This window comes from Hymenobacter pini (assembly GCF_020421205.1).
GTDB classification, from domain to species: domain Bacteria; phylum Bacteroidota; class Bacteroidia; order Cytophagales; family Hymenobacteraceae; genus Hymenobacter; species Hymenobacter pini.
Window position 1 is genome coordinate 57,672 of sequence record NZ_JAIZZH010000005.1, and the last position, 57,026, is coordinate 114,697.

Annotated in this window: 52 protein-coding genes and 1 tRNA gene (2 of these 53 cut by a window edge); 23 read left to right on the forward strand and 30 right to left on the reverse strand. The window is 58.9% G+C overall.

Going from position 1 to position 57,026, the window contains the following annotated elements; all coding sequences use genetic code 11:
• From LF252_RS18270 to LF252_RS18285, 4 genes are all read right to left on the reverse strand, one after another.
• Positions 1-313: the 5' end (the start) of a family 43 glycosylhydrolase gene (locus LF252_RS18270; protein WP_226271034.1), read on the reverse strand. Its footprint begins 1,310 nt before the window's first position; the window shows 313 of its 1,623 coding nt (coding positions 1-313); the start codon lies at positions 311-313; its stop codon lies beyond the left edge, outside the window.
• Positions 314-351: 38 nt separating this feature from the next.
• On the reverse strand, positions 352-1,413 hold the full coding sequence (locus tag LF252_RS18275) for a glycoside hydrolase family 43 protein (RefSeq protein ID WP_226271035.1): 1,062 nt from the start codon (positions 1,411-1,413) through the stop codon (positions 352-354).
• 166 nt (positions 1,414-1,579) lie between these two features.
• Entirely contained in the window at positions 1,580-3,127 is a 1,548-nt protein-coding gene (locus LF252_RS18280; RefSeq protein ID WP_226271036.1) for a RagB/SusD family nutrient uptake outer membrane protein, read from the reverse strand.
• 41 nt (positions 3,128-3,168) lie between these two features.
• Positions 3,169-6,255: a SusC/RagA family TonB-linked outer membrane protein gene (locus tag LF252_RS18285; RefSeq protein ID WP_226271037.1), complete on the reverse strand. Its 3,087-nt coding sequence runs from the start codon at positions 6,253-6,255 to the stop codon at positions 3,169-3,171.
• A 443-nt stretch (positions 6,256-6,698) separates the two neighbouring features.
• On the opposite strand from LF252_RS18285, the gene galK reads away from it, so the two are divergent.
• Both galK and LF252_RS18295 read left to right on the forward strand, forming a co-directional pair.
• Complete coding sequence (gene galK, locus LF252_RS18290) at positions 6,699-7,865, forward strand: galactokinase (RefSeq protein WP_226271038.1); 1,167 nt, start codon at positions 6,699-6,701, stop codon at positions 7,863-7,865.
• Positions 7,866-8,045: 180 nt separating this feature from the next.
• Complete coding sequence (locus LF252_RS18295; RefSeq protein WP_226271039.1) at positions 8,046-9,098, forward strand: UDP-glucose--hexose-1-phosphate uridylyltransferase; 1,053 nt, start codon at positions 8,046-8,048, stop codon at positions 9,096-9,098.
• Positions 9,099-9,204: 106 nt separating this feature from the next.
• On the opposite strand, the gene LF252_RS18300 is transcribed toward LF252_RS18295, so the two are convergent.
• The 3 genes from LF252_RS18300 to LF252_RS18310 form a co-directional block, all read right to left on the reverse strand.
• Positions 9,205-10,263: a glycoside hydrolase family 43 protein gene (locus tag LF252_RS18300; RefSeq protein WP_226271040.1), complete on the reverse strand. Its 1,059-nt coding sequence runs from the start codon at positions 10,261-10,263 to the stop codon at positions 9,205-9,207.
• A 116-nt stretch (positions 10,264-10,379) separates the two neighbouring features.
• Positions 10,380-11,477: a glycoside hydrolase 5 family protein gene (locus LF252_RS18305; protein ID WP_226271041.1), complete on the reverse strand. Its 1,098-nt coding sequence runs from the start codon at positions 11,475-11,477 to the stop codon at positions 10,380-10,382.
• Positions 11,478-11,529: 52 nt separating this feature from the next.
• Positions 11,530-12,564: a glycoside hydrolase family 43 protein gene (locus LF252_RS18310; protein ID WP_226271042.1), complete on the reverse strand. Its 1,035-nt coding sequence runs from the start codon at positions 12,562-12,564 to the stop codon at positions 11,530-11,532.
• Positions 12,565-13,278: 714 nt separating this feature from the next.
• On the opposite strand from LF252_RS18310, the gene LF252_RS18315 reads away from it, so the two are divergent.
• The 4 genes from LF252_RS18315 (at position 13,279) to fbaA (ending at position 17,740) form a co-directional block, all read left to right on the forward strand.
• Complete coding sequence (locus LF252_RS18315; RefSeq protein WP_226271043.1) at positions 13,279-14,352, forward strand: glycoside hydrolase family 43 protein; 1,074 nt, start codon at positions 13,279-13,281, stop codon at positions 14,350-14,352.
• Positions 14,353-14,467: 115 nt separating this feature from the next.
• Positions 14,468-15,496: a LacI family DNA-binding transcriptional regulator gene (locus LF252_RS18320; RefSeq protein WP_226271044.1), complete on the forward strand. Its 1,029-nt coding sequence runs from the start codon at positions 14,468-14,470 to the stop codon at positions 15,494-15,496.
• A gap of 93 nt (positions 15,497-15,589) precedes the next feature.
• Entirely contained in the window at positions 15,590-16,468 is an 879-nt protein-coding gene (locus tag LF252_RS18325; protein WP_226271045.1) for an SdiA-regulated/phytase-like domain-containing protein, read from the forward strand.
• A gap of 183 nt (positions 16,469-16,651) precedes the next feature.
• The gene (gene fbaA, locus LF252_RS18330) at positions 16,652-17,740 is read left to right on the forward strand and encodes a class II fructose-bisphosphate aldolase (protein WP_226271046.1); all 1,089 of its coding nucleotides are present in this window, start codon (positions 16,652-16,654) and stop codon (positions 17,738-17,740) included.
• 195 nt (positions 17,741-17,935) lie between these two features.
• On the opposite strand, the gene lgt is transcribed toward fbaA, so the two are convergent.
• The 8 genes from lgt to LF252_RS18370 all read right to left on the reverse strand — a co-directional run bounded on the left by lgt (position 17,936) and on the right by LF252_RS18370 (position 25,991).
• Positions 17,936-18,934, reverse strand: a complete 999-nt coding sequence (gene lgt / locus LF252_RS18335) for a prolipoprotein diacylglyceryl transferase (protein ID WP_226271047.1) — start codon at positions 18,932-18,934, stop codon at positions 17,936-17,938.
• Between the two features lie 32 nt (positions 18,935-18,966).
• Positions 18,967-19,362: a PIN-like domain-containing protein gene (locus LF252_RS18340; RefSeq protein ID WP_226271048.1), complete on the reverse strand. Its 396-nt coding sequence runs from the start codon at positions 19,360-19,362 to the stop codon at positions 18,967-18,969.
• Positions 19,346-20,056, reverse strand: coding sequence for a DUF433 domain-containing protein (locus tag LF252_RS18345; RefSeq protein ID WP_226271049.1), 711 nt, complete (start codon positions 20,054-20,056; stop codon positions 19,346-19,348). Before LF252_RS18345 ends, LF252_RS18340 begins: the two co-directional genes overlap by 17 nt.
• Positions 20,057-20,225: 169 nt before the next feature.
• The gene (gene nadE, locus LF252_RS18350) at positions 20,226-22,160 is read right to left on the reverse strand and encodes an NAD(+) synthase (RefSeq protein ID WP_226271050.1); all 1,935 of its coding nucleotides are present in this window, start codon (positions 22,158-22,160) and stop codon (positions 20,226-20,228) included.
• 114 nt (positions 22,161-22,274) lie between these two features.
• Positions 22,275-23,531: a M1 family aminopeptidase gene (locus LF252_RS18355; RefSeq protein ID WP_226271051.1), complete on the reverse strand. Its 1,257-nt coding sequence runs from the start codon at positions 23,529-23,531 to the stop codon at positions 22,275-22,277.
• 57 nt (positions 23,532-23,588) lie between these two features.
• The gene (gene rnc / locus LF252_RS18360) at positions 23,589-24,338 is read right to left on the reverse strand and encodes a ribonuclease III (RefSeq protein WP_226271052.1); all 750 of its coding nucleotides are present in this window, start codon (positions 24,336-24,338) and stop codon (positions 23,589-23,591) included.
• Entirely contained in the window at positions 24,338-25,591 is a 1,254-nt protein-coding gene (gene fabF / locus LF252_RS18365; RefSeq protein ID WP_226271053.1) for a beta-ketoacyl-ACP synthase II, read from the reverse strand. The genes rnc and fabF overlap by 1 nt, the downstream gene beginning before the upstream one ends.
• A 163-nt stretch (positions 25,592-25,754) precedes the next feature.
• Positions 25,755-25,991 (reverse strand): acyl carrier protein, encoded by a 237-nt coding sequence (locus LF252_RS18370; RefSeq protein WP_169532328.1) that lies wholly within the window; start codon positions 25,989-25,991, stop codon positions 25,755-25,757.
• Between the two features lie 161 nt (positions 25,992-26,152).
• On the opposite strand from LF252_RS18370, the gene LF252_RS18375 reads away from it, so the two are divergent.
• Both LF252_RS18375 and pyk read left to right on the forward strand, forming a co-directional pair.
• Positions 26,153-26,581, forward strand: coding sequence for an IPExxxVDY family protein (locus tag LF252_RS18375; protein ID WP_226271054.1), 429 nt, complete (start codon positions 26,153-26,155; stop codon positions 26,579-26,581).
• A 149-nt stretch (positions 26,582-26,730) separates the two neighbouring features.
• Positions 26,731-28,170 carry a pyruvate kinase gene (gene pyk / locus LF252_RS18380; protein ID WP_226271055.1) on the forward strand — a complete coding sequence of 480 codons (1,440 nt, stop codon included), beginning with the start codon at positions 26,731-26,733 and terminating at the stop codon, positions 28,168-28,170.
• A 213-nt stretch (positions 28,171-28,383) separates the two neighbouring features.
• Here pyk and rpsT read toward each other — a convergent pair whose 3' ends face one another.
• A complete protein-coding gene (gene rpsT / locus LF252_RS18385) occupies positions 28,384-28,641 on the reverse strand; it encodes a 30S ribosomal protein S20 (RefSeq protein WP_044013973.1) in 258 nt (85 codons plus the stop codon).
• A gap of 198 nt (positions 28,642-28,839) precedes the next feature.
• Positions 28,840-29,544, reverse strand: a complete 705-nt coding sequence (locus tag LF252_RS18390; protein ID WP_226271056.1) for a DUF4142 domain-containing protein — start codon at positions 29,542-29,544, stop codon at positions 28,840-28,842.
• 273 nt (positions 29,545-29,817) lie between these two features.
• Here LF252_RS18390 and LF252_RS18395 point away from each other — a divergent pair, with 273 nt between their 5' ends.
• Positions 29,818-30,804: a YheT family hydrolase gene (locus LF252_RS18395; RefSeq protein ID WP_226271057.1), complete on the forward strand. Its 987-nt coding sequence runs from the start codon at positions 29,818-29,820 to the stop codon at positions 30,802-30,804.
• A gap of 133 nt (positions 30,805-30,937) precedes the next feature.
• Here the strand turns inward: LF252_RS18395 and rsmG are convergent, their stop codons facing one another.
• The 3 genes from rsmG to LF252_RS18410 all read right to left on the reverse strand — a co-directional run bounded on the left by rsmG (position 30,938) and on the right by LF252_RS18410 (position 33,459).
• Positions 30,938-31,561, reverse strand: a complete 624-nt coding sequence (gene rsmG, locus LF252_RS18400) for a 16S rRNA (guanine(527)-N(7))-methyltransferase RsmG (RefSeq protein ID WP_226271058.1) — start codon at positions 31,559-31,561, stop codon at positions 30,938-30,940.
• Between the two features lie 168 nt (positions 31,562-31,729).
• Positions 31,730-32,347 carry an RNA polymerase sigma factor gene (locus tag LF252_RS18405; protein ID WP_125420219.1) on the reverse strand — a complete coding sequence of 206 codons (618 nt, stop codon included), beginning with the start codon at positions 32,345-32,347 and terminating at the stop codon, positions 31,730-31,732.
• Positions 32,338-33,459: a glycosyltransferase gene (locus tag LF252_RS18410; RefSeq protein WP_226271059.1), complete on the reverse strand. Its 1,122-nt coding sequence runs from the start codon at positions 33,457-33,459 to the stop codon at positions 32,338-32,340. Before LF252_RS18410 ends, LF252_RS18405 begins: the two co-directional genes overlap by 10 nt.
• Positions 33,460-33,626: 167 nt before the next feature.
• Between LF252_RS18410 and tgt the strand changes: the two genes are divergently transcribed.
• The 3 genes from tgt (at position 33,627) to LF252_RS18425 (ending at position 37,001) form a co-directional block, all read left to right on the forward strand.
• Entirely contained in the window at positions 33,627-34,757 is a 1,131-nt protein-coding gene (gene tgt, locus LF252_RS18415; RefSeq protein ID WP_226271060.1) for a tRNA guanosine(34) transglycosylase Tgt, read from the forward strand.
• Between the two features lie 103 nt (positions 34,758-34,860).
• Positions 34,861-35,937 (forward strand): LptF/LptG family permease, encoded by a 1,077-nt coding sequence (locus LF252_RS18420; protein ID WP_226271061.1) that lies wholly within the window; start codon positions 34,861-34,863, stop codon positions 35,935-35,937.
• A gap of 128 nt (positions 35,938-36,065) precedes the next feature.
• Positions 36,066-37,001 (forward strand): DMT family transporter, encoded by a 936-nt coding sequence (locus tag LF252_RS18425; protein WP_226271062.1) that lies wholly within the window; start codon positions 36,066-36,068, stop codon positions 36,999-37,001.
• A 41-nt stretch (positions 37,002-37,042) separates the two neighbouring features.
• Here the strand turns inward: LF252_RS18425 and ispE are convergent, their stop codons facing one another.
• On the reverse strand, positions 37,043-37,855 hold the full coding sequence (gene ispE, locus LF252_RS18430) for a 4-(cytidine 5'-diphospho)-2-C-methyl-D-erythritol kinase (protein WP_226271063.1): 813 nt from the start codon (positions 37,853-37,855) through the stop codon (positions 37,043-37,045).
• A gap of 136 nt (positions 37,856-37,991) precedes the next feature.
• On the opposite strand from ispE, the gene LF252_RS18435 reads away from it, so the two are divergent.
• The 3 genes from LF252_RS18435 (at position 37,992) to LF252_RS18445 (ending at position 40,550) form a co-directional block, all read left to right on the forward strand.
• Positions 37,992-38,636: a sugar transferase gene (locus tag LF252_RS18435; RefSeq protein WP_226271064.1), complete on the forward strand. Its 645-nt coding sequence runs from the start codon at positions 37,992-37,994 to the stop codon at positions 38,634-38,636.
• Between the two features lie 9 nt (positions 38,637-38,645).
• Positions 38,646-39,320 carry a NeuD/PglB/VioB family sugar acetyltransferase gene (locus LF252_RS18440; protein ID WP_226271065.1) on the forward strand — a complete coding sequence of 225 codons (675 nt, stop codon included), beginning with the start codon at positions 38,646-38,648 and terminating at the stop codon, positions 39,318-39,320.
• Between the two features lie 81 nt (positions 39,321-39,401).
• Positions 39,402-40,550, forward strand: coding sequence for a DegT/DnrJ/EryC1/StrS family aminotransferase (locus LF252_RS18445; RefSeq protein WP_226271066.1), 1,149 nt, complete (start codon positions 39,402-39,404; stop codon positions 40,548-40,550).
• Between the two features lie 121 nt (positions 40,551-40,671).
• Here the strand turns inward: LF252_RS18445 and LF252_RS18450 are convergent, their stop codons facing one another.
• From LF252_RS18450 to atpD, 3 genes are all read right to left on the reverse strand, one after another.
• Positions 40,672-41,799, reverse strand: a complete 1,128-nt coding sequence (locus LF252_RS18450; protein WP_226271067.1) for a trans-sulfuration enzyme family protein — start codon at positions 41,797-41,799, stop codon at positions 40,672-40,674.
• Positions 41,800-41,958: 159 nt separating this feature from the next.
• Entirely contained in the window at positions 41,959-42,198 is a 240-nt protein-coding gene (gene atpC, locus LF252_RS18455) for an ATP synthase F1 subunit epsilon (protein ID WP_226271068.1), read from the reverse strand.
• A gap of 133 nt (positions 42,199-42,331) precedes the next feature.
• Entirely contained in the window at positions 42,332-43,837 is a 1,506-nt protein-coding gene (gene atpD / locus LF252_RS18460) for a F0F1 ATP synthase subunit beta (protein WP_226271069.1), read from the reverse strand.
• 267 nt (positions 43,838-44,104) lie between these two features.
• Here atpD and LF252_RS18465 point away from each other — a divergent pair.
• The 5 genes from LF252_RS18465 to pth all read left to right on the forward strand — a co-directional run bounded on the left by LF252_RS18465 (position 44,105) and on the right by pth (position 47,807).
• Positions 44,105-44,177: transfer RNA gene (locus tag LF252_RS18465), tRNA-Gln, on the forward strand.
• 183 nt (positions 44,178-44,360) lie between these two features.
• On the forward strand, positions 44,361-45,290 hold the full coding sequence (locus tag LF252_RS18470; RefSeq protein ID WP_226271070.1) for a ribose-phosphate pyrophosphokinase: 930 nt from the start codon (positions 44,361-44,363) through the stop codon (positions 45,288-45,290).
• Positions 45,291-45,388: 98 nt separating this feature from the next.
• Positions 45,389-46,450, forward strand: coding sequence for a DUF6340 family protein (locus tag LF252_RS18475; protein ID WP_226271071.1), 1,062 nt, complete (start codon positions 45,389-45,391; stop codon positions 46,448-46,450).
• A gap of 128 nt (positions 46,451-46,578) precedes the next feature.
• Positions 46,579-47,151, forward strand: a complete 573-nt coding sequence (locus LF252_RS18480) for a 50S ribosomal protein L25/general stress protein Ctc (protein ID WP_226271072.1) — start codon at positions 46,579-46,581, stop codon at positions 47,149-47,151.
• 89 nt (positions 47,152-47,240) lie between these two features.
• Entirely contained in the window at positions 47,241-47,807 is a 567-nt protein-coding gene (gene pth, locus LF252_RS18485; protein WP_226271073.1) for an aminoacyl-tRNA hydrolase, read from the forward strand.
• Positions 47,808-48,403: 596 nt separating this feature from the next.
• On the opposite strand, the gene metG is transcribed toward pth, so the two are convergent.
• Positions 48,404-50,449, reverse strand: a complete 2,046-nt coding sequence (metG, locus tag LF252_RS18490) for a methionine--tRNA ligase (RefSeq protein WP_226271074.1) — start codon at positions 50,447-50,449, stop codon at positions 48,404-48,406.
• A 260-nt stretch (positions 50,450-50,709) separates the two neighbouring features.
• Between metG and LF252_RS18495 the strand changes: the two genes are divergently transcribed.
• Positions 50,710-51,351 (forward strand): hypothetical protein, encoded by a 642-nt coding sequence (locus LF252_RS18495; RefSeq protein WP_226271075.1) that lies wholly within the window; start codon positions 50,710-50,712, stop codon positions 51,349-51,351.
• A 78-nt stretch (positions 51,352-51,429) separates the two neighbouring features.
• Here the strand turns inward: LF252_RS18495 and LF252_RS18500 are convergent, their stop codons facing one another.
• The 3 genes from LF252_RS18500 to msrB form a co-directional block, all read right to left on the reverse strand.
• Positions 51,430-51,774, reverse strand: a complete 345-nt coding sequence (locus LF252_RS18500; RefSeq protein WP_226271076.1) for a hypothetical protein — start codon at positions 51,772-51,774, stop codon at positions 51,430-51,432.
• 73 nt (positions 51,775-51,847) lie between these two features.
• Positions 51,848-52,639, reverse strand: coding sequence for a DUF3050 domain-containing protein (locus tag LF252_RS18505; protein WP_226271077.1), 792 nt, complete (start codon positions 52,637-52,639; stop codon positions 51,848-51,850).
• A 111-nt stretch (positions 52,640-52,750) separates the two neighbouring features.
• Positions 52,751-53,320, reverse strand: a complete 570-nt coding sequence (msrB, locus tag LF252_RS18510) for a peptide-methionine (R)-S-oxide reductase MsrB (protein ID WP_226271078.1) — start codon at positions 53,318-53,320, stop codon at positions 52,751-52,753.
• Between the two features lie 255 nt (positions 53,321-53,575).
• On the opposite strand from msrB, the gene typA reads away from it, so the two are divergent.
• Together typA and LF252_RS18520 are read left to right on the forward strand one after the other, a co-directional pair.
• Positions 53,576-55,384, forward strand: coding sequence for a translational GTPase TypA (typA, locus tag LF252_RS18515; protein ID WP_226271079.1), 1,809 nt, complete (start codon positions 53,576-53,578; stop codon positions 55,382-55,384).
• Positions 55,385-55,538: 154 nt separating this feature from the next.
• Positions 55,539-56,294 carry a YqjF family protein gene (locus LF252_RS18520; RefSeq protein WP_226271080.1) on the forward strand — a complete coding sequence of 252 codons (756 nt, stop codon included), beginning with the start codon at positions 55,539-55,541 and terminating at the stop codon, positions 56,292-56,294.
• A gap of 4 nt (positions 56,295-56,298) precedes the next feature.
• On the opposite strand, the gene LF252_RS18525 is transcribed toward LF252_RS18520, so the two are convergent.
• Entirely contained in the window at positions 56,299-56,580 is a 282-nt protein-coding gene (locus LF252_RS18525; protein WP_226271081.1) for an acylphosphatase, read from the reverse strand.
• Positions 56,577-57,026, reverse strand: the 3' portion of a protein-coding gene (locus LF252_RS18530; RefSeq protein WP_226271082.1) for a hypothetical protein. It continues 408 nt past the right edge of the window; the window shows 450 of its 858 coding nt (coding positions 409-858); its start codon lies beyond the right edge, outside the window — the gene reads right to left on this strand; the stop codon is at positions 56,577-56,579. Before LF252_RS18530 ends, LF252_RS18525 begins: the two co-directional genes overlap by 4 nt.

Here is a 57,026-nt window from a genome sequence, read left to right on the forward strand (position 1 = left end):
ACACGTGCCCTATCAATTCCCAGCTGCCCAGGTTGGTGGAGCGCAGCAGCGGAAACGCGGGGCCCCAGTTGGAGCTGGTGGCAGTGGCCCAATAGGTGTTGCCCACCTTCACCACAGAGGGGTCGGGAAAGTCGCCGGGCAGGATGGGGTTAGCCCCAACAGCTGGCACCGTTGCAGCGGCAGTTGCCGAGTTGTTGGGGCGGCCCGCGTCACTCGCGCGGGTGGTAGCGGCGGGCTGGTGGCAGGCAGCCAGCAGGCCCAGGCTCAGAAAACTGGTAAAGCCGGCAACCCGGCGGAGCAGAGAGAAATGCACGATACGCGGAAGGATGTGAACAGAAAGACGGGTCGGGCTTACTCGCCCGAGGGCTTGGTAAGCTTGGTGCCCAGGGCTACGGGCGTGCCGAAATCGGGCGTACCGTCGGCTTTCCACGTGAATTTCTGGATGCGGGGGCTCCGGTTATCACCGCAGCCCTGGCCGGTTAGCGGGTTGGCGTGGTAGATAATCCAGTCCTCCGTACCATCCGGCGATTTAAAGAAGCCGTTGTGGCCGGGCCCATACGCCTGGCCCGCCGTATTCTTGGTAAAAACGGGTTTGGTTGATTTGGTCCAGGAGCTGAGCTGCATAGGGTCGGCGGTGCTGCTGGCCGTGAGCATGCCCAAGGCGTAATCATCGGTGCTGCAGTGGCTGGCCGAGTACACGAGGAAGGTTTTGTCGCCGTGCTTCAAAATCTCCGGCCCCTCGTTCACGTCCGGCTCCCCCATCGTTTCCCAGTCGTACTCAGGGTGCGAGAGTTCCACGCGCGGGCCAACCAGCGTCCAGGGGTTGCTCATTTCCGAGATGTAGAGCCGCTGCGTGCCGCTGCTTTCCACCTGGTGCCCCGACCAGATGAGGTACCGCTTGCCATTCTGCTCCAGTACTGTGCCGTCAATGGCCCACAGGTCGGAGTTGGGGTTAGCAATGCGGCCCCGGTAGGTCCAGGTGCCGGTAGTGGGGTCAGCCGCTTCATTTTCCAGCACGTGCACGCGGTGGCCGGCGCAGCAGAAGGGGTCGGCAGAATAGTAGATGTACCACTTCCCATCAAAGAAGTGTAGCTCCGGAGCCCACAGGTCGCGCTGGTTGATGCCGGCTTGCTGGGGCGTCCATACCACCGTGCTTACCGCCGAGGCCAGTTCCGTTATTTTGGCCGTTTTGCGGATAACGATGTTGCCGCCGGTCGTGCTCATGTAGTAGTACAGGTTGTCCTTGCGGTACACCCAAGGATCGGGCCCCACGCTCAACAGCGGGTTGGTGAACGTGGTAGCAGTGGGGGTAGTGGGTGGCGGCGGCGTAGGGGCAGGTGAGGAACCACTGTTACAGGCCAGCGTGAGCGTCAGCAGGGCCAGGGGCAGAAATCGGGCGGAATACCAGGTCATGAGTAGAGCGGAAAGCTTAGGAAGGAGAACTAGGGTATAAATAGAAGCTATAAGATACTGGCAAAAGGGTAGACACAGGCCGGGAGCTAACTTACCACTTCCAGCAAAGAAGAGCCGCTCCGACACAAGGCCGGAACGGCTCTATTTTCAGGTACTCACACAGTGGTTACCAGCCGGGGTTCTGCTGGTAGCGGGCCAGGTCGATTTCCGTCTGCGGAATGGGCAGCAAACGGGAGCGGTTCAAGCGGAAGTTATTGAAATCAGAGTCCCGGGTTTTCAGCTGGTCAATACCCGCTTGTTCATCCAGCAGGCCCCAGCGCTTCAGGTCGAAAAAGCGCTGGCCTTCCCCCGTCAGCTCCGTTACCCGCTCGTGCATCAGCTGGGTGCGCAAGGTTACCTGCGTGAAGCTGCCAGCCGTGAGCGGCGCCAGCCCGGCCCGGCTGCGTACCTGGTTGATGAGCGGTACGGCGGCGCTGGTCTGGCCTTGCTCGTTAAGGGCCTCGGCCTGCAATAGCAGCACATCGGCGTAGCGCATCACCCGGTGGTTGATGGGCGAGTCGAAATTCTCGAACGTGCGGTAGTAGTCGGTTTGGTACTTGCGCCAGTACACCCGGCTCAGGTCGCGGGCATTGCCGCGGAAGCGGCGCAGGAAGCCGGTGCCATACACCAGCGTGTCGCCATCAACGGGCAGCGTAGTGGTAAACTGGCGGCGGTTGTAAAACACGGTAGCGGCCAGGCGTGGGTCGCGGGCCCCGGTGGTAGTGGGCTCCTGCAGAAACTCATTTACCACCCAGGGCCGCACCTCTCCATCCACAAAGCCAGCGCCGGGCACGCCCCAGAACTGGGAGCGTTGGCCGCCTTCCGAGGAGGTAGCGTCGTCGCCGTCGTTGCCGCCCAGCTTCGCATCCGAAAACTGGACTTCAAAGATGGATTCCGCGTTGTTTTCCGTGGTGTGCCGGAAGTTATCGGTATAGTTGGTAGTGAGCCGGTAGCGGTTCGAGCTGATAACCTCGGCCAGCTGCGCCGAGGCCTGCGCCCACTGCCGCTGTTGCATGTAGGCTTTGCCCAGCAGCGTGGTAGCGGCTCCTTTGGTAGCGCGGCCCGTGTCGTTACCGCCGTAGGTGTCCGACAAATCGGGCTTGGCTTCCTGCAGGTCCTGCACAATCTGGGCCCATACCTGCGCCTCGGTAACTTGAGGTGGCAGGTTGGCGGGGTCCGAGGGCTTGAGGGCCAGCGGCACGTTGCCGTACAGCGTAACCAGGTTGTAATAATACAGAGCCCGCAGGAATTTGGCTTCAGCCAGCACCCGCTTCTTCAGGGTTTCGCTCATCTGAATGCCGGGCACGTTGGCCAGCACTTGGTTGGTGCGCCAGATGGCCCGGTAATGGTCCCGCCATAGGTTCTGCGACACCTCAAAATCGTAGTTAGCCTGCACGAAGCGCGTAAAGTCGGCCAGCTCGCCCCAAGGGCTCTGGCTAAAGCTGTCGTCGGAGCGCAAATCGTAGGCGAAGTGCAGCCAGCGCCGGTACGTGCCCAACTGCTGCAGGCCACTGTAGCAAGCGTTAATACCCTTAATGGCATCACCCTCGGTTTTCCAGAAGGACTCCGTTGTGGGCTGGTTGGGGTTAACCTGGTCGAGAAAATCCTTGTCGCAGGCCGTCGTTAGCAGCAGGCTGCTGGCCAGAGCGGCAAAGCGAAGTGTATGTAGTTTCATGGGAATATCAGATGGGAAGGTTGGGGAAGAAACGGTGGCTACTACAAGCCCAGCTGCAGGCCCAGCGACACGGTGCGCAGGTTGGGGTAGCTGCCCTCATCCACGCCGCGGGAGAGGTTGCCGTTTACTACTTCGGGGTCGTAGCCGGTGTAGTCGGTCACGGTAAACAGGTTCTGCGCCGTTACATACACGCGCAGGCTGCCCACGCCTTTCACCCGCTCCGTTAGGGTTTTCGGAATCGTATAGCCAATCTGTAGGTTTTTCAGGCGCAGGTAGGAGCCGTCCTCCAGCCACCGCGAGGAGTTGAGGCGGGAGTTGTTGATGGCGGCTTCGCCGGCCTGTCCGCCCCCACCGGCAATAATGGCGCGGGGCGTGGTAGTAGAGGGGTTAGAAGGCGTCCAGGGGCTGAAATCCTTGCGGTAGTTGCCGTTGTCGTCGGTACGGTCCAGCCAATAGCGGCCGGTATTCAGAATATCGTTGCCCTGCACGCCCTGGAAGAAGGCCGACAGATCCAGGCCTTTGTAGCTGGCCGACAGGTTCAGGCCGTACTGGATTTTGGGAAACACCCGCCCGATATGCGTGCGGTCAGCGGCCGTAATCTGGCCATCGTTGTTGATGTCCTTGTAACGTACGTCGCCGGGCTGGGCATTGGGCTGGGCGCTGCCGGCTATATTGTCGCCGGTCTGGAAAATACCGTCAAACTGATACAGGTAGAAGGAGCCCAGTTCGTAGCCCACCTCTGTGCGGGTCGATTCGCCGGGGCCACCCACAAAGAAGTTCTGACGCTCGGTATTGCTCAGGCGCGTTACCTCATTCTTGATAGTGGTCAGGTTGCCGGTAACACTGTATTTGAAGGCGCTGCGGTTTTCGTTGTAGCCGACTACCAGTTCCAGTCCCCGGTTCTGAATGCGGCCAATGCGCTGGTACGGGTTGCTGCCCGCGTTGCCCAGCACAATTGGAATAGCGGGGTCTACCAGTGCATTGCGCGTTTCGGAGCGGTAGTAGTCAGCCGACAGCGTGATGCGGTCCTGCAGCAGCCCCAGATCAAAGCCGAAGTTAGCCGTACGGCGCTCCTCCCAGGCTATATCGGTGCTGGGCAGTTGCGTTTGTACGCTACCGTTCTGGGTATTGTCGCCCCCAAATGGGTAGTTCACGTTGGGGTTCACTACGCCCTGCCAGCGGTACGCGCCACCGTAGGGTCCGCCAATTTGCTCGTTGCCAAGCACGCCGTAGCTGGCACGCAGCTTCAGGTTGCTCACCTTATCGGCCATGTTGGCGAAGAAGGCTTCCTCGGAAATGCGCCAGCCGGCCGAAGCCGCGTAGAACGTGCCGTAGCGGTTTTCGGGGCTGAAGCGCGAAGATCCGTCGCGGCGGACAGCGCCAGTGAGCAGGTAGCGCTGGTCGTAGTCGTAGGTGACTTGCCCTAGGTAGGAGCGTTTGTTGTAAGTGTAAGAAGAACCTACCACCTGCGGGGCGCTGCTGCCGGCATCTAGGGCCCAATAGTACACCGGGCCGGTGCCGTAGTCGTTGTTGCGGCCCCGGGTGAAATCGTCGGTTTGGTGCTGCTCGGTGTAGCCGGCCACGGCCGTCACGTTGTTCTGGCCGAAGCTCTTATCAAAGGACAAGGTGTTCTCCACCATCGTGAAGAAGCGGTTGCCCTGGTTCTCGGCGTAGTACGAGGGGTTCAGGGGGTCGTTCTGGCGCCACTGCCCGTACTGGCGCTTTTCCCGGTCATGGTAGGCCAGGTACTCGGTGCCCAGGTTGAGGCGGTAGCGCAGGAAGCTGAATATATCCAGCTCCCCGTACACGTTGCCCTGAATCCGATTGTTTTCGGAGGTGTTGTTCAGCAGTTTCTGCAGGGCAATGGGATTGGTGCCGAAGGTGCTGGCGTTGTTGTTGCCGAAGCCAAACCCGCCGGGGTTAGCGGCATCATACACCGGAATAACCGGCAGCATGCGCAGCACATCTAGGAATGGCAGCCCGTTGATGGCCGTGGAGTTGGTACGGGCCAGCTGCAGGTTTTCGCCCACGCGCAGGCGGCCCCGGTTAAAGCCCGAGTTCAGACGCACGCTGTAGCGTTCAAACTTGGGGCCCACGGTGGTGCCCTTCTGGTTGAAATACTCGCCCGACAGCAGGAAATTGGAGTTGGGGCCACCGCCCGAGAAGCTCAGGTTGTAATCCTCTACCCGCCCCGTCCGAATCAGCTCTTTCTGCCAGTCGGTATCCACCCCGTTGGGGTTGGCCACAAACGGCTGCACCGGGCGCCCGGCGTTTTCGTAGGCCTGGCGGTTGATAACGGCCCATTCCTGGGCGTTCATCAGGTCGTAGGTCTTGTTGATTTTCTGCACCCCGCTGTAGGCATTGAAGCTAATAGCCGGCGTGCCCGATTTACCCTTTTTGGTGGTAATAATGATTACCCCGTTGGCCCCGCGCGAACCGTACGGTGCCAGGGAAGCCCCATCCTTCAATACCTGAATCGACTCGGCATCGGCGGTGTTAAAGTCCCGGATGTTATCTACCCACAGCCCATCAATAATGTAGAGGGGGCTGCTGCTGCCGCCTAACGAGCCCAAGCCCCGAATGTTTATCAAAGGTGCCTGGCCCGGCACGCCCGAGTTGACAACCTGCACACCCGGCAAGCGCCCCTGAATGCCTTCGGCAATGGTGGCCACGGGGGCTTTTTGGGCGTCCCGGCCGCTTACGCTGGCCACGGAGCCGGTTACATCCTCCCGCTTTTGGGTCAGGTAGCCTACTACTACCACGTCGTTCAGCACTTTGCTATCCACATCCAGGCGCACATCCACGGTGCTGCGGCCGTTTACCGGCACTTCCTGGGTAGTATAGCCAACAAAGGAGAAAACCAGCGTTGCATTGTCGGCTACCGTAAGGCTGTAGCGGCCGTCACTGTCGGTGGTCACGCCATTGGACGTGCCTTTTTCCAGCACCGTCACCCCGGGCATTCCCTGCCCCTTTTCATCCGTAATACGGCCCGTTACGGTGGCGGCAACGCGGGCAGTGGTGGTAGCGGGCGAGGCAGGAACCTCGGGGGCAGCGGCGGCCAGCAGCGGCAAGCACCCGAGCAGGGCCGGGAGCAACAGGTGGTGTGGGTGGGGTACCATTCGTTTCATGGAAAGGAGCAGTTGGGTAGGATGTACAGTGGGACACTTAATTGTTCTGCTCCGAAGCAAACGTTTGCATTTCATTCACCATTGCAAACGTTTGCAGAGCAGTTCTGAAGAAAAGCCTGATAGCAAAGTGTTACCAGGCCGCCAAGAATAAAAAGAGGAGGCAACGGGAGGTGAGTACAGCTATACCTGCTCCTCTGTACCGAATTGTTGCGTAAGGTTAAGTAGTTATTATCCCTTTGTCAAGAAACACTAATAAATATTTTTATATTAAAAGTAATGAGTCACTCACTACTGCTGAGGTTCCAGTCAGTTTTAAGGGTGCGCCGGTTGCCCAGCCAGAGAGCCGAAGCTGAACTGTTACAGAAAAATAGTTGAACATGAATTTGCAAACGTTTGCACTAATTTGCTTCATTTGTGCGTCCGCTTCTTGATTTACCACGTCTATGTCAGCTTCCGCCGTAGCTTCTGCTTTCCAACAGATATTTTCATCTGTGCCATTGCTAGTCCGGGCACCGGGCCGCGTAAACCTGATCGGGGAACACACAGACTACAACGGCGGCTACGTGCTACCCGCCGCCGTCGATAAGGAAATCTACTTCGCAGTAGCTCTCAACGGCCTTGATACCGTGCGGCTATATTCCTACGATAAGCAGGAACGGCAGGAGTTTGCCCTTGCACAGCTGCAGCCCGGCACTGTACTGTGGGCGAACTATCTGAAGGGGGTAGTAGCTGGGTTTCAACAGCGGGGCATCGTTGTGCCGGGCTTCGACTGCGTATTTGGCGGCAATGTGCCGATGGGGGCCGGCCTCTCATCATCGGCGGCTGTGGAGTGTGGCCTCGCACTGGCGTTGAATACCCTCCTGCACGCCGGGCTGGGCCGCATGGAGCTGGCCCACCTTAGCCAACAGGCCGAGCACGCTTACGCGGGGGTGCAATGCGGTATTATGGACCAGTTTGCCAGCCTGTTTGGCAAAGCCGGCCAGGTAGTGCGCCTCGACTGTCGCTCCCTGGAATACGCATATTTTCCCTTCGATACGGATGCCTGCCGCATTGTGCTGTGCAACTCCGGCGTCAAGCATTCCTTGGCCAGCTCCGAGTACAATACCCGTCGTCAGGAGTGTGAGCAAGGGGTAGCCATCCTGCGCCGCTACTACCCGCAAGTCCTGAGCCTGCGCGATGCTACCCTGACGCAGCTAGAAGCTCACCAGCAGGAATTAGGCGACGTGCTGTACCGCCGCTGCCGCTATGTGGTGGAGGAAAACCTGCGGGTGGAGGCCGCGTGCAAGTACCTGGCAGAACACGATCTGCCCGCCTTTGGCCAGCAGATGTACGGCTCCCACGCCGGCTTGCGAGACTTGTATGAAGTAAGCTGCCCCGAATTGGATGTACTGGTAGAGGCCGCGCGCTCCTTACCCGGTGTATTTGGGGCTCGCATGATGGGCGGCGGCTTTGGGGGCTGCACGATCAACCTGGTAGCGACGGAAGCGGTAGATGAGTTTTGCCAACACATGGCCGCGCGGTATCAGCAGCAGCTGGGCCTGTCCCTCGACATGTACTGCACAACCATTGTGAGCGGCGTGGATGTGGTGCCAGCCTTGGTGCTGCAGTAACGTCCTACATCCTCTCTGCTTCTTGCACGTGGGAATGCGGGACCGGAAAGGGGCCGGGTTATGCAGGGAGGATGCTTTTGGCACGTGAGTCTGCTGGTCAACGGTACCGCAACCATGCGTTGCGCCTGACCTCCGGCTCACGTGCTCCCGTTTTATCGTCGACTACTTGTCACCATCCGCATGCCCGCTTTCGACCTGACCGAACACCCGCACCGCCGCTACAACCCGCTCACCGGCGAGTGGCTGCTGGTTTCCCCGCACCGCTCCAAACGCCCCTGGCAGGGCCAGCAGGAGGCCACCGACGAGGCCCCCCGCCCCGCCCACGACCCCACCTGCTACCTCTGCCCCGGCAACGTGCGCGCCAACGGGGAAGTAAACCCCGCCTACACCGGCACCTTCGTCTTCGACAACGACTTTGCCGCCCTGCTGGCCGATACACCCGTGGGCGAGGTCAACATTGGCGGGCTCTTGCGGGCCGAGGCCGAATCGGGGGTGGGCCGGGTCATCTGCTTCTCGCCCCGTCACGATTTAACCCTGCCCGAAATGAGCCCGGCGGCTATTCGCGGGGTGGTGGACGTGTGGACCGCGCAGTTCCAGGAGCTGGGGGCCCGCCCGGACATCAACTACGTGCAGATATTCGAGAACAAGGGCCAGGTGATGGGTTGCTCCAACCCCCACCCCCACGGCCAGATCTGGGCCCAGCGCACCGTGCCCGGTGAGCCGGCCAAGGAAACCCAGCAGCAAGAAGCCTACTTCCAGCAACACGGCCGCAGCCTGCTTGCCGATTACCTGGCCCTGGAGCTCGAGCAGCAGCAGCGCGTGGTGCTGGCAAACGCGCACTGGGTGACGGTGGTGCCCTACTGGGCCATCTGGCCCTTCGAGACGCTGGTGCTGCCCCGCCGCCACGTGCAGGACCTGACCCAACTCACCGACGAGGAAAAGGACGCCTTGGCGGATATGGTCCGCCAGCTCACCATCCGCTACGACAACCTGTTCCAAACCTCCTTCCCCTACTCCGCCGGCCTGCACCAGCGCCCTACTGACGGGCAGGCGCACGAGGCCTGGCACCTGCACATGCACTTCTACCCCCCGCTGCTGCGCTCGGCCACCGTACGCAAGTTCATGGTGGGCTACGAGCTGCTCGGCAACACCCAGCGCGACATCACCCCCGAAGCCGCCGCCCAGCGCCTGCGCGAGCTGCCCACCACGCACTATAAAGCCGCCCGCCAGTAGCTCGTGGTGCAGGTAAAGTAGCCCGCTGAAATACAGCTCTTCGCCGCAACCAAAAAGCCCGTAGCTGAGCACTACGAGCTTTTTTGATTACGGCGAAGGACCGTTGTTATTTCTCTCCCGAAGGGCGGGCCAGCGGCTGACCTACGGCCACGGGTACTCCAAAATTGGGGGTACCATCGGCATTCCAGGTAAACAGTTGGGCCCGTGGCGTTCGGAAACGCCCACAGCCTTGCCCGGGCTCATCATTGGCATGGTACAGAATCCAGTCCTGCGTCCCGTCGGGTGATTTAAAAAAGCTGTTGTGGCCGGGTGCATACACTTTGTTGGCCGCATTCTGCTGGAATACGGGCTCCGGCGACTTTTGCCAGGAGCTGGGCTGCAGCAGGTTTGCCTTGTCGGAGGCGGTGAGCATACCGAGGGCGTAGGTGTCAGTCCAGCAGCCACTGGCCGAATAAATCAGGTAGAGCTTACCGGCGTGGCGGAGTACTTCAGGACCTTCGTTCACATCCACGTGGGGCGGGTCGTTGGGGTTGTTCAGGTCGCCATTCCGCTCCCAGGTGTACGTAGGAGTTGACACCCGCACCCGTGGCCCGTCAATGGTCCAGGGGTTTTTCATGCGGGCCAGGTAGATATCCTGACGACCATTCTGGTCTCCCTCCCACCCCGACCAAATGAAATACAGCTGCCCCCGGTTTTCGAACACGGAACCATCGATGGCCCATTTGTTCGTGGCATCGGTTATCTGGCCTTTATCTTCCCAGGTGCCTTCCAGGGGGTCAGCAGCGCTGTTTTCGAGCACCCAAAGCCGGTGGTCGGGGTTGCGGCCGGCATCGGCTGCGTAGTAGAGGTACCACTTGCCCTGAATGCGGTGCAGTTCGGGGGCCCATATTTCGCGGGAGTTGGGCCCGGCGGCTGGGGGCGTCCACACTACTTTGCTGGGAGCGGTGCGCAACTGGCTCAACGAGGGGGTTTTCCAGAGCGTAATGTTGCGGCCGGTGGTGTGGGTGTAGTAGTAATAGCCGTTGTGGTGAATGGTCCAGGGGTCGGCGCCGGCTGGCAGCAGCGGGTTGGTGAAAGTAGCCGCTTCGTCGGAGGCAGGCTGCCGGGGCGCGCGGGCACAGCCCAATAGCAGCAGGGCAACCAGCAATGGGTAGCAATATTTCATGAGAGCAAAAAGACAGATGGGGCTATGGTTGCTGACGCGCCCTGCAGTGCGGGCACTGGCCGGAAGGGGGAAGCAGTAGCTCTAGTGTTCAAGTGTGGAGCCATCTGGCAGCAGCGCTATTTTCCGTTCATTTTGCGAATGAAGTCGGCCTCATCCTGGTGGTAGGCCGTGCCGTCTTTCCGGAACACCTCATGAAACCACTCGCCCGGCTCGCCACCATCCTGAATAGGCACATCCCATTGGTATTTGGTGTTGGTTTTGCCGTCTACCAGGCCCCAATTGATAGCTCCAATGTTGTACTTCTTTAGCAAAGGCATGATGTTGACGAAGCGCGAGTTGCGCGGCCGGGCCATGTATTCCGTGCAGATGAGGGGCCGGTTGTGCGTTTTGAGCAGTTCAATTACCCGTTCATGCGTGGGTACGTCGTCGTAGTTGTGGTAGGTGACGATATCGGAGTTCATTGCCTGAAATGTATTCAGCTCCACCAAGCCCCAGTTCCAAAGCCCCGCGCTGAGCGGCTGGCTAGGGTTTACCTCCCGTGCCCAGGCAAATACATTGCGTAGCAGCGGCAACGAGGCATTGCCCTCCCCCTTGTTACCGGGCTCATTATACAGGTCCCACAGCAGAATGCGCCTATCAGTAGCGAAGCTGCGCAGCACGTCCTGCACGTAGGGTTTCAGCTTCACAAAGCTGGCGGAGTCGCGGGAGGTAGGGTCGCCGGGGTCCTGTACCCAGCCCGAGTTATGAATGCCGGGCTTAGGAGCCGGCTGCTTACCGGGTTTTGGTGTTTCGTCCCAGCAGTCATCAAAAAACACCAGCATCGTTTGAATGTGGTGCTTATCAGCAATAGTCAGGTACTCGCCTACTCGTTTTTTGAAGCCCTGGGGGTCTTGCTGCCAGGCCAGGCTGTGCAGGAATACGCGCATGGTATTAAACCCAATTGCCTCAGCCCACCCCAGCTCTTTGTCGATAGTAGCGGGGTCGAAGGTATCGGCCTGCCACATTTCCAACTGGTTGATAGCCGTGCTGGGCGTGAAGTTGGCCCCCGACATCCAGCGGTGCTGCTTGTACCAGGTGTTGGCCTGTTCTACCGTCCAGCGCTGCCCCTGGACAGCGGATGCCGCCGCGCCCTTGGTTTTGATTTTGGTTTTTTGAGCAAGTGTACCGGTGGTAGTTGCAGCCAACAGCACCAAGGCAAAGAGCAGTTTTTTCATAGAACAGAAAGGAAGGAAAGGTGAGAAGGGCGTTTGTTAGCAGCGGGCAGGATTACTCGCCTGAGGGTTTAGGCTGGGGCTGACTCAAGGATACCGGCACGCCGAAGTCGGGTGTGCCATCGGGCTTCCAGCCAAACCGCTGCATACGGGCGCTACGGCCCGCGCACTTGCCGTCAGCGGCTGTTTTGGCATGGTACACCAGCCAGTTTTCCCGGCCATCTGGGGAGGTAGTAAAGCAGTTGTGCCCGGTACCCCACACGCCATTTTGGGCCGAAGGCTTGAATACGGGCGTAGGTGTTTTGGTCCAAGATTCGGCCTGTAAGGGGTCGGCGCCTTTGGGGGCCGTGAGCATTCCGAGGCAATAGTTATCATCCCAGCAGGCACTGGCCGAGTACACCACCAGCAACTGCCCCCTGCGGCCCAGCAGAAATTCCGGTCCTTCCAGAATCTGGCGGCCACCCCCTTGCTCCCACTTTAACGTAGGCCGGGCAATAACTACTTCCTTACCAGCCTGTACTGTCCAGGGGGTCAATAGAGGCGCAATGGCCAGCACACTCTGGGCCCCTACGTACGCCGAGTATAGAAAATACCGCTTCCCATCGTGCTCAAACACGGAACCATCAAGGCCGGTGTACTTGGTGTTTACGCGGCCTTTATCGGTCCAGGTGCCAGTCGTTGGGTCGGCGGCAGAATTTTCCAGCACAAATACGTAGCGCGCATTGTCGCCGGGACTGGCCTTATCGGTGGCGGTATAATAGAGGTACCATTTTCCATCCAACCGGTGCAGTTCGGGTGCCCATAGTTCGGCGGAATTAGGTCCACTGGCCGGGGGCGTCCACACCACGGCGGCAGGCGCATTCCGTACGTCGCTCAGGGCACTGGTTTTCCAGAGTGTCAGGTTTCTGCCTGTAGTGTTGGTGTAATAGTAGTAACCTCCGTGCCGGGTTACCCAAGGGTCTGGTCCATCGTTGCGCAACGGGTTCTGAAAAGTGGCCTGTGCACGTGGTTGAGCCTCCAGTGAGGAAAAAGAGGCGAAGCCATAGGCCCAGACCAGGTACACCATCCGCAACACGAACCGCCTGTTCATTAGGGGAAACTGGTATCTGTTGAACACAATCTGTTTGAGTATCTCTACGCCTGTGCCTCCGCTTAAGCTACTAACATAGGGAAGGACTTGCAGCAACATTTCTGCAAACGTTTGCAAAACTTGTTGCCGTGCAGCTGGGCTGTAAGCCCGTACCTTCATCCACGGGTAAACCACTCCCTGTCTATGCTCAGGTAATTAAAAAGGCTTGTGTCACCACACATATAGCTGGCCACAGCAGCTCCAATTGACATAGTGCACACCTAAACCCGTGCGTATGCCGCTACCACACGGATGGCGTAGCTGGCAGTGCGCCGATGCCAAGTTGCAGCCACTGGCTTAGTAAAGCTCTGCAAGCTAAAACGTTTTGCCTAATTTATGCAAACGTTTGTTTATTTCTTCTCATCTTACCACCGCTTGCTGATGAAGTACTCACTCATCTGCTGCTGCGCCCTCAGCCGGGAAAGCAGGTTGTCAAAAGGCCAGCACACTCATGATTGGTTCAGGCCAGGGTTACTGGTCCATCCTGCCAGTGCCAGCCCAGCTGTACCTGCTAGGCAATAGCGGCTCTTCTGCAGCTATGACTCTGGTTTACACGGGTACCTCTGCGGCCATTGGGTGGTCAGAAACGTGGACGCCTTTACGTTTTCCTGGTTCAGCTGCCCCTTACCCAAGGCCTCCGCAATCCGCCTTCTTTACTCTTCACTACTCATTACAATGCCTCACTCCCGCCGCTCCTTTCTGCAGCAGGCTTCCGCCGGCCTTGCTTCCCTGGCTCTCATGCACACTGCTTTGGCTCGTGCCGCCCGCACGTACACGAATCCCGTGTACGCCGGGCAATTCCCCGACCCATTCGTGCTTAAGCACCAGGGCCGCTACTATGCCTTCGGAACTACTGGGCAAGGCCGCACCCCCGACGGACGCATTTTCACCCTGCTCACCTCTGCCAACATGGTAGATTGGAAACCGGCTGGTGGAGCCCTTACCCCCCCGGCTGGCGCAGAGGGGGCTGATTTCTGGGCCCCGGAGGTAGTTTACCACAATGGGACTTTCTACATGTATTACTCCATGGGCGGAGGCGCCATTGCCGCCACAGTGGGGCACCGCCTGCACGTGGCAACCAGCCAAACACCTCAGGGCCCTTACACGCAAGTGGCGGTGTTGGATGTACCCGACAGCAAATTTACCATTGATGCCCACCCATTCCGGGACACCGACGGCCAGTGGTACCTCTTTTACGCCCGTGACTTTATTGACACTGATAACGGCTACCGTCCCGGTACTGGCTTGGTAGTGGATAAGCTGCTCGATATGACCCGCTTGGCAGGGCAAAGCCGCACCGTAATGCGCGCCCGCCACGACTGGACGGTATTCGAGAAAGACCGCACCATGCCGCTGTATGGCGGCCAGACGTTTCCGGAATGGCATACCCTGGAAGGACCTTTTGTGCGCAAGCACGGCGACAGGTACTACTGCTTTTACAGCGGCGCTAACTTTCTTACGCCGCGTTATGGTGTGGATTATTGCGTAGCCGACAGCATTATGGGCCCCTACTCTGAGGCGGGCGGCGGCAAAGGTCCCCGGGTGCTGGCCGCTGTGCCCGGGCACGTACGAGGGCCCGGGCATCATTCGCACGTTATGAGTCCCGATGGCAAGCACGAGTACCTGGTGTACCACGCTTGGGACGAAGGCATGAAGGAACGTCAACTCTGCATTGATAAGCTGCTGTGGACCAAGGAAGGTCCCCGCTGCCAGGGCCCTTCCTATACCCCACAGCCCCTGCCCGCGTAAGCGGGTTTGCGCAAACCCTGCGCAAGAAATTGCGCAACCAGTGCAAGTTCTTGCGCAGGGTTTTTGGATATTGCCTGTTCAGTTTTCAGGATAATCTTCTCAAAGTCAGAATAGCTTGGCGCGCACAAAAGCATCCATCACCGATTTAGCCGCGCAGTTGGGCATATCGGTTTCTACGGTATCCCGGGCACTGTCCGACCACCCCAGCATCAGTGACACCACCAAAAAACGGGTGTGGAAGCTGGCGCAGGAGCTGCACTATCAGCCCAACCACATGGCTGCGGGCTTGCGCAAAGGCCGTAGTAATCTGCTGGGCGTGATGGTTCCCCACATTGATGGCCACTTTTTTACGCTGGTTGTCAAGGGCATTGAAACGGTAGCTACCAAGGCGGGCTTCAATGTGCTCATCTGCCAATCGAACGAGGATGTAGTACACGAGCGGAAGAATATTGAAACACTGCTCAGTGCACAGGTAGAAGGTATTCTGGTGTCTCTTTCCCGCACTACCCGCGACTTTCGGCATTTTGAGAAGGTGCGCAAGCAGGAAATTCCGCTGGTATTTTTTGACCGGATTCTGGACGGGCTGGACGTGAATGCCGTGGTGCTCGACGACCGGGCCGGGGGCTACCAATCAACCAAGCACCTCATTGCCCAGGGCTGCCGCCGCATTGCCCATTTCGGCGGCCCCCAGCATCTTAATATTTACAAGGACCGCCAGCAGGGCTACCTCGATGCCCTCCGGGAGTGTGGCCTGCCCATCGAGCCGGAGTTGATTCTGCACTCCGACATGACCCTGGACGATGGTGTAGCGGGCATGCAGCAGTTGCTCCAGCTCCCCAACCCACCCGACGCCGTGTTTTCCGCCAGTGATTTTTCGGCGGTGGGGGCGCTGCAGGAGCTGAAGCGCCGGGCGCTGCGTGTGCCGCAGCAAATGGCGTTATCGGGTTTCAGTAACGAGCTGTTTACGTCCTTCACTGAACCTATGCTTACCACCGTCGACCAGCGTTGCGAATTGATGGGTCAGTCGGCAGTGCGCTTATTTCTGGAAATGCGTGAGCAGGCATCCACCCCGTTTTCCCCCCGCCGAATTCTGCTGCAGCCAGAGTTGCTAATCCGGGAATCCTCCTTGCCTCCTGCTCGCTAGCGGCGCACTCAATGTACCCTGGCGGCCCGCTTTGCGTATAGCCTGAATTGCCGTTGCAGCTCGCAACGGCTTTTTCATATAACCAGCTACATCATGCGCACCTTATTTTTTGCCGCCGCCTTAGCCGGCACTTTACTCAGCGGCTGCTCCGAGGCTCAAACTAAAAACCCGGAAGGCAAGCAGGAAAAGTCAGGCAAGAAGAAAGGCAAAAAGGGCAACAAAGCCGCCGATATTGCGGGGCTCACGCAGGTGGGCCGCATGAGCGGCGTACCCGAAAGCTCGGGCCTGGCCCTGACCGGCGAGGCCGGCTCCTTCTTCACCCACGGCGACGACGGCACTCAGCCTATTCTGTACAAAATCAGCACCACCGGCAAAACCCTGGCCCAGCTGGATATTCCGGTGAAAAGCCACGACTGGGAAAGCATTACCCGCGACACTAACGGCCACGTGTACATTGGCGACGTAGGCAACAACAACAACGACCGGCAGGACCTCGTAATTTATCGCCTCAATCCCAGCAACCTGCAGCAGGTGCAGGAAATTCACCTGAAATACCCCGATCAAAAGGACTTCCCGCCCGCCAAGGACGAGCGTAACTTCGACTGTGAAGCCACGCTCTGGCACGCCGGCAAAGTATATATGTTCACTAAGGACCGGGCCCAGGAGCGCACCAGCAAAGTATATACCGTGCCCGACCAACCCGGCAACTACACCGCCCAGCAAGTTACCCGCCTCGCTATTCCCGGGCAGGTAACCGATGCCGCCCTCAGCCCCGACGGCCGCCGCCTGGTACTGCTGGCCCGCCAGGAAATGTTTGTGCTGGAAGGCAACAGCTTTGAAGACATCCTTAAGGCCACGCCTCGGCAGGTTACTTTAAAAGGAGCCGGCCAGACGGAAGGGGCCGTTTTCACCGACAATAATACGCTCTATATCAGCAACGAGCAGGGCGCATTGTATACGTATTCATTCTGATTGACGAGCCGCTGAAAAGCCGGTTAGGCAAGCCGTATGGAAGCGTCAGGCGGGCCCTTAGCGAAAATTCGCTAAGGGCCCGCTTTTGCATGTGGCAGGACCTTTTTCTTTTGAGTATGTTTGACCTACGATTCCAAAACCCGGTGCGGCCTTTCCCCGACCTGCGCCACCATCTTCCAGCAAATGGCTGAACAAACCACTCTCACCGGCCTGCGCGCCGGCGTGCTGCACGGCGACGAAGTGCAGCAGCTTTTCGAACATGCCAAAGCCAATGGTTACGCGCTGCCCGCCGTGAACGTAACCGGTACCGACACGGTAAATGCCGTGCTGGAGGCCGCCCGCGACCTGAACTCGCCGGTTATTATTCAGTTCTCGAACGGGGGTGCCCAGTTCTTCGCCGGCAAAGGCCTCGCCAACGATAAGCAGCAGGCCAGCATTGCCGGCGGCATTTCGGGTGCCCAGCACGTGCACCTGATGGCTAAAGCCTATGGCGTACCCGTAATTCTGCACACCGACCACGCCGCCAAAAAGCTGCTGCCCTGGATTGACGGCCTGCTGGAAGCCGGCGAAAAATTCTACGCCGAGCACGGCCAGCCGCTGTACTCCTCCCACATGCTCGACCTCTCGGAGGAGCCCATCGAGGAGAACATCGAAATTTGCAAAGAGTACTTGGAGCGCATGGCCAAAATTGGCATGACGCTGGAAATTGAGCTGGGCGTAACCGGCGGCGAGGAAGACGGCGTGGACAACTCCGATGTGGATTCCTCGAAGCTTTACACCCAGCCCTCGGAGGTGGCTTACGCTTACGAGGAACTGAGCAAAGTGAGCCCCCGCTTCACCATTGCCGCCGCCTTCGGCAACGTGCACGGCGTGTACAAGCCCGGCAACGTGAAGCTGCAGCCCGTTATCCTGAAAAACTCGCAGGATTTCGTGAAGGAGAAGTACGGCCTGGAAGCCGAGCGTCCCATCAACTTCGTGTTTCACGGTGGCTCGGGCTCGTCGCAGGAGGAAATCCGCGAGGCTATCAGCTACGGGGCCATCAAAATGAACATCGACACCGACCTGCAGTGGGCGTTCTGGGATGGTATCCGCGGATATTACCAGAAAAACGAAGGCTTCCTGCAAAGCCAGATCGGTAACCCCACCGGTGAGGATTCGCCCAACAAGAAGTACTACGACCCGCGCGTATGGCTGCGCAAGGGCGAGGAAACCTTCATCACCCGCCTCAAGTCGGCGTTTGAAGACCTCAACGCCGTAAACCGCCGCTTCTAGGTTGGTTTTTGGAGGGTGGTTAGTGGTCTTTGGCTGACTGACCACCTCACACAAAATGGCCCCGTGCTCTGGTTGAGCACGGGGCCGTTTTCTTTGGCTGTCATTCCGAGCAAAGCGAGGAATCTGGGTTAAAGTCGTTGCAATAAACCACTCAGATTCCTCGCTTTGCTCGGAATGACAAATAGCCTGTGTGAACTACCGTTTGGCGGCGGCCAGGGCGGCTTCGCGGGCTTCCTGCTCCTCCAGGTCGCGGGGGGCATCCTCGGGACGACCGGGGCGGTTGCGGGCCGTAAACAGCACGTACAGGCCCACCAGCACCAGCGGAATGCTCAGCAGCTGGCCCATGTTCAGCGTCATGTTCTGCTCAAACGCCACCTGGTCTTCCTTTAGGAACTCCACCAGGAAGCGGAACGAGAACAGCAGCACCACAAACAGCCCGAACAGCTGGCCATTAGGCGTGTGTTCCTTGGTGCGGTTCCACATGGCGTACAGCAGCACGAACAGGAACACGCAGAACAACGACTCGTAAATCTGGGTGGGGTGGCGCGGCACGGCTACTTTGGTGCCCGGAGCCACGCTGCCCGTTACGGGCTGAGCTTCTACGCTTACTTCTTTATCGGGCTGCGGCAGGTACTGCACGGCGTAGGAACCGGCCGGCAGCGGCTGGTCGGGGCGGGCTTGCTGCAGGTGCTCGGTGTCGCGCGGAAACACGAAGGCCCAGGGCGCATCAGTGGGGTGGCCCACAATTTCGGAATTCATCAGGTTACCCAGGCGGATAAGCGCTCCGCCCACGGCTACCACCAGCACAATACGGTCCAGCGTCCAGAGCACGTTGAACTTGTTGTTGCGGCTGAACAGCCACACGGCCAGAATGATGCCGATGGTAGCCCCGTGCGAGGCCAGCCCGCCGTGCCAGATCTGCAGGATTTCCAGCGGCCGGTCCTTGTACGATTCCCAGTCGTAGAAAAACACGTGGCCCAGGCGCGCGCCCAGCACCGTACCCAGCAGCATGTAAATGGTAATGACATCTACCCAGCGCGGCGACACCTTTTCGGAGCGGTAGATGTGGCTCAGGATGAACGTGCCCACCACAAAGCCCGACATGAACAGCAGGCCGTACCAGCGCAGCGTAAGGGGGCCCAGCTCAGCCAGAATGGGGTCGGGGTTCCACAGAATAGCACTCAGAAAACTCATACGCGAAATACGTTAGAAAATGCGGTCAGAAATCAGGCAAGGCGCTGTACGCTGCCATCAACATACACTTTTGCCAGGAAAGGCCGCGCCTGCCGCCGGGCAAAGCGCTGCATGCGCGGCAGCGCCCGCACTAGGCAATCGGCCAGGGCGGCCCCGGTCAGGTCTTTGGCTACAATGATAAACGCCCCTACCCCACTGGCCAGCAGGGCCTGCTGCTCTAGGGGGTTGAAGCCGATGCGGCGCTCCTGCGTGAGCACGAAGCCGCCGCGGGCCGTAATGGCCGGTAGCCACTCGGTATCGGGGGTGTCGGGCTGGAACTCATGGGGGTGAGCCAGAAAGGATACTCCCTGGGACTGCAGGGCCTCCTGCACGCGGCGCGTGGCCACGGTGCGGTCCAGAAAAAACAGGGGGTCAGGCAACGGCTCCAAGCTCATATCGAATTGCTTCTTCCACAGCCCGCACGCTCAGGCCAAAATCATCGGCAATATCCCGCACCGAGTCACCGGCCCGGTATAGGTTTACCACCACGTCCACGGGCACGTAGTTTTCCGTCAGCACCGGCCGGCCGAAGGAGATGGTAGGGTCCACGGCAATGAGCGTGGGCAACCCCTCGGGGGCGAAGCCGGCTCCGCTGCTGTATACCGGAAACAGCCGCAGCGGAAAGCCATCGGGGGCGCGCTCAATGCGGCGCAGGTAGGCTTCCACCAGCTGCCGGATGGTCATCTGGCCCCGGCGGGAAGCGTTGATCAGCAGGTTATCGTCTTCCAGGGCGCGCACAAACAGGTCTACCCCGTCGGTTTCAAACTCGTGCTGGGCCAGGGGGTGTTCGGCCTGCAGCTCCTGCCGCACAAACTGCACCGCGTGGCGCACCCGTTGCAACGGCAACCCGTGCTGGTGCCGGATGGCGGCCAGTACGTGTACTTCCACCAGGTTCAGAAAGGACAGGGCCTCGGGACTGGCGGGCTGCACCAGTGCATCCTCGGCCCGAGTCCAGGTATGCACGGTAGTGGCCGAAAGGCCGGTCAGGTGCGCTACCTGCCGCGCCGAGTACACTGGTAGCCGGTAGGCTTCCCGCTCTTGGTATAGTTGAGTCAGACTGCTTGCCGCCACGTTCCTAGTCAAAGTTCAGGCTACGAAAGTACAGGGTTTGCGGCAGAAGCAGTACCCGCTGTTCACTTATGAGAGTCGTTAAACTGTCATTTAGAGAGAAGCGAGGAATCTGGAGTATGCTAATGCAACAGTTGACTCAGATTTCTCACTTCGCTCGGAACGAGAGTTGTAATGGCAATTTCTACAACGCGTTCAGCTCCTCGGTAAAGCCGCCGCTCAGGATGGGGAAGCGCAGCCAGGAACGAGGGTCCACGTTGTAATCGTCGAGGTGGAAGGCGGGGGCGTACCGCTCCCGCTTCCACTGGTTGCGGCTCCAGAGGGAATAGAAGCGCTTCACGTAGGTCTTCATCTGCTCCGCGTCGGCCGCGGGGTCTTCCTGCACCAGCGTGGCCAGCACCTGCCGGGGGCTGAGCCGGTCGTAGAAAGCCAGCCGCTCGATGCGGTTGAGCAGCGGATAGGGCATCAGGTCCCGCTCGTCGGTTTGCTTGTCTTCCAGAGGGCGCAGTTCGGCGGTGGGCTGCAGGGCATTCACGTGATGCAAGGCCGGGTAGTTCAGCTCCGTTTCGGCCCAGCGCAGCCACTGCTTCACAAAGGCTTTATCCACCCCGGCAATAGGTGAGATAGAGCCGGCCGTGTCGCCGTCCATGGTGCAGTAGCCCACGCTGGCCTCCGAGCGGTTGGAAGTGGTCAGCAGCAGGCAATTCTGCACGTTGGCTAGCAGCCAAATAGCGGGAGCCCTCACCCGGGCCTGGATGTTCTGCAGGGCCAAGTCGTCGGTTTTCCAGGTCAGCTCCCGGCCCAGCGCGTGCTCAATTTTGCCCACGTAGCCCGTCACCTCGTCGTCAATGGTCCAGTCATAGAATACCGCTCCCAGCGAATCAGCCAGCTCTTTGGCCGAGTTGAACGTGTCGTCGGAGGAGTTGACGGTGCCTTGGTAGGCGCACGTGAGCAGGCGGGCGGTTAGTTTTTGGTTGATGGTTTTTTGTTGTTTGTCCGGGTCCGATACTGAAGCATCCTGGGGGCCGGGGGCATTGTGGTCGGGCACCGGAGCCACCGGGCCGGCCAGCTGCTCGATTTCCTGCGCCGTGAAGCAGCCGGAGCGGCGCATAAACTCGGCGGTGCCAATTTCGGCGCAGGCCAGCCGCACCATTTCGGCCACGGCCACGGCGCACATGCACGAGTCGGCCCCGCCGCTCAGGCTCAGTACGAAACCCCGGCTGCGGGCCTTGCGCAGGTAGTCGAACAGGGCCAGGCTCAGGGCCTGATTCAGCTCCCGGTACTCGTCGGGGGCGGGCTGGGCGGCAATTTCAGCGGCGGGTTCCAGGGGCTGGCTGAAGTCCACGTCCACGCACTCCATATCTACCTCCTTGAAGCTCATGAGCTGGTTGCGCAGCAGCAGGTGGCCGTTGCGGGCTACCAGAATTTCGCCGTCGTAAATCATGCGGCCGGCTTCGTTGCCCAGCAGGTTGGCGTAGAGGTAGGTGCAGCGGAACGTGCGCGAAGCCTCCGTTACGAGGTGGTAGCGCACGTCGGTCTTGCTCATGGCAAAGTGCGAGGCCGAGGGGTTCACAATCAAATCTACCCGGCCCACGAGGCGGCAGGCGGGGCGCACGTCGTTGGGCCGCCACGCATCCTCGCAGATTTCAAACCCGAACTTCACGCCCTGGTGCTCGAAAATCATGTCGCCCAACGGCCACTCCTCCCCTTCCCACTGCACCGTGGTAGTTTCGCCGGCCGGCCAGGGGTGGAAGAAGCGGGGCTCGTAGTGCACGCCGTCGTTGGCCAGAAACTGCTTGGCCGCGAAGCCCAGAATCTGCCCGTCGCGCAGCACGGCGGCCGTGTTGTAGGTGCGGTGATTGAGGCGAATGGGCAGCCCCACTACCACGCAAATCCCGTCCGTCCAGCGGCGCACCTGCTGCAAGTGCAGCAGCGCCGACTCCGGCAGCCAGTCACTCAGAAACAGGTCCTCGCAGCCGTAGCCGGTAAGGCACAGCTCGGGCAGGCACAGCAGCTCCACGCCGGCCACTTTGGCCTGCTCAATGGCCTCGCGGATGGTGCGCAGGTTGTGAGTCCAGTCGAAGGGTATCTGGTTGAGGGCGGCGCCGGCTATTCGCATGAGTTCGGGTGGAAGGGTTGACAGTGCAAATCAACTCCATTTCCCCGGATTGGGTTGCCCTTGCGCTTTCCGCACCACACAGCACCTGCCCTTTACTCCGGTGGGCTCGGCCGTCTACCTGTTGAGCTCAGCCAGTAACCAAGCTTTGGTTTCCGCACCGGCGATTTGCTCGACTATAGCCAACAGCTCAGTGGTGGTGCTCACATGGCGGGCGGCCACCGTGGCCAGTAGCCGGATAAACAATTCGGTGCCCATACGTGTGTGCAAAGCCGCCAGTACCACTGTCCCCTTGTTATAAATCACGCGCCGGTACACGGGCCGGGGGTGCTTCTGGTAATCGAAGCCACATATTGCCGGGGCGTCGCTCACGGTGGCCGCCCGCTTAGCCAATTCGGCCTGATAGCCCGCCTCGTCACCCAATTCGCGCAGGTACAGCAGGCTTGAGTACGTTGCAAATGCCTCGTTCAACCAGTCGTTGTAATCGTGCACTCGCCCGTAGCCCCACCACTTGTGGCTGATTTCGTGGGCCAGAATTAGCAAATCCTCGCGTTTGCCCGCCACATCAAAATCCGTGTAGGTTATCACCGCGGCATTATCCAGCAGCCCGAAGGCATCGGTGTTCGTACCCGGCAAGAAAATGGAGAAGCGGGAAACTGGCTCCTGCTGCCCAATGGTGCGGTTGTAGAACGCAAGTATACTTTCTGCTTTGCGCAGCAGTGCCGTATCGGCAGGCATCAAATTTGCCCCAGTTTTCAGCACCCGAATAGCTGGGCCAGTGGCCGAAACCAGCTGCTGAAACTGCTGACCTACCATAGCGGTAGGCTCTATTGCCCCGGTGCTTCCTCGGAACACCCATTTACCCGGCTGTTGCCGCTTGGCCGCCGTGGCACTCACAACTTGGTAAGAAGTAGGCGCCTGCACTTCCAGCGTGTACGCTACCGTTTCATATTCCTGATAAGGCCGAAAGGGCAGCCAGTTGGTGTGGCCGCTGAAAACCATGCCCTGCTCGGTGAAAAAGCGCGGCGTCAGGGTGCCCGTATACGTCAGGCTAACCTGCCGCTTTCGGTGGTGCTTGCCCGTAGCGTAGCGCACTGCTACCTGCTGCAGCGTATCGGCGAAATAAGAGTAATACACCCGAGGCACCCGTTGCACAGTTGCGCCCGGACTGCTCACATCCGTAATCCGAAACTGTCGGTCCAGGTTCAGCGCAATACCTGTGGCGGTATCAGTGGCTGGCAGCGTGAATGTGTAGTGGCAGATGAAAGAGTGCGTTGCGGGTTCTACCTGCAGCTGTACCTCCACACGGGGTGTGGCGTAGGCGGCCTCATACGTAGCAAGCCACAGGTTTATCACTGCTACCAGATACTTCATATAGAGCACTCTAATTATCTACCCGGAAGCTCTGATAACCGCTGGACGCAGGAAAACTTACACTCCCAGCACTTCCAGCGCCCGCTCAGCAGCGAGCTGTTCGGCTTGCTTCTTGCTCAGGCCCATGCCCGTGGCTACCGGACTTTCGTCCACTACCACCGTGGCCGAAAACTCCATTACGCCGCCGGGGCGGGCTTCGCCGGTGAGGTCGTAGCGCAGGTTTTTGCCGTTGCGCTGGGCCCACTCAATCAGCTTGCTTTTGAAGTTGGTGGTCGTCTGCGTCATGGCCTTCACATCTACGTAGGGCTTGATGAGGCGGCTGAGTACAAACTTGCGGGCCGTTTTGTAGCCCTGGTCGAGGTACACCGCGCCTACTAACGCCTCCAGCGCGTTGCCATTTACGGAGCGGGAGCGGGCGGCCCGGCCCTGGCCGGCATCCAGCTGCACCAGCTTATCGAGGCCAATTTTGAGGGCAATGCCGTTAAGGCTTTCCCGGTTCACAATGCGACTGCGCATCTCCGTCAGAAAGCCTTCCTGCTCGTATGGGTACTTCCGAAACAGGTATTCGGCCACCACCGTGCCCAGCACGGCGTCGCCGAGGAACTCCAGCCGTTCGTTGCTCTGGTGGCGGGCTTGCTCGCCCTGCTGGCGCACCACCGAGGAGTGCGTGAAGGCCAGCTGATACAGGCGTACGTTGTCGGGCGTGTGACCCGTGAGGGTGGCAATAGCCTGCCGAAAGGCCCGGTCACGGCCTACCAGTCGGCGGAAAAAGCCGAATAACGGTAGGGGTTGACCGGGCCTGGGCATTAGTTCTGAAACTTGCGGAATACGACGGACGTGTTGTGCCCCCCGAACCCAAAGGTATTGCTGATAGCCACGTTTACCTTCCGGGCCTGCGCCGTGTTGGGCGTGAAATTCAGAGCCTGGTTGATTTCCGGGTCGGGCGTGTGCAAGTTGATGGTGGGCGGTACCATATCATGCTGCATAGCCAGCAGGCAAGCCACCGCCTCAATACCACCAGCGCCGCCCAGCAAGTGGCCGGTCATGCTCTTGGTAGAGGAAATATTGAGCTTCTCGGCGTGTGAGCCGAATACCGTCTCAATAGCCTTGATTTCGGCACCGTCGCCCAGGGGCGTGCTGGTACCGTGGGTGTTGATGTAATCCACGTCCTCGGGCCGGATGCCGGCGTCGCGGAGGGCGTTCTGCATTACCAGCACCACCCCGCCGCCGGTGGGGTCCGGAGCCGTAATGTGATAGGCATCCGACGACATACCGCCGCCAATCAGCTCAGCGTAGATTTTGGCACCCCGGGCCTGTGCGTGCTCCAGCGCCTCCAGCACGATGGCGCCGGCACCTTCACCCAGCACGAAACCGTCCCGGTCCTTATCATAGGGACGGGAGGCTGTTTCGGGCGAGTCGTTCCGCTCGCTCATGGCCTTCAGGGCGTTGAAGCCCCCAATGCCCGACTCCGTAATGGCCGCTTCCGAGCCGCCGGTCACCATCACGTCGGCCAGGCCGAGGCGGATGTTGTTGAAGGCAGCAATAATGGAATCCGACGAAGAAGCGCAGGCCGAAGTGGTGATGAAGTTGGGCCCGCGGAAGCCGTTTTTGATGGAGATATTGCCCGAGGCGGAGTCGGCAATCATGCGCGGGATGAAGAAGGGCGAGAAGCGCGGCGTACCATCACCGCGGCCAAACTGCACGCATTCTTCCTGCAAGGATTTCAGCCCGCCGATGCCCGAGCCCCAAATAACGCCCACGCGGTCCTTGTTTACAGCTCCGTCCAGCAGGCCGGCGTCGCGGATGGCTTCATCGGAAGCTACCACGGCAAACTGCGTGAACAGGTCCATTTTCCGGCCTTCTTTGCGGTCAAAGAAGTCATCCGAGTTATAGTTCTTCACTTCGCAAGCGAAGCGCGTTTTGAACTTGCTGGCATCGAATCGGGTGATGGGGGCGGCCCCACTCACGCCGGCTTGCAGGCCCTCCCAATAAGCGGGGGCGGTGTTGCCCAGCGGGGTAATAGCACCCAGGCCGGTCACGACAACTCTCCGAAGAGACATAGGCTGGCTCAGAGAAGCGAAAAGAAAGGAAACAGGAGAAAAGCAAAACGGCCGGCGGCAGGCCGGCCGGTAAGCAAGGTGTAGTAGTTAGTGCCCAGTTGCTAGTGCTCAGGTGGCACCAGAACCATCCAGGCACTAAGCACTAGTAACTAAGCACTAAAAACTATTTAGCGTGCTCTTCGAGGTAGCTGATAGCCTGACCCACGGTCTGGATATTCTCAGCCTGATCGTCCGGAATCGACACGTTGAATTCTTTTTCGAATTCCATGATCAGCTCAACAGTGTCCAGCGAGTCAGCACCCAGGTCGTTGGTGAACGAGGCCTCTGGGGTAACTTCTGAAGCTTCTACGCCGAGTTTATCGATGATGATGGCTTTTACTTTTTCTGCAATTTCAGACATTTCCGTGGGGGTTTAAGGAAAACTCGGCACAAATAACACCATCTTCGCTAACATTGTCAAACTTCGTCCCCCTAATCTTCCCGGTACAAGATTATGACCGGGGGAGTTCCGCCGCGGTACTAGAGTAGCTATTTTTGCGTTGTCTTTCCTTTGCCTTGCCCATGAAAACCCTCACCCTGGATGTGGAGTACGACTGTGACTTCGACCTGTTTGGGCTGGTATCGTCGAGCAGGGAACACACGCTGGCCTGGGTGCTCAACCGGGCGCTGCACCTGCGCCTGATCAAGCAGCAGGACCTGATTTACGACCTGCTCACCAAAGGCCGGCTGGTTATCAGCAACTACCTGCACGCCACCGAGCACTACACCCTGCGCCTGCTGCGCAACCGTTCCGTGGCTCCTTCGCCCCTGAAAAAACCTTTCCTAGCCCCCGATATTAAGGAGTACGATTACCTGCTGCAGGTGAGTAGCAGCGTGAGCGGCCGCTCGCCGGAAGAGCTGCTGGTGCAACTTTCTGCGCTGCCCGAAGTCCAATTGGTCAGCCAGGTTGATCCAAATGACCTTAAATTCAAAGAAAATCTGCTCTTTTGAGTATTGAACCCTCCGCCATCCTGAGCGGGAGCGAAGCGCCTTATCCTGCTTGAACATTGTTCTACTAGGCAAGCCGCTTCGCTCCCGCTCAGGATGGCGAGTGTTTGGACCTTTTGCCCGTCTTACTTTTTTTGACCATACCACATTCCATGGAAGTTCGCCCGCATTTCAATAGAACCAAGATTATTGCCACCGTGGGGCCCGCCTCCAACACCTATGAGAAGCTGGGCATGCTGATGCGCGAAGGCGTGGACGTGTTTCGCCTGAACTTCTCGCACGGCAGCCACGAAGACCACCTGGCGGTAATCAACACGGTGCGCCGCCTCAACAAAGACCTGCGCACGCACGTGGGCCTGCTGCAGGATTTGCAGGGCCCCAAAATCCGGTTGGGTGAAGTAGAAGGCGGCGGTGTAGAAATTAAGCCCGGCGACAAAATCAAGCTGGTGTGCGGCGAGAAGGAAATCAGCACCGCCACGCGCCTGAGCACCATTTACTTGGGCCTGGCCCGCGACGTAAAGCCCGGCGACATGATCCTCATCGACGACGGTAAGATTGAGCTGCGCGTGTTGGCCACCGACCGGGACAAGGAAGTGGACGTGGAGGTAATCTACGGCGGCCTCGTGAAGCCCCGCAAAGGCATCAACCTGCCCGATTCCGAAGTATCGGCCCCGTCGATGACGGAGAAGGACATTGAGGACCTGAAGTTTGGGCTGGAGAATGACGTAGACTGGATTGCTCTGTCGTTTGCCCGCCGGGCCGAGGACATCCGCTTTATCAAAGGCCTGATTGCCGAGAGCGGTAAAACCGCCCGCGTAATTGCTAAGATTGAGACTCCCGAAGGCCTGAAGAACCTCGACGAAATCATTGCCCTCACCGACGCCGTAATGGTAGCCCGCGGCGACCTGGGCGTGGAGGTGAAGATGGAAGAGGTGCCGATGGCCCAGAAGATGATTGTGGAGAAGTGCAATAAGGCCGGCAAACCCGTAATTGTAGCTACCCAGATGATGGAAAGCATGATTACGGCCCCCCGCCCCACCCGCGCTGAAACCTCCGACGTGGCCAACGCCGTGCTGGACGGAGCCGACGCCGTAATGCTCTCCGCCGAAACGGCCGTGGGTGCCTACCCTGCCGAAGTAATCCGCTCGATGGTGGGCACGATTATGAGCGTGGAAACGCGCCGCGAATCGCTCTACCACCGGTGGTGGCCCATCACCCCCGACTCGCCCACCTTCATGGTAGACAGTGTGCTGTCGGCGGCCTGCCACTTGGCTAAGAACACGGGCGCTAAAGCCATTACCGGCATGACGCACCGCGGCTACACGGCCTTCCAGATTGCCCGGTACCGCCCGAAAGCCCACATCTTCATCTTCACCGATAACCGCGCCCTCCTGACTACGCTCAGCCTGATATGGGGCGTGCGGGGCTTCTACTACGACCGCATGGTGAGCACCGACAGTACCGTGTCAGACATCAAATACGCCCTAACCACCACTGGCCACCTCAACAAAGGCGACGTGTTCATCAACACGGCCTCCATGCCCATCAACGAGAAGGGTAAGACTAACATGGTAAAGGTGAGCGTAGCATAACTCGGCTTCGTTTTATTACCCTAAAAGGCCCGTCAGCAAATGCTGGCGGGCCTTTTCTTTTTCAGCTAGATGTAACGCATCTTGCAGACGCTGACGGCCGAGGTATAGTCTCTAGACCAAACAGCCTCTCACTCCAACCAATAGCCAAAACAATAAGGCCCTGCGCTTACGCACAGGGCCTCTATCGACAAGAGCAGAAAGCCGATTGACTGCTTAGGCAGCCAGCGACTTCACGAACTTAGCCAGCTTCGACTTGTTGTTAGCGGCTTTGTTCTTGTGAATGATATTCTTTTTAGCCAGACGGTCCAGCATCGACGATACTTTCTTCAGCAGCTCCTGAGCGGCCGAAGCGTCGGTGGTAGCACGCAGTTTCTTAACGGCGGTGCGGGTAGATTTAGCCTGGTAACGGTTCAGCACGCGCTTCGCTTCGTTGGAGCGGATGCGCTTCAGGGCCGACTTGTGATTTGCCATGGGGTTAAAAAAGGTCTTCTGCTCGAATTCAGTTCAATTGGGGAGTGCAAAGGTAAGCGTTTGATTGGAAATAGCAAACACTCCAGCAAAACGACGCTGGACAACCAAGCATATACCCAACGCTTAAAAGCATAACGCCCCGGGCTCAACTGAACCCGGGGCGACTGGCATACTAGCTTTCCACGGGCAGGAAAGCTCTTAATCTACCTTCTTCTCAATGTCGTTGGCCATTTTCTCGTGCGAGCGAAGCATAGGCAGCGTATTAGTAGCAAAAGTTTGCACAGCGGGCGAGCTGGCAGCTTTGCTCTTCACTTCAAACATGGCAATATCCATCTTGTGCGCCGTTTCCATAGCGTCCATATAGTCCTCATCGAAGTCTTTGCCCGATTTGTTCATCAGCTTATCGGCCATGGCCTGGTGTACTGGCATCAGGGCCGTGGGCATTTGCACGCCTAGCGGCGTCGCCACAGCTTTCCAGTCCTGGGTGGCCTTGGTATGATGCGTTACCATCATCTGGCCGTACTGCTTCACTTCGGCGTTGCTGGCTTTTTGGGCGGCCATCTGCCCCAACTGAATTTCCAGCATGTTGCTGCTGGCCACGTTCATCAAAAACGCCGGGTCCTGCATGGTGGCAAATGAGGCGGTATAGGCTGTCATATCGGCGGAGTTGCCGGCTGTGGCCGTACCCGCTGGCGAGGTAGCTGCGCCCGTGGCACTCACGCCAGAATTGGCATCGGGGGCGGGGGTTGGGTTCATGTCGGTACCGGAGCGGGTTGACATGGCGCTGCTGTTTGGAGTGGTAGCGGCATCGGCGGCAGTACCGGAGTTGGTAGTGGTGCAGGCCGCGCTGATTATCAGCGCACCGCAAAGCAGCAGTTGGGAAATGGCTTGTGTTGTTTTCATAGCAAGAAAGAGTTGGTCGGAGCTTATTGGTACGCATACCGCCCCGGGAGGTATGCATATTTTTCAGAATTTTATCGAAGCTCAACCACTTGCAAAACCCTGAACCTCAGCAATAAAAAACTCAAACTTCACCACTTTTAGTCTTCTAGCTGATCATAACCCGCACTCAATGGTTGTTGTAAAAACCAGGACACTAAGTATGCATGCATACTTGTTCATTGCGTATATTTCGTAAGTCATTGCCCGGGTTGTTTCTCCCAACCGCACACTGCCATGCCGCTCGTTGCCACCTCCCCTTACCACGCGCCGTTTTACCTGTTCAACGGCCATTTACAAACCATTGTACCCAGCCTGTGGCGCTCCGTGCCCGATGTCCATTACCAGCGTGAGCGGGTGGAAACCGAAGATGGCGACTTTCTGGACCTGGATTGGTCGCGGCGACCCGATGGGCAGGCGACGGATACGCTGGGCATCGTGTCGCACGGGTTGGAGGGCGACGCCGGGCGGCCCTACGTGCGGGGTATGGTGCGGGCGCTCAACCATGCGGGCCTGGATGCGCTGGCCTGGAACTACCGCAGCTGCAGCGGAGAAATGAACCGTCTGCTTCGCTCCTACCACCTCGGCGACACCGACGACCTAGACTTTGTGATTCGGTACGCATTGGGCACTGCCCGCTACCGCCGGGTATTCCTGACCGGGTTTTCGGCGGGCGGCAATGTGACGCTGAAGTACTTGGGGGAAAACCCCGGCCGGGTACCGAAAGAGGTGCAGCGGGCCGCTGTATTTTCAGTGCCTACCGACCTCAAATCCAGCTCCCACCACATTGCCCGGCTGGAAAACCGTATCTACCTCAACCGCTTCATGAAAACGTTGCGGGAAAAGATGCGGCAGAAGGCAGCCTTGCTACCCGGCCAGGTTGACTTAACTAACTTGGATGAATTGCAGGATTTTCCGCAATTCGACGACCGGTTTACGGCCCCCATGCACGGCTTCAAATCGGCGGATGAGTACTACGAGCACGCCAGCTCCGGCCGCTACCTCAGTGGCATCCGCATCCCCACGCTGCTGGTCAATGCTCAGAACGACCCATTTTTGCCTCCCTCCTGCTTTCCCCGAGACGTGGCGGTCCAAAGCCCCTACGTATTCCTGGAAACGCCCACTGATGGCGGGCACGTGGGTTTTGGGGAAGGTGCGCCGGACGGCCCATATTACTCCGAGCGGCGGGCCGTAGAGTTCCTGACGGCTGAGGTGCCGGGCTAGCAACCGTCTGTCATTGCAAGGCAAAGCCGAAGCAATTCTTGCTTCTCCGAACGCGAAATACTGACCCATACAAAAGCCCCTGATGCTTAGTAGTAGCATCAGGGGCTTTTTCTGTACCGGCTTACAGTGGCAGCTAGTTATTGCGAACTACAACCACTTTCTTGGTGTCGAAGAACTCTTCTTGGAAGAAATCCTTTAGATCAACCAACTCCGCCTTCAGGCCTGATTCCTGAATTTCTTCGGTTAGGTCGCCACCTTTGAGGTAGTAGAGGCCGCTGTTGGGTGCGGCTTCGTAGCGGGGCTTGTAGCGGTGGGCTATCCAGGTATGGAAGGTGGCCAGGCGGGCCACGGCACGGCTCACGATATAATCGTACTTGGGGCGCAGCTGCTCGGCGCGGGTTTGCTCGGCAGTGAGGTTGGTAAGCTGCAGGGCATGGGCCATTTCCTGCACGGCATGAATCTTCTTACCGATGCTATCCACAAGGTGAAACTTCACTTCGGGGAACATAATGGCCAGCGGCAGGCCCGGTAAGCCGCCACCCGTACCCACATCCAATACCGAGGAGCCAGGCGCAAACCCCACTACTTTAGCAATACCCAGGGAGTGCAGAAAATGGCGCTCTTCCAGGTTGTCCACGTCGGTGCGGGCTACCAGATTCAGACGCTCATTCCAGCCCCGAAATTCGGTTTCGAGCTGCTGAAACAGCTGCTGCTGGTGGTCGGTGAGGTGCGGGAAGTAGTGGGTGATAATGCTCATCGTGGGGCAAAGGTACACACAGTAGCGCGCAGCTCCGCTTCGCGCACGAGCGGAGCGAGTTCCTGCGCAGAAGACCCAGACGCTTGTTACTCGCTTCGCTCGTGTGCGAAGCGGAGCTGCGCGCTACCGGGCACAAAAAAAGCCCCGACTTGCGGCGGGGCTTTTTCACTAGATAATTTCTTTCTTGTTTTTCACCATGTCATAGAGCAGCTCACGGGCGCGGTGCAGCTGGGCCTTTACGGTGCCGAGGGGGGCTTTCAGCTCCTGGGCAATTTCCTCATAGCTCAGCTCATCAAAGTAGCGCAGCGTAACGAGGCGCTGGTACTTATCGGGCAGCCGGGATACCACGTGCTGCATGATTTCGATTTTCTGATTTTTGATGGCCGACTCCTGCGGGTTCAGGTTCTGGTCCCGGAAGTCGATGGTGATTTCGTCGCCGTTATCAATCTTGATGGCCGAGTCAATGGACATCGTCTTGATTTTATTCTTGCGAATAAAGTCGATGCAGTTGTTGGTGGCGATGCGGAACAACCAGGTGCTGAAGGCAAACTCCGGGTTGAACTTGTGCAGGTTCCGGAAGGCCTTGGCGAAGGCTTCAATGGTGAGGTCCTCGGCGTCGTCGGGGTTGCGCACCATCTTCAGCACCACGTGATACACCGGTTTCTTGTAGATCTGCATCAGCTCGGCGTAGGCCTTGCCGTCGTTCTTTTCCACAGCAGCCCGAATCAACTTGAAATCGTGCTTGGCTTTGGCAGAGAACTGTTTTTCCTGATTGTTTACTTCCATCGGAGCGTACGGTAGAGGAACAGCGAGATTCCCAGAGCGAGATAATAAAAAAAATACACAGCGTCGAGCACCGGCAGCCACAGGGGCGGCAACTGGTCATCGAGCCGACGGCCGAGTTGATAATACACGGCCAGCATAGCGCCGGTGCGCACGAGCAACACCGTAGCCAAAGGTACCCAATCGGGGCGGGAAAACAGCAGGCCGATTGCCACACCGTAAAAAACCAGATTGGCCCCAATAAAGGTCCCAATCCGCAACCTATCGGCGAGGCGGTAGGTCCGGCCGGCCGACAGATGCCGGCGTTTCTGCCGCCACCAGGCTGCCCACGTAGTGGCCGGTTCGCTGAGGGTGTGTGCCCCCGGCTCGGCTACCACCGCTACCCGGGCTCCGCGCTGCGTGGCGTCCTGCACCAGCAGGTCGTCGTCGCCGGAGAGGCTACGGATGTGAGAAGCAAATCCTTTGGTTAGCTGAAAGACCTGCCGGGTGTACCCCAGGTTGCGCCCTACTCCCATGTAAGGCTGGCCTCGCCACGCGAAGGACAAATACTGTGCCCCCGTCAGCAAGGTTTCAAACCGGATTAATTTATTCAAAAAACCGGATTCTTCGGCGTAAGCCGAATACCCCAGCACCATATCGGCGGGCCGATGGAAGCCGCGCTGCATGTATCTGAGCCACTGATTAGTGGCCGGGATACAGTCGGCATCCGTGAACAACAAGCGCGGGTTGCGGGCGGTTTTGATGCCCAGCGTGAGGGCATATTTTTTTGGCGCTAAGCCGTCAGGGGTGCGCGTGATGGTAACCAGCCGTACGTGTGGGTAATACTGCGTGAGCTGCTGCACATACAGGAACGTGTCGTCGCCGGACCGGTCGTCGATGACTATCAGCTCGAAGCCGGCGGGGTAGTCCTGCTGCAGAATCAGGGGGAGCAGGCGGCGCAGGTTGTCCAGCTCGTTGTGGGCACACACCAGCACCGACACGGGCTCCTCGTCGGGGCCGGTGGTGGGCTCCGGGGGCCGGCGGGCGAAGGGCAAAAAATAATAGGCCGCGTACGTGAGCTGCACCAGCACAGCGGCCAGCAGCACCCACAGGGCGGGCGAAAGATGAAAAGTCAAGGTAGCGCGGGTGTTTCGGAGCGCAAAAGTAGGCATTCGGGGTGGGGCGAGTACCTTTGTACTTGTATCAGATGCCCGTTGCCCGTTACCGGTTGTCAGGCTGTTCTTCCACAGAACCCTTGACGACTCACCACCCGCAACCGGCAACTGGCAACCGACTTCCCAGAATGACCTTCGACCTCGTAGCCAACGACCCGCACAGCAACGCCCGCGCCGGCGTGGTGCACACCGACCACGGCGCCATTGAAACGCCCATTTTTATGCCCGTGGGCACGGCCGGCACCGTGAAAGCCGTGCAGCAGCGCGACCTGAAAGACGATATCAACGCCCAGATTATTCTCGGCAATACCTACCATCTGTACCTGCGCCCTGGCCTGGAGGTGCTGCAGAAAGCCGGTGGCCTGCACAAATTCAACGGCTGGGACCGACCCATCCTCACCGACTCGGGTGGGTACCAGGTGTACTCGCTGAGTGGGACGCGCAAAATCAAGGAGGAGGGCGTGAAGTTTCGCTCCCATATTGATGGCTCACAGCACCTGTTCTCGCCGGAGGGCGTAATGGACATTCAGCGCACCATCGGGGCCGATATTATGATGGCCTTCGACGAGTGCACGCCCTGGCCCTGCGAGTACAGCTACGCCGCCCGCTCCCTGGACATGACGCACCGCTGGCTGAAGCGCTGCATTGCTCGCTTCGACAGCACCGAGGGCCACTACGGCTACCGCCAGACGCTGTTCCCGATTGTGCAGGGCTCCACCTTCAAGGATTTGCGGGTGAAGTCGGCGGAGTTTATTGCCGAGCAGCAGCGCGAGGGCAACGCCATTGGCGGGCTGAGCGTGGGCGAGCCGGCGGAAATGATGTACGAAATGACCGATCTGGTGTGCGGCATCCTGCCCAAGGATAAGCCCCGCTACCTGATGGGCGTGGGCACGCCGGCCAACATCCTCGAAAACATTGCGCTGGGCGTGGATATGTTCGACTGCGTGATGCCCACCCGCAACGCCCGCAACGGCATGCTGTTCACCACCCAGGGTATCATGAACATTGCCAACAAGAAGTGGGCCGACGATTTCGCGCCAATTGACGAGGAGTTGGGCGGCTACGTGAGCACCTTCTACTCGCGCAGCTATGTGCGCCACCTGTTCCACAGCAAGGAAATGCTGGGCCCGCAAATTGCTTCCATTCACAACCTCACCTTCTACCTGTGGCTGGTGAAGCAGGCCCGCCAGCAAATCCTGGCCGGCACCTTCCGCGAGTGGAAAGACCGGATGGTGAAGCAGGTGATGACAAGGTTATAAGGAGTTTCTCGTTGCTAGTTGCTGGTTTCTAGTTACCGTTCAACAGACCTGTAGCATGACAATCAACAACTAGAAACCAGAAACCAGAAACCAGTAACTTTTGATGAAGCTGCTCGATAAATACATCATTAAGAAGTTTCTCACTGCGTTTTTCTTCGCGGTGGTGATGCTGGTGTCGGTTATCTGCGTGATTGACTTCACGGAGAAGAACGACGACTTTCTGCAGCACAACCTGGGCGCGTGGCAGATTCTGTCGGAGTACTACGTGAACCTGTTTCCGTACTTCGCTAACCTGCTCTCCCCCATCACCGTGTTCATTGCGGTGGTATTTGTGACGGCCCAGCTGGCGGCGCGCACCGAAATTGTGGCCATTCTGGCCTCGGGCATCAGCTTTAAGCGGTTTCTGCTGCCCTACATCATGGGCAGCGCCATTCTGGGGGCTATGACGATGGGCATGACGGGCTGGCTGATTCCTATTGCCAATAAAACCCGGGTGCGCTTCGAGAAGGCCTACATCAAGAACCCCTACCGGTTTAGCGGGCGCAACGTGCACATCAAAATCGGCCCCCAGAGCTACGCCTTCATGGAGAGCTACGACAACGTGAATAACGTGGGCTACAAGTTTGCGTTGGAAACTATTGATGGGCAACTGCTGAAGCGCCGCATGACGGCCGAGGCCATTACCTGGGACTCTACCAAACGAGCCTGGCACCTCACGCCCCAGCTCATCCGCACGTTCCGGGGCGAGAAGGAGACGCTGCAAACCATGCCCGCCCGCGACACGGTGCTCAACCTCTTTCCTAAGGACTTCGCCAGCACTTACCGCTTGGCCGAAACCCTGACGCTGCCCGAGCTCAACAACTTCATCAACCAGAAAATAGCCCGCGGCTCCGATGATACGCAGGTATACCTGAGCGAGAAATACGAGCGGTACGCCTACCCCTACGCCATGTTCATTCTCACGGTAATTGGCGTGATTATGAGTGCCCGCAAGAGCCGGGCGGGCGTGGGCGGGCAAATTGCGCTGGGCTTCGTGCTGGCCTTCGTGTTCATCATTTTCGTGATTCTGAGCCGCAACCTGGCCGCCGTGGGCACCCTCTCGCCCCTGCTGGCCGCCTGGATTCCCAGTATCATCTTCACCATTATCGGGGCCGTGCTCTACCGCGTGGTACCACAGTAGGAATGTGATGGAAATGTGGATAAACGTGAATAATGTGCTTGGGCTAGTCAGTTAGTAACCCCACGTTTCTACGCTCCACTTACTTCCACATTCAGCACATTTCCCACATTCAACACATTACTTCTTCCGTGCTCAAAGACTACCTGCGTTTACATTTCATTGTACTGCTCTGGGGCTTCACGGCTATTTTGGGCAAGCTGATATCGGTGCCGCCGGTGGAGCTGGTGTTCTGGCGTACGTTGCTGGCCGCTACAGGCCTAGCGGTGTTGCTGGCGGTGCGGCGGCAACCCTGGCGCGTAACGGTGGGTGAGGCGGCCAAGCTGCTGGGCGTGGGCGTGCTGGTGGCTGCCCACTGGATTACCTTTTTTCTGGCCGCCCGGCTGTCGTCGGTGAGTGTGTGTTTGGCGGGGCTGGCCACGCTGGCGCTGTGGACGTCGCTGCTGGAGCCGCTGGTGCTGTGGCGGCGGGTGCGACTTTACGAGGTGGGCCTGGGCCTGCTGACGATGGTGGGGCTGTACCTGGTGTCGCAGGCGGAGCTGGACCAGTTGGCGGGGCTTCTGGTGGCTATTGTGTCGGCGGGGCTGTCGGCGCTGTTTAGCGTGTTCAACTCCAAGCTGGTGAAGCGCCACACCCCATTCCAGGTGACGCTGTACGAAATGGCCGGCGCCTGCCTGAGCATTGTGCTGTTTCTGCCCATTTACGACCAGTATTTCACTGAAGGCCGTGGTGTGCAGCTGGCCCTGAGCGGCTACGACTGGCTGTGGCTGCTGCTGTTGGCCGGCGTGTGCACGGTGTACGCCTTCAGCACCTCCGTAGAGCTCATGAAGCGCATTTCGGCCTTCGTGGTGAACCTGACCATCAACCTAGAGCCCGTATACGGCATTGTGCTGGCCGTGCTGATGTATACGTTGCGCATTCCCGGTTTCGGGCAGGAAAAACTCTCCACGGGCTTTTACCTGGGCACCGTGGTTATTCTATCCAGCGTACTCATTCACCCCTTACTCGACCAGTGGAACCAGCGCCGCCAGCGCAAAGCTGAGGCGGCCGATGTACTGGTTGGATAAAGAAAAAAGATAGCCCAAAGCTGTGCTTTGGGCTATCTTTTTTAGAGTCGGCCGTCCCACACTTGGTAATGCGGCGGCAGTTCTAGTTTTGGTGGGGCTTCCTGCCCCGGGAACAGTCCATATACCGCCGAGCCGGAACCCGACAAGCTGGCATAGATGGCCCCGGCCGCGTACAGTTGCGCTTTGATTTCGCCCAGCACCGGATAGTGCGGAGTTAGCGCATCCTCAAAGTCGTTGCTGATGGTGTCGCGCCAGGTTTCCAGGGGTTGGCTGATGGCCGCACGCAAATCGTGGCGGGGGGTACGGGGCTGCACGCGGCTGTAAGCCTCGGCCGTGCTGATGTGCAGGCCGGGGTAAATAACCTTGCAGGCTACCCCAGTCAGGCCGAGGGTGATATCCTCGAATACGTCGCCCCGCTCGTAGGCAAACACCGGTTTATTCCGGATGAAAAAGGCGCAGTCGGAGCCCAGGCGGCGGGCGTAGCCTTCCAGCTGCTCTGCGCTTAGGGTTAGCGTGAACAAGTCGTTGAGGGCCCGCAGGGCAAAAGCGGCGTCGCCAGAGCCACCGCCCAATCCGGCCCCGATGGGCACCACTTTGTGTAGATGCAGCTGCACGGGCGGCAGGTTGAAATCGGCGCGTAGCAGCTCGTAGGCCCGCAAACACAGATTAGTGCTCGGTTCGCCGGGGATGGGAATACCGGTGAGGGCCAGCGTGGTTTCGGCGGCGGGCAATGCTTCCAGCGCATCCGCCCAGGGCAGCGGCACAAACACCGATTCGAGGTTGCGGAAGCCGTCGGGCCGCTGGCTGGTGATATACAGGCCCAGGTTGAGCTTGGCGTTGGGAAATACGAGCATACGAATCGGGGGCTAGAAGCCGCAAGCTACACGCTACCCACCTTTTTTGCCGGTAAACGGGGTCATTATCGTTTCGTACACCTGCTAAACAACGCGTAGCGTGTAGCTTGCGCCCTAAAGTTTACCGCTTCACCCGATGCCCACCGCCACTCCTACATCTTGGTATGCCCGCCGGGGTAAGCGCCTGCTGGATGTGCTGGTGGCCGCACCAACGCTGCTGCTGGCGCTGCCGGTACTGGTGGTACTGGCTCCGCTGCTGGCCTGGCAGAACGGGGGCGGCTGGCTGTTCCGGCAGCCCCGACCAGGGCTGCATGGGCACCCGTTCACCTTCTACAAGCTCCAAACCATGACCAGCCGGCGCGACGCACAGGGCCAGCTACTGCCCGATGCAGACCGCCTTACTCGCCTGGGCCGCTGGGTGCGCGCTACCAGCCTCGACGAGCTTCCGCAACTCTGGAACGTGCTGCGCGGCGACATCAGCCTGGTAGGACCCCGCCCGTTGCTGGAGCAATATCTGCCGCTGTACTCCCCGGAGCAGAACCGACGCCACGCGGTACGCCCCGGCATTACCGGCTGGGCCCAAATCAACGGGCGCAACGCCATCAGTTGGGAGCAGAAGTTTGCGTTAGACGTGTGGTACGTGGATAACCTGTCGTTTGGGCTGGACCTGCGAATTTTGCTGCGCACCGTAGGCCGGGTGCTGGGGGCACACGATATTGCCGCTCCCGGCCAGGCCACTATGGAGGCTTTCCGGGGCACGCCTCCCCCCTCTTCTCTATAATTCCGCCGTATGCCTTCTGTTGCTGAGTTGTCCGATGCGCTTCGTCCGCTGGCTATTGTGGGTGCCGGTGGGCTGGGCCGGGAGGTGCTGCTGCTGATTCGGCAACTCAATGAGCACCAGCCCATCTGGGAGGTTACCGGTTTTTACGATGACCGGGCACCGGCCCAGCCCACCATCCACGGCGTACCATACCGAGGCACCGTGGCCGACCTCAACGCCACTACCGCGCCCTTGCACGTAATTGTTGCCGTGGGCAGCAGCCGTAGCCGGCAGGCCATTGTGAATCGGCTAACAGCTAGTCACCTGCAATTTGCCACGTTGGTACACCCCAGCGTGGCACTGGCCGGGTATCAGCATATCCACATCGGGGCGGGCTCCATTATCTGCCAGGGCTGCATCCTGACTTGCGACATTACGCTGGGCCAACACGTGCTGCTTAACCTGGGCTGCACCATCGGGCACGATGCCGTGCTGGAAGATTTCTGCTCCCTGATGCCTCACGCCAACGTGGGCGGAGAAGCGCACCTGGAAACGGGTGTGTATCTGGGCACCAACGCTACGGTTATCAATCAGGTGCGAGTGGGAGCCGGAACGGTAGTAGGAGCTGGCGCCGTGGTAGTGCGCGACCTGCCAGCCGGGTGTACTGCCGTGGGCGTGCCGGCCCGCCCTCTTTCCCCGGCTTAATTTTCCGCAGATTTTCTGCCACGGCCGCCGCATTTTGCTCATCTTGCCGCCTACCCGCTTACCCTGTTTTCACCCCGTTTCATGCGCAGTCAGGATTACGACCGGTTGTACCTCTCCCCTCCTCACCTCGGCCGGCATGAGTTGAATTACCTGCACAAGGCCATTGAAGACAACTGGGTAGCCCCCGTGGGCCCCAACCTGGATGGGTTCGAGCGAGACATCTGCGAGTTCACCGGAGCCGGGCACTGCGTGGCGTTGTCGTCGGGCACGGCGGCCATTCACTTGGGGCTGCGGCTGCTGGGCGTGGGTCCCGGGGATGAAGTCCTGTGTCCGTCTTTCACCTTCGTGGCTACGGCTAACCCTATTCTGTACCTGGGGGCCCGGCCGGTTTTCGTAGATAGTGAGGCCGAAACCTGGAATATCTGCCCCGAGCGGCTGCGGGAGGCACTGGAAGATTTGCGGCGACAGAACCGCCGACCCAAGGCCCTCATCATCGTGCACCTCTATGGTATGCCTTGCCGCCTGCGCGAAATCCTGACCGTAGCTGCTGAGTTTGAGGTACCCGTGCTGGAAGATGCCGCCGAGGCCCTTGGTAGCCGCTACGAGGGCCGCCCGCTGGGCACGTTTGGCGAGGTAGGCGTTTTCTCTTTCAACGGCAACAAAATCCTGACTACCAGCGGCGGCGGAGCCTTGGTAACCAACCGGCCGGACTGGGCCGAGAAAGTGCGCTTCTGGGCTACCCAGGCCCGCGACCCAGCCCCCTATTACCAACACTCTGAGTTGGGCTACAACTACCGGCTGAGTAACCTGCTGGCTGGCATCGGGCGGGGTCAGATGGAGCTGCTGGCAGACCGGGTAAAAAAGCGGCGGGAGATTTACGCTTGGTACCAGGAGCATCTACACGCTATTTCCGGCCTTACCCTTGGGCCCCAGGAACCTGAGGCCGGGCGCTCCAACCGGTGGCTAAGCTGTTTGCTGCTCAACCCCGCGGAAACGGCCATTACGCCCGAGCAGCTGCGCCTGCACCTGGAAACCCGCAACATTGAGAGCCGCCCGCTTTGGAAGCCCCTGCATCTGCAGCCACTGTTTGCCGACGCTCCCGTGTACGGCGGCGAGGTATGCGCAAAGTTGTTTGCCCGGGGTCTGTGCCTGCCCTCGGGTTCTGCTATGTCGGAAGCTGATTTGCAGCGCGTTGCCTCTTCTATCACCGCTACAACTCAACAGGCCTGAATAGCCAAATTAGTATAAAAAGTTTCGCAGGTAGTTTATAGAGTACAAAAGTCAACTAAGGTAGTATATGCGAAAACGGACTCTGAATAGGTTCAGAAGCCGTTTTTCAATGCTTTGTTTGTTAACCAAGGGCCTGCTGTAAGTCCGTGAGTAGTTCCGCTACCGGCTCAATACCCACCGACAGGCGCACCAATCCGACCGTAATACCAAGCTCTTGCCGCTGCTCTTCTGTGAGGGCCCGGTGCGAAGTGCCTACTGGGTACGACAACGAGGAGTCTACCCCGGCCAAGGAGGGCGCAAACGGGAAGCGCTGACTGGCGCGAATAAACCGGTTCACGGCTTCCTCTGAATCATCAGCCAGCCGGAACGAAACCATACCCCCGAAACGGCCCGCGCCCTGCTCACTGGCTAGCTCGTGCTGCGCGTGCGTGTGCAGCCCCGGATAAAATACTTCTGCCACGGCTGGGTGCTGGGTTAGCAGTTCGGCCACGGCTTGGGCATTATAGCAATGCGCGTTCATGCGCAAACGCAGGGTTTTAAGCCCCCGCACCGCCAGCCAGCTTTCCATGGGGCTCAGCGTGAGGCCGAACAACGTCCCGATTTGCTTGAGCCGGGCGGCATCTCCCTCCGTGCGGGCTACCACAGCCCCGGCCGTTACATCGGAGTGGCCAGCCAGGTACTTAGTCACGCTGTGCATCACCAAATCGGCCCCGAAGGCTAAAGGGTTGGTGAGTACCGGCGAGGCAAACGTATTATCCACCACCAGCTTCAGGCCCAGGGCGTGGGCGGCGGCGGCGGCGGCTTGCAGGTCAACCACGCGCAGCAGCGGGTTGCTGATGGTTTCGCAGAGCAGCAGCCGGGACTGAGGCTGCGCGTACGCCACCAGGTTGCTGGTCAGGTCATTGAAGGGCACGTACGTTACCGATATGCTCAACCGGCTTAGTTCTTGGTTTAGCAGCGCCGCCGAGCCGCCGTAGATATCTGCCGCGCACAACACATGGTCGCCGGCAGTGCAATACGTAAGAATAGCCGCAAAAATGGCCGCCATACCCGAGCCGGTAGCTACTGCTCCGGCTCCATCCTCCAACCGGTTTACAGCCTCGGCCAGCTCATCGGAGTTGGGGTTGCCATTGCGCGAGTACATATAGCGGCTGCCTGGCTCCCCAAAGTATAATTCCAGTTCGTTGAGGTCTTCAAATTTGAAAACCGAAGTCTGGTAAATGGGGGTGATTTTGGGGTGGATGTGCATGGATGTAGTAAATAAGCAGCCGCTACGGCGTGGTACGACAGGCCAAGAACACTAGCCTTTTGTAGAAGCTGCAAGCTACTACTGCGTGTACTAGCAAAGCAAAAAGCCCCGCGTCTGAGCATTCAGACGCGGGGCTTTTATTGGGTTGTTGCTGATAGATTACGCCGCAGCGCCTTCTGCCAGTACAATTACGTTGTTGCGCAGCACTTCTACCACGCCGCCTTCGATGGCGAAACGGGTAGCACCGCCGTTCAGCACCACTTCACCAGCCTTTAGGGCCGAAATCAGCGGGGCGTGGTTGTTCAACACTTCAAACAGGCCATCAACACCCGGAAACTGGGCCGATGTAACCTCCCCTTCAAACACCTTACGGTCGGGGGTGATGATTTCCAGATGCATATTTTTTGAGTTTCTGGTTTCTGGCTGCTGGTTGCTAGTTGTTATTTAAACAGCTGGCAACCAGCAACCACACCCCAATTATTTTCTATTCGGTTGAATGACAACTAGAAACTAGAAACAAGCAACCAGAAACTTATTTCGCTTCCGCCATCAGCTTCTCGCCCTTGGCTACGGCATCCTCAATGGTGCCTACCAGGTTGAAAGCAGCCTCGGGCAGGTGGTCATACTTGCCGTCGATGATTTCATTGAAGCCTTTGATGGTGTCTTTGATGTCAACCAGTACGCCTTTCAGGCCGGTGAACTGCTCAGCCACGTGGAAGGGCTGCGACAGGAAACGCTGCACGCGGCGGGCGCGGGTTACCGTCAGCTTGTCTTCCTCGGAGAGTTCGTCCATACCCAGGATGGCGATGATGTCCTGCAGTTCTTTGTAGCGCTGCAGAATCTCTTTCACGCGCTGGGCGGTACCGTAGTGCTCCTCACCCAGTACCTCTACCGACAGGATGCGCGAGGTGGAGTCCAGCGGGTCTACTGCGGGGTAGATGCCCAGCTCGGCAATCTTACGCGACAGTACCGTGGTAGCGTCCAAGTGAGCGAAGGTGGTAGCCGGAGCCGGGTCAGTCAAGTCATCGGCAGGTACATATACGGCCTGTACCGAGGTGATGGAACCACGCTTGGTAGAGGTGATACGCTCCTGCATGGCACCCATTTCGGTAGCCAGCGTGGGCTGGTACCCTACGGCCGACGGCATACGGCCCAGCAGAGCCGATACTTCCGAACCAGCCTGGGTGAAGCGGAAAATGTTGTCGATGAAGAACAGGATGTCACGACCGGCACCGGTGCCGTCACCGTCGCGAAAGCTCTCGGCTACCGTGAGGCCCGACAGGGCTACGCGGGCACGGGCTCCGGGAGGCTCGTTCATCTGGCCAAACACGAGGGTAGCTTTCGAGTCTTTCAGGGCTTCGGCGTCCACTTTCGTGAGGTCCCAGCCGCCTTCTTCCATCGAGTGCTTGAAGCCTTCGCCGTATTTAATTACGTCCGACTCCAGGAATTCGCGCAGCAGGTCATTGCCTTCGCGGGTACGCTCACCCACACCAGCAAACACCGACAGACCACCGTAGGCCTTAGCAATGTTGTTTACCAGCTCCATGATGAGTACGGTTTTGCCTACACCGGCACCACCGAACAGACCAATTTTACCACCCTTCACGTAGGGCTCGAGCAGGTCGATTACTTTAATACCGGTGAACAGAACTTCCGACGACGTAGCGAGGTCTTCGAAAGCCGGGGCCGAGCGGTGAATCGGCAGGCCACCGTCGCTCTTGGGCTGGTCGATGCCGTCGATGGCGTGGCCAATTACGTTAAACAGACGGCCACGTACACCTTCGCCGGTGGGCATGGTGATGGGCGAGCCCAGGTCACGAACTTCAGCGCCGCGGGTCAGGCCCTCGGTCGAGTCCATGGCAATGGTGCGCACACGGTCTTCGCCCAGGTGTTGCTGGCACTCCAGCAGAACTTTTTGGCCGTTGTCCTTCGTGACTTCGAGGGCGTCGAGAATGTTGGGAAGCTTAGAGCCTTCACCCGCGAAGCTCACGTCCACCACGGGACCGATAACCTGGGTGATTTTGCCGGTATTCGCCATTTCTTTCTATATAAGGGGATGGGTTCAACGTTTCAGGTCGCAAAAGTACGGCTTAATCCCGGCATTGCCAAGGCCCCTCCCCGGCCCACTGCATCAACTTTTTTTTACGCATCTGAACCCCTGAAAATCAGCTTAAAAAGCCTCTTTTACCCTAATCGGGGCCCTCTTTCTCAAAAAAATTTTTGCGCGGAAATTTGCCTAAAACAAAAGCCGCCGTACATTTGCAGAACCAAACGGCACGCTTACACCGGCAGCCGAGCGGGAAATTGTCCGATGGTGTAACCGGCAACACGCTTGATTTTGATTCAAGAAAGTCCAGGTTCGAGCCCTGGTCGGACAACTTCACACAACGCGAAAGGCGCTGATTCTTCCTCCTCCGGAAGAGTCGGCGCCTTTCGCTTTTTCACTACTTGTCATTCTGCGCAACGCGAGGAACCTGGGCTACCCCGTAGCGGCTAACCTAAGTTCCTCACGCTGCCTGGGATGACATTTTTTGTTTTCCTTTTTTCACTCCACCCCTTTCATGTCACAGCAGGTTAAAATTTTTGCGGGCAACGCCTCGCACGAACTGGGCGAGCAAATTGCCGCCGCCTACGGGATGCAGCTCGGCGACCTGAGCATTCAACGCTTTGCTGATACGGAACTGGGCCCCTCGTTCAATGAAAGCGTACGGGGCTGCGCCGTATTCCTGATTCAGAGCACCAACCCGCCGGCCGAAAACCTGATGGAGTTGGCCCTGATGGTGGACGCCGCCAAGCGGGCCTCGGCTTATAAGGTGAATGTGGTGATGCCCTACATGGGCTACGCCCGCCAGGACCGTAAAGACAAGCCGCGCGTGAGCATCGGGGCCAAAGTGGTGGCCAACATGATTCAGAGCGTGGGCGCCGACCGCCTGATGACCTGCGACCTGCACGCCGGCCAGATTCAGGGCTTCTACGATATTCCGGTAGACCACCTCGACGGTTCTACCGTGACGGCTCCTTACATCAAGAGTCTGAACCTCGACAACCTCATCTTTGCCTCGCCCGACGTGGGCGGCGTGGTGCGCACCCGGGCCTTCGCCAAGAAGTTTGGGGCTGAAATTGTAGTCTGCGACAAAATGCGTCTGCGGGCCAACGAAATTGCCTCCATGCAGGTAATCGGCGACGTGTCGGGCATGAACGTGGTGCTGGTGGACGACATCGTGGATACGGCCGGCACTATCTGCAAAGCCGCTGAGCTACTGATGGAGCGTGGGGCTAAATCGGTACGGGCCGTTATTACTCATGGCGTGCTGAGCGGTCCGGCCCACGAGCGGATTCAAAACTCGGTGCTGGAAGAGTTGGTAATTACGGATACCATTCCGCTGAAGCAAGAGAACCCCAAAATCAAGGTTATTTCGCTGGCTCCGCTGTTTGCGCAGGCCATTCACAACGTGGTGTCGCACGAGAGCATTAGCTCTTTATTCGTGTAAGCAGCACAGCAAGCGTGCTGCTTGTGCTGTACTTTGGCACGGTATTGAAGAGAGGGAGCTGTAAAAGGTTCCCTCTCTTCGCATTTTATTTCTCCGCTATGAAACTCTCTTTACTTCGCTCTATTACTATCTGCTTCGGTGTTGTGCTAGCTGCCAGCAGTTGCACTACCACGGTACACATGCAGGCCCTGGCCCCGGCGGCCGTGCGCATGCCCACCGATATGCAGCACATTGCTACGGCCAGCCGCGTGCTGCCGGATAGCCGCCGCGACAAGTTTTTTGATGTGCTGGAAGGCGTGTTCACCGGCGAAGGCCCCATGGTGGACCGGGCCGGCACCGAAGCCTGTATTATGAGCGTGGGCGAGTCGTTGGTACGCAATAGTCCCCGCTTCCGGGTGACGCCCGCTAACCTGCAGCTGCAGGGCCGCACCCGCGAGTTTTTCCTGCCTCCGCTGGCCCCCGCCTACGTGCAGCAGCTGTGCCGCACCTCGCAGGTTGAAGGGCTGGTGGTGCTGGAGGCGTTCGACTCGGATATGGTGCTGGAGCAGAAGAAAGAGGAGCGCACCATTAAGGAGAAGGACAAGCCCGACCGCAAAGTGCAGGTAACCGTGGTGAACATGGCCATGCGCGTGGTCACCGGTTTCCGCACCTACGGCCCCCAGGGTACGGTTGTCGACCAAGCCAAGCAGGAGGACCGCCTCAGCTGGACCAGCGAAGGAGCTACCTACCAGGCCGCCTTGGCCGGGCTGCCGGCCCCCGGGGAGTGCGTGCGCCAAGTGTCATTGCGCGTGGGTGACCAGTATGCCCGTCGCATTGCGCCCTCCTACGTGGCTGTATCCCGTGACTTGTACACCCGGGCCCGCAAAGACGATTTTATGCGCCAAGCCCAGCAGCGCGTAGCCGCCACCGACTGGACCCAGGCCGCCACCATGTGGCAGCAGGCCGCCCGCAACCCTGACGCCCGCGTAGCTGGCCGCGCCTTCTATAACCTGGCCGTAGCTCAGGAAATGAACGGCGACCTGCCCGGTGCCATCGACTACGCCCGTAAAGCGGCTTACGACTACCACCTCCGCGCCGCCGTAGCCTATTTGCGGGAGCTACAGGCCCGCCAGCAGGCCGAGCAAGTGGTGCAACAGCAAATGGAGGGAGCCGCTAATTAATTTCGAAATGGGATGCGGCTCCGGCTAATTGTTGGGTTACGGCTTTCATCTCCCGACTAACCTGCCTATCTTTGCGGCCCGTTTGCCTGCTGTGGGTGAGCGGTTTCATTCCTCAAAAGCACACTTTTATGAAAAGCCTCGAGATTGTAGGGTTTAAAAGAGCGAATCTCGGTAAGAAGGACGCTAAGGCGCTCCGCCTCGACTCGTACGTACCTTGCGTACTGTACGGTGGCGAAGACCAAGTTCACTTCTCCGTTCCGGCTATCCTGTTCCGCGAGCTGCTGTACACCCCCGAGGTGCACATTGTAGACCTGAACATTGAAGGCGACATCCGTCGCGCCATCGTGCAGGACGCTCAGTTCCACCCCGTGAACGAAATGCTGCTGCACGTTGACTTCCTGGAGCTGCAGGAAGGCAAAGAAGTGAAAATGGAAGTGCCCGTACGCTTCGTGGGCACCTCGCCCGGCGTTCAGCAAGGTGGCAAGCTGGTTAGCAAGCTGCGTAAGCTGAAAGTGAAGGCTACCCCCGAAAACCTGCCCGATTCGGTAGAAGTAAACATTTCGGACCTGGGCCTGGGCAAGTCGATCAAAGTGAACAAGGTAGAAGCTCAAGGCTACACCATCCTCACCAACCCGCTGGCTCCCATTGCTACCGTGACCATTCCGCGTGGTCTGCGTGGTCAGTTGCAGGCTGAGAAATAGTTTTTTCGCGCTGTTGAAGCGTATAGAAATCCTGCTTCGCCTGGTGGCGGGGCAGGATTTTTTATGTTTACCGCCCTCTACCTTCGTTTATGAAATTTCTTGTTCTCTGCCTGGGCAACATCGGGCCGGAATACGCCGACACCCGCCACAACGTGGGTTTTATGGTGGGCGACTACCTGGCCCGCAAGTTTGAGGCCGCGCCCTGGCAGCTGGGCCGCCACGCCTTCACTACCGAAATCAAGCATAAGGGCCACATCTACGTGCTGGTGAAACCCACCACCTACATGAACCTGAGCGGCAAAGCGGCGGCCCACTGGCTGAGCGCGCTCAAGCTGCCCAAGGAAAACATGGTGGTAGTGACTGACGACTTGGCCCTTCCTTTTGGTAGGCTACGACTGAAAGCCAAAGGCTCGGCCGGCGGCCAGAACGGCCTCAAGCACATCCAGGAAACCCTGGGCTCAGATGAGTACGCCCGCCTACGCTTCGGCATCGACTCCAGCTTCTCGAAGGGCCGACAGGTAGACTACGTGCTCAGCCCCTTCTCCGCCGACGAGCAAATCGACTTAGAAGGCCGTTTGGAGAAAGCCGCTGAAGCCGTGCTGGCATTCGGTACGATGGGTGTGGAGCGGGCCATGAACGTAGTGAATGTAAAGTAATACGGTTTGCACTACAACTCATTAAGCATTTGCAGAATGGCTCAAAAGCAGTGGGTTGAGGACTACGCTTCAGAGATGCCGGACTTTCTGAACGAAAGCTCATTTTATTTGGAGCCATTGACAACAATTGTCGGGATAGGGACTCCGTTTAAACACATCGAAGATTGCTCCAATGGCTATACTCTCTTGACGAAATATATCCGGAAGAGAAGTATTGACATGGAAACGAAGGATAAACTCATATGCTGTTTCGGTTTAGCTATGGCTAAGTTCATTATCGAGAACAGCCCTGCTGGTTGGACTATTAGAAGGAAAGTTCTTTACACTAGTTACGTCGTTCCCATATTATCTAGCAGAGAAGGCAAACAGGTTGATCCAATAAGTGTAGCGCGGACATATTTAAAACAGGGTAGTACATCAAATTTCAAAATGCTGTATTGGAGTTTAACTGACATTACTCCGCTGGAATTTGACACCCTTTTTAATCTATAAACAGAAAGCCCCTTGCATTGGTCCGCAAGGGGCTTTCTGTTTACTCCAGGCTTGGCACGTTGCGGAGGAAGGACTGCTTCGCTCCGCTCGCAACGATAGGCTTCCTAAGCTACACCCGAACCCGGCCGCACGGGGCTGCTGGGCTGCATGAGGCTGAGTACGCCGTCGGCGTTTTCGGCCATCAGGAGCATGCCCTGGCTTTGGATGCCTTTGATTTCGCGGGGGGCGAGGTTGAGCAGCACCTGCACCTGCTGGCCGATGAGGGCCTCGGGCAGGAAGTGCTCGGCAATGCCCGACACGATGGTGCGGGGCTCATCGAAACCAAGGTCTACGCTGAGCTTGAGCAGCTTTTTGGTTTTGGCTACCTTCTCGGCGGCCACGATGGTGCCGATGCGCAGGTCCATTTGCTGGAACTGCTCGAAGCTCACATCCTCTTTCGCGGGGGCGGCTACGGCGGCGGCCAGCTCGTTGGCTTTCTTGGTGTCGAGCAGCTTCTGCACTTGAGCTTCCACGGTGGCATCCTCGATTTTGGTGAACAGCAGCGCGGCTTCAGCCAGCTGGTGGCCGGCGGGCAGGGCATCGGGGCGGCCGGCCTGGGGCCAGGTGCCTTTCTCAGTGTTCAGCATCCGGCCCAAACGGGCGGCGGCTTCGGGCAGGAAGGGCTCCAGCAGCGTTACCAAGGCGGCGGCCAGCTGCAGCGACACGTGCAGCACGGTGCCGGTGCGGGCTTCGTCGGTTTTAATCAGCTTCCAAGGCTCCTGATCAGCCAGGTACTTGTTGCCGAGGCGCGAGAGGTTCATCAGCTCATTCAGAGCGTCGCGGAAGCGGTAGTTGTCAATCAGCTCGCCAATACGGGCCGGAAACTCCTGTAGCTGGCGCAGCACGTCCTCATCCTCGGTGGTGAAGCCCACGGCGGCCGGCACTTTGCCTTCGAAAAACTTGTGGGTGAGCACCACGGCCCGGTTCACGAAGTTGCCGAGGTTGGCCACTAGCTCGTTGTTGTTGCGTGCCTGGAAGTCTTTCCAGGTGAAGTCGTTGTCCTTGGTTTCGGGGGCGTTGGCGCAGAGCACGTAGCGCAGCACGTCGGCTTGGCCGGGAAAGTCCTGCAGATACTCGTGCAGCCACACGGCCCAGTTGCGCGAGGTGCTGATTTTGTCGCCTTCCAGGTTCAGGAACTCGTTGGCGGGCACGTTGTCGGGCAGGATGTAGTCGCCGTGGGCCTTCAGCATCGTGGGGAAGATGATGCAGTGGAACACGATGTTGTCCTTACCGATGAAGTGCACCAGCTTGGTTTCGGGGTCTTTCCAGTAGGTTTCCCAGGTGTCGGGCAGTAGGTCTTTGGTGGCTGAGATGTAGCCGATGGGCGCATCAAACCACACGTAGAGCACCTTGCCTTCGGCCCCAGCTACGGGTACGGGCACGCCCCAGTCTAGGTCGCGGGTTACGGCGCGGGGGTGCAGGCCCTGGTCAATCCACGATTTGCACTGCCCGTACACGTTGGTTTTCCAGTCGTTTTTGTGGCCTTCCACAATCCACTCGCGCAGCCAGGGCTCGTATTGGTCCAGGGGCAGGTACCAGTGCTTGGTTTCGCGCAGCACAGGCTGGTTGCCCGAGAGCATGGAGCGGGGGTTAATCAGCTCCGTGGGGCTGAGCGAAGTGCCGCACTTCTCGCACTGGTCGCCGTAGGCATTTTCGTTGCCGCAGTTGGGGCAGGTGCCTACGATGTAACGGTCGGCCAGAAACTGGTCGGCCTTCTCATCATAGTACTGCTCCGAAACCTGCTCGATGAACTTGCCCTCGTCGTAGAGCTTGCGGAAGAAGCCGCTGGCTACCTCGGCGTGGGTTTTGGAGGAAGTGCGGGAGTAAATATCAAACGACACGCCGAACTCCTGGAATGAGTCGCGGATGATGGCGTGGTACTTATCCACCACCTGCTGGGGCGTAACGCCTTCCTTCTGGGCCCGGATGGTGATGGGCACGCCGTGCTCATCGGAGCCGCAGATGAATTTCACGTCGCGCTGCTGGGCGCGCAGGTAACGCACGTAAATGTCGGCGGGCAGGTATACGCCGGCCAAGTGGCCAATGTGTACGGGGCCGTTGGCGTAGGGCAGCGCGGCCGTTACGGTATAGCGTTGGGGAAGAGAGGACATAATAACGGGCAAAAAACCGGAGTAAACGCCGCCGGAACCGGCAACGGGAGTGCAAAGGAACAAGGAATAAAGAGGAATACTGCTGCCGGCCATTCCTTAACCGGTTACGGAGGGCTGGTTGTTTCGAGGAATGAAGCCAGACCACCGCAAATCATAACATAGCTAACCTAAATTTCATCTGGCAATCCTTCTATATTTCGCCCACCTACTGCGGAGTTCTGCGTAGAGAAGCTTACACCTCCCCTCCCAATTCTCAAGCCATGAAAAACACAGACCAGGAAAAGCAGGACAAAAAGGCCCGTAAGCAGCAGAACGCCGCCGAAAAAGCCCAACGCAAAGCCGCCAAAGCCGCGCAGTCGACCACAACGGCCATCAACGACTCTAAAGCCAGCAAGAAATCCAGTCAGAAGAAGGCCCTGAAAACGGCCGCCAAGCAGCTGCAGAAGGAACTGGATGGCCGCATCAACGAAGTGGTGAAGCGCATCCGGCAGGAAACCAAAGCCAAGCTGAAAGAAGTGGTAAAAGACGCTACCCGCCGTTTGGATACGGACATGGAGCACCTGTTCGAGCAGGCTTTGCACACCATCGTTGGCCGCCACGAAGCCGGCACTCCCGCCGCCTCTGACAGCATTTCGACTGACTCCGTATCAACTAATTCTGTTAGCAGCTCCAGCAACGACACCACTGCTGCCAAAGCCCCGGCCCGCAACCGCTCTGCCAGCCGCCCCGCCGCTAAAGCCCCCGCCCGGCCGGTAGCAACCAAGCCAGCCGGTAAACCCGCCAGCACGGCTGCTAAGCCAGCCGCCCGCCCGGCCGCTAAATCCCCGGCTCGCTCAACTGCTAAGTCAGCAGCGCCAGCTGCTACATCAACTCCCGATACTGCGTCGGAAGCTGCTCAATAAACTACTCCCGCTTACATGCCAACGCCCGATTTCTCTGTGGAAGTCGGGCGTTGTGTTTTCCAGCTTACAATAGCCGACTTAGCGCGGCAGACGCAGAGTATCGGCGGGGGCGCCGTTTACGCGGCGCATGCGGGTTTCGGGCGTGGTGGTATTGTTGTCGTTGGTATTGAGGGTTTCGGGACGTTTGCGGGAGTTGATGCCGCTGGCCTGCTCCCGAATAGGCACCCGGCCGGGCGTGGCATCGGGCGCGGAGCCGCCGTAGCCAGCGTTGCTGTTGTAAGCCGCCTGCCGGTCGGCGTCGGTAACAATACGGGTAGGTGGGCGCTGCACGGCAGCTTCCTCCCCTACGGTTTCGGAGGCGGTGCAGGCCGCCAGTAGGGCCAGCGCCGGCAGTCCTACCCGAAGTTGATGATACAGGTTCATAACGAAAGCAAAGAAGCCGGCGCACCTCGCGCCGGCTTCTGTAGCTAACGAACTTACGGCTGGGAAGTTGACCTTATTCTCCGGCTTGAAGCTCTGCCCGGATACCGTCCCAGAGCTTCACGCGGGCCTGCATGCACTGCTCGGCAATGGCGGTGGCTTCCTGCCAGCGGCGGGCATCGTGGCCGCACAGCTCGCGCACCATTTGCTGAGCCAGCGGGGCGTGGGCTTCCTCATCCAGCTCAATGTGGCGGTTGAGGTAGTAGCTGAACGTATCGAGCTGGCCGGGGAAATGCTGAGTAAGGTCGGCCACGAGGTGGCGGAACATATCCGGAATTACATCCTCCCGGCCAAAGGTGAAGGCGGCGGCAATGGCGTGGGGCTGGCCAGAACCGATGATACGAAAGGTATCCAGTACAAACTCGCGCACCGAGGCTGGGGCCTGGGCCGCTTCCAGAGCCTGCTCTACGCTGGCTCCCTGCGCCAACGCGTCCAGCAGGCGTTCTACGGGGGCGGTGTCGGCGCCGCACTCCCGCATAGCGCGCAGGTACAGCTCGAAGTGGCTGGTGGGGTTGCCCTCGGGGTCTACGTCGGTTTCTTCTTCCAGCACAATATCATTGATGAGGCGGCGGGTGGCGGGGTTGCCGCGCGGCACCCAGGGCACTTCCACGCAGGTAAGCTCCCGCTGCAGGGCTTTCAGCAGCGACATAAAATCCCACACGGCAAACACGTGGTGCTGCATGAACACCCGCAAATCATGGAGAGAGTTCAGCGACTGGTACACGCCGTGGGCTATCAAGTGCCGGCGGGCCGGGGCGAGTGCCTGCTGTAGTTCAGCAATTGAATCAGAATGAACTTGGGTTGACATAGAACGAAGGGTAAGGGTACAGCGGAGCTTGCGCTCCACTGCTACAACAAACGAAATGGCCCGTTGGCTTGGATTGCCAACGAGCCACCGCGCAAAAATACAGCTCAACCGTTACTTGGCCTTCTCGAACACCATGCCGTAGGAATCCATGCAGTAGCGCAGGCCGGTGGGCTTGGGACCATCATCGAACACGTGGCCGAGGTGGCCGCCGCAGCGGGCGCACATAATGGCGTCACGGCTCATGCCCAAGCTGTTGTCGACGGCTACTTTCAGGCTGGCATCGGAGGCCGGGGCCCAGAAGCTCGGCCAGCCCGTGCCCGACTCAAACTTGGTAGCCGACGAGAACAGCAGGTTGTGGCAGCCAGCGCAGTAGTAGTTGCCCTTGGCGTGGTTGTTCCAGTAGGGGTTGTTATAGGGTTTCTCGGTACCCTCCTGTCGCAGAATGTAGTACTGCTCGGAAGTCAGCTGCTTGCGCCACTCGGCGTCCGATTTACGCACTGGAAACTCATCGGGCTTGCCGGTGGCGGGCTTGGCTTTGGGGTAAGCTTTGGCCGCCGATGAGGGGCTGGTTACCGGCCTAGGCGAGTCGGCCAGGTCCATCTTGGCGTCGTTTTTCTTTTGGGAGCAAGCCGGGTTCAGCGTCAGCACCGACAGCAGCAGAAACAGGAAGGGAAAGCGCATGCAGAATATGATAGTTGAGGGGAGAAAAGAAGCCGTACGCTACTAGGAGCGGGCCGCCAGCAGAACATACGCAACTAGACTACAGTTCGGTCTTACCCCCGACAAATAGCGTGGCCCCGCCTGCTGCGGGAACCTCAGGCGGCCAATAAGTTGTCTGCCTTCGCACCCGCAGTTTCTTCCTCTCTCATTAACAATTAATTACTGCGCGCTTTTGCCAGTTTCATTCCGTACCTTTGCGGCCGGAAAACCCTTTGTATGCAGAACATCCGGAATATCGCCATCATTGCGCACGTTGACCACGGCAAGACTACGCTCGTGGATAAGATCATTCACGCCTCGAAGATTTTCGGCGAACATCAGCAGTTCGACGACCTGATCCTCGACAACAATGACCTGGAACGTGAGCGGGGCATCACCATCGTCTCCAAAAACGTATCGGTACGGTACAAAGACGTAAAAATCAACATCATCGACACCCCTGGTCACGCCGACTTCGGCGGTGAAGTAGAGCGGGTACTGAAGATGGCCGACGGCGTGCTGCTGCTGGTGGACGCCTTTGAAGGTGCCATGCCCCAGACGCGCTTCGTGCTGAGCAAAGCCATTGACCTGGGCCTGAAGCCCATCGTGGTAGTAAACAAGGTGGACAAGGAAAACTGCCGCCCCGACGAGGTGCACGAGCAAGTGTTCGACCTGATGTTCAACCTGGGTGCTACCGAAGACCAGTTGGACTTCGTGACCCTGTACGGCTCTTCGAAGCAGGGCTGGATGTCGCGCGACTGGAAAGAGAAAACCGAGGACATCACCCCGCTGCTGGACGCCATCATCGAGGTAATTCCTCCGGCTCCCTTCATCGAGGGCACGCCCCAGATGCAGGTTACCTCGCTGGACTACTCGGCTTTCGTAGGTCGGATTGCCATCGGGCGCGTACACCGCGGCATGCTGAAAGAAGGCTCGAACATGAGCCTGATGAAAGCCGACGGCAGCATCAAGAAGGTGAAGATTAAAGAACTGCAGGTGTTCGAAGGCCTGGGCAAAGCCAAGGTTTCGGAAGTGCAGGCTGGCGAAATTTGCGCCGTAACCGGCATTGAAGGCTTCGACATTGGGGATACCCTCGCCGACGCCGACAACCCCGAGGCGCTGACCCGCATTGCCATCGACGAGCCGACGATGAACATGCTGTTCACCATCAACAACTCACCCTTCTTCGGTAAGGAAGGCAAGTTTGTAACCTCGCGCCACCTGCGTGACCGTCTGTACAAGGAAACGGAGAAAAACCTGGCCCTGCGCGTGCAGGAAACCGACCGGGAAGATACCTTCCTGGTGTACGGCCGCGGTATTCTGCACTTGTCGGTACTGATTGAAACCATGCGCCGCGAAGGCTACGAGCTGCAGGTTGGTCAGCCCCAGGTACTGTTCCAAGAAGATGAGAACGGCAACCGTTTGGAGCCCATCGAGCACTTGGTGGTAGACGTGCCGGAAGAAACGGCTGGTAAAGTAATTGAGCTGGTAACTCAGCGCAAAGGCGAGCTGACCATCATGGAGCCGAAAGGCGACCTGCAGCATCTGGAGTTCAACATCCCGTCGCGCGGCCTGATTGGCCTGCGTAACAACGTGCTGACCGCCACCGCCGGTGAGGCCATCATGAACCACCGCTTCACCAGCTACGAGCCATACAAAGGCACCATCCCCGGCCGCATCAGCGGCTCACTGATTTCGATGGAAAGCGGCCCCGGTACGGCCTACACCATCGACAAGATGCAGGACCGTGGCGAGTTCTTCGTGGACCCAGGCGAAGAGGTGTACGGCGGCCAGGTAATTGGCGAGCACACCCGCCCCAACGACCTGACCATCAACATTCAGAAAGGCAAGAAGCTGACCAACATGCGTGCTTCGGGCTCGGATGAAAACGTGAAGATTCAGCCCAAGCGCCAGTTCTCGCTGGAAGACGCTATGGAATACATCCAGAAGGATGAGTACCTGGAAGTAACGCCGAAGTCGGTGCGGATGCGCAAAATTCTGCTCGACGAAAACGAGCGTCTGCGCTCGGCGAAGAAAGAAGACTAGCTTTTACGAAGCTTGAATGCGTAAAAAGAGGGCGTAGCCAGTGGCTACGCCCTCTTTTTGTTTGCTCGGTCGAGTCAACAGCGCGTGACACCGGGAGGTTTCGCCAGTATTATGGTTACTGAGGCAGCGCCCCGTTCCTCCTACCTCGCCACTCATGCCACTCCACCCCGATTTTACGCCGGCCACTCGTCCACCGCGCTGGTCGCTGATGCGGCAGCGCTGGAGCAACCTGTTGTTTGCGCACTGGCCCGTGCCAGCGGAGGTGTTGCGGCCTTACCTGCCGCCCCGCCTGGAGCTGGACTTGTTTGAGGGGCAGGCCTGGCTGGGCGTGGTGCCGTTTACCATGAGCCATATTCGGCCGCTGGGGCTGCCGGCCGTGCCGGGCCTGAGCGCCTTACACGAGTTAAACGTGCGTACCTACGCTCGCTTGGACGGGGTGCCGGGCGTGTGGTTTTTGTCTTTGGACGCTACCCAGCCGTTGGGGGTGTGGGCCGCCCGTACCTTGTTCCACCTGCCCTACCTGCACGCCCGCATGCAACTCACCCGCACGGGCAATGCGTTGCAGGCTACGGCTACGCGCACGCACCGCGGTGAGGCCCCGGCTACTTTCGATGCTACCTGGCTGCCCGGAACAGTGTTGCCGTTGGCTCAGCCTGGTTCTTTAGCGTATTTCCTTACTGAGCGGTACTACCTCTATACGGCCGGCCACACGGTGCGGCCCCATGAACACACCACCGAGCTGTGGCGCGGCCGGCTCTGGCACCAACCCTGGACACTGCGCGAGGCCACGCTCACCCACTGGGAATCGACCTTGGTAGAAAGCCACGGACTGCCCACGCCGCAAGGGCCACCCCTACTGCACGCCGCCGATGCACTGGACGTATGGGTGGAGGAATTACGGCGGGTGTAACCGGTTACCGTTCCACCCGGAAATCTGGATAGCCGCGCACCTCTCCTTCCCTTGCTTCCACCTTGTCCACCCGGGCGGCGGGCGGGCCGTGGTGGCACCACGTTTCCAGCTGGCGTAACGCTTCGGTAGGGCCTTCGACTTCAATGGTCACGGTGCCGTCGGGGTTGTTGCGCACGGTGCCCGTAAGCCCCAGGCGGCGGGCCTCTTGCTGCGTGCTTTGGCGAAAGAAAACGCCCTGTACGCGGCCGTGAACATGGATGGTGCGGTGCTCAACAGATGGGCTCATGGAGTTACTTGCAAGTACCAGCGGGCTACGGAATCCTGCTGCCAGCGGGTGTTCTGAAACGGGTTTTCGGCGGAAAGCATACGCCCGGGTAGGCGGCGGCGTTGCAGCCGGTGCGTGGCAGTGTTGTACTCGTCGAGGTAGATGGCGGGCGCGGGGGCTTCGGTGCGTTGACTTACACTGTCTTTAATAAAAGTCTGCGTAGTGGTATCCGGGCTGAATAATCGGGCCAGTGTCCGGCGGTCGGGAGCCAGGTAGTAGGCTTCCGTAGGCTCACTAAAAACGCTATGGATTGAATCGGGCAGAGCCGGAAATTCCACCGCAAAACCCTGGAGCTGTTCCAGGTCGAACAGGGTGCCGGAAGTATCGGTACGCGGCACCCACACAGCCCGGCCGTCAGCCAGTAGCGCAAAGGTGGGCGGATAATTGTCCTTCGTCTCGGTACCGGC

Coding starts and splice junctions, on each gene's coding strand:
- LF252_RS18275 (WP_226271035.1), bottom strand. CDS start 1,413: ATGACCTGGTATTCCGCCCGATTTCTGCCCCTGGCCCTGCTGACGCTC.
- LF252_RS18280 (WP_226271036.1), bottom strand. CDS start 3,127: ATGAAACTACATACACTTCGCTTTGCCGCTCTGGCCAGCAGCCTGCTG.
- LF252_RS18285 (WP_226271037.1), bottom strand. CDS start 6,255: ATGAAACGAATGGTACCCCACCCACACCACCTGTTGCTCCCGGCCCTG.
- galK (WP_226271038.1), top strand. CDS start 6,699: ATGTCAGCTTCCGCCGTAGCTTCTGCTTTCCAACAGATATTTTCATCT.
- LF252_RS18295 (WP_226271039.1), top strand. CDS start 8,046: ATGCCCGCTTTCGACCTGACCGAACACCCGCACCGCCGCTACAACCCG.
- LF252_RS18300 (WP_226271040.1), bottom strand. CDS start 10,263: ATGAAATATTGCTACCCATTGCTGGTTGCCCTGCTGCTATTGGGCTGT.
- LF252_RS18305 (WP_226271041.1), bottom strand. CDS start 11,477: ATGAAAAAACTGCTCTTTGCCTTGGTGCTGTTGGCTGCAACTACCACC.
- LF252_RS18310 (WP_226271042.1), bottom strand. CDS start 12,564: ATGAACAGGCGGTTCGTGTTGCGGATGGTGTACCTGGTCTGGGCCTAT.
- LF252_RS18315 (WP_226271043.1), top strand. CDS start 13,279: ATGCCTCACTCCCGCCGCTCCTTTCTGCAGCAGGCTTCCGCCGGCCTT.
- LF252_RS18325 (WP_226271045.1), top strand. CDS start 15,590: ATGCGCACCTTATTTTTTGCCGCCGCCTTAGCCGGCACTTTACTCAGC.
- fbaA (WP_226271046.1), top strand. CDS start 16,652: ATGGCTGAACAAACCACTCTCACCGGCCTGCGCGCCGGCGTGCTGCAC.
- lgt (WP_226271047.1), bottom strand. CDS start 18,934: ATGAGTTTTCTGAGTGCTATTCTGTGGAACCCCGACCCCATTCTGGCT.
- nadE (WP_226271050.1), bottom strand. CDS start 22,160: ATGCGAATAGCCGGCGCCGCCCTCAACCAGATACCCTTCGACTGGACT.
- LF252_RS18355 (WP_226271051.1), bottom strand. CDS start 23,531: ATGAAGTATCTGGTAGCAGTGATAAACCTGTGGCTTGCTACGTATGAG.
- rnc (WP_226271052.1), bottom strand. CDS start 24,338: ATGCCCAGGCCCGGTCAACCCCTACCGTTATTCGGCTTTTTCCGCCGA.
- fabF (WP_226271053.1), bottom strand. CDS start 25,591: ATGTCTCTTCGGAGAGTTGTCGTGACCGGCCTGGGTGCTATTACCCCG.
- LF252_RS18370 (WP_169532328.1), bottom strand. CDS start 25,991: ATGTCTGAAATTGCAGAAAAAGTAAAAGCCATCATCATCGATAAACTC.
- LF252_RS18375 (WP_226271054.1), top strand. CDS start 26,153: ATGAAAACCCTCACCCTGGATGTGGAGTACGACTGTGACTTCGACCTG.
- pyk (WP_226271055.1), top strand. CDS start 26,731: ATGGAAGTTCGCCCGCATTTCAATAGAACCAAGATTATTGCCACCGTG.
- rpsT (WP_044013973.1), bottom strand. CDS start 28,641: ATGGCAAATCACAAGTCGGCCCTGAAGCGCATCCGCTCCAACGAAGCG.
- LF252_RS18390 (WP_226271056.1), bottom strand. CDS start 29,544: ATGAAAACAACACAAGCCATTTCCCAACTGCTGCTTTGCGGTGCGCTG.
- LF252_RS18395 (WP_226271057.1), top strand. CDS start 29,818: ATGCCGCTCGTTGCCACCTCCCCTTACCACGCGCCGTTTTACCTGTTC.
- rsmG (WP_226271058.1), bottom strand. CDS start 31,561: ATGAGCATTATCACCCACTACTTCCCGCACCTCACCGACCACCAGCAG.
- LF252_RS18405 (WP_125420219.1), bottom strand. CDS start 32,347: ATGGAAGTAAACAATCAGGAAAAACAGTTCTCTGCCAAAGCCAAGCAC.
- tgt (WP_226271060.1), top strand. CDS start 33,627: ATGACCTTCGACCTCGTAGCCAACGACCCGCACAGCAACGCCCGCGCC.
- LF252_RS18420 (WP_226271061.1), top strand. CDS start 34,861: ATGAAGCTGCTCGATAAATACATCATTAAGAAGTTTCTCACTGCGTTT.
- ispE (WP_226271063.1), bottom strand. CDS start 37,855: ATGCTCGTATTTCCCAACGCCAAGCTCAACCTGGGCCTGTATATCACC.
- LF252_RS18435 (WP_226271064.1), top strand. CDS start 37,992: ATGCCCACCGCCACTCCTACATCTTGGTATGCCCGCCGGGGTAAGCGC.
- LF252_RS18440 (WP_226271065.1), top strand. CDS start 38,646: ATGCCTTCTGTTGCTGAGTTGTCCGATGCGCTTCGTCCGCTGGCTATT.
- LF252_RS18445 (WP_226271066.1), top strand. CDS start 39,402: ATGCGCAGTCAGGATTACGACCGGTTGTACCTCTCCCCTCCTCACCTC.
- LF252_RS18450 (WP_226271067.1), bottom strand. CDS start 41,799: ATGCACATCCACCCCAAAATCACCCCCATTTACCAGACTTCGGTTTTC.
- atpC (WP_226271068.1), bottom strand. CDS start 42,198: ATGCATCTGGAAATCATCACCCCCGACCGTAAGGTGTTTGAAGGGGAG.
- atpD (WP_226271069.1), bottom strand. CDS start 43,837: ATGGCGAATACCGGCAAAATCACCCAGGTTATCGGTCCCGTGGTGGAC.
- LF252_RS18470 (WP_226271070.1), top strand. CDS start 44,361: ATGTCACAGCAGGTTAAAATTTTTGCGGGCAACGCCTCGCACGAACTG.
- LF252_RS18475 (WP_226271071.1), top strand. CDS start 45,389: ATGAAACTCTCTTTACTTCGCTCTATTACTATCTGCTTCGGTGTTGTG.
- LF252_RS18480 (WP_226271072.1), top strand. CDS start 46,579: ATGAAAAGCCTCGAGATTGTAGGGTTTAAAAGAGCGAATCTCGGTAAG.
- pth (WP_226271073.1), top strand. CDS start 47,241: ATGAAATTTCTTGTTCTCTGCCTGGGCAACATCGGGCCGGAATACGCC.
- metG (WP_226271074.1), bottom strand. CDS start 50,449: ATGTCCTCTCTTCCCCAACGCTATACCGTAACGGCCGCGCTGCCCTAC.
- LF252_RS18495 (WP_226271075.1), top strand. CDS start 50,710: ATGAAAAACACAGACCAGGAAAAGCAGGACAAAAAGGCCCGTAAGCAG.
- LF252_RS18500 (WP_226271076.1), bottom strand. CDS start 51,774: ATGAACCTGTATCATCAACTTCGGGTAGGACTGCCGGCGCTGGCCCTA.
- LF252_RS18505 (WP_226271077.1), bottom strand. CDS start 52,639: ATGTCAACCCAAGTTCATTCTGATTCAATTGCTGAACTACAGCAGGCA.
- msrB (WP_226271078.1), bottom strand. CDS start 53,320: ATGCGCTTTCCCTTCCTGTTTCTGCTGCTGTCGGTGCTGACGCTGAAC.
- typA (WP_226271079.1), top strand. CDS start 53,576: ATGCAGAACATCCGGAATATCGCCATCATTGCGCACGTTGACCACGGC.
- LF252_RS18520 (WP_226271080.1), top strand. CDS start 55,539: ATGCCACTCCACCCCGATTTTACGCCGGCCACTCGTCCACCGCGCTGG.
- LF252_RS18525 (WP_226271081.1), bottom strand. CDS start 56,580: ATGAGCCCATCTGTTGAGCACCGCACCATCCATGTTCACGGCCGCGTA.